Raw genomic sequence first — 51648 nt, 5'->3', positions numbered from 1 at the left:
TTGCGCAGCTTCTCGACCGCCTCGTCGGCGCCCTTGCCGATGCCGGCCAGTTGCTCCTCGATCTGCGTCTGGAAATCCACCGCCGCGGCCTCGCGCGCCGCAGCGCTCATCCCGGCGAAACTCAGCGCCAGCTTGCCGGCGGTCTGGTCCGCCAGCTCGCCGGTCCCGATCCACTTCTTCAGCGTCGCTTCATGGATTTTCAGCGCCTCGTCCGACGAAACCGTCGACGACTCGAACAGGCCGAGGCTGTTGGCCAGGCCGGCGCCGATGGCGAGGGCAGCGCCGGCGACGGCGCCCCAGACGCCGAAGACGCCCAGCAGTTGCGACGACTGCTGCGAAAAGGCGATTAGCGCCGACTGGCCAGCCTGGACTTGGACTGCAAAGTCACCGATTTGATAACCGGCCTGCTGGGCAATATTGCCGAAGCGGTTCCCCCCAGCCGACGCGACCGTCACCGTCTGGCTGTACCGCTGCATCAGCTCGGTTGCGCGCACCTGGCTGATCGTGCCCTCGCTGACCGCCCGGGCCAGCACCGCCTCGGCCTCGGCCAGCACCCGCAGCCGGCGGGCGGCCGGGTCGGCCGACTCGACGATGTCGCGCAGCGCCCGCGCCTGGCCGCCGAGATTGTCGTTGACCGGCGGGATCGCCGATCGGCCGTCATTCAGCGCGGCGATGAAGGCGCGCAGCGCGCCGGTGGTGGCCAGCAGCGCCGTGGTGGTCTCGTTGGCGGCCTGGCTCTCGCCGCGGATCGCCTGCTCGGCCGCGTCGGCGCCGGCGGCCACCGGGCTCGACGCCGCCGCCACCGCCCGGGCGGCCTCGGCCGCGCCGCCCAGCGCCGCCGCCGCCTGCGTCGCCGCCTGGCCTTCGCTCTGCAGCGCCGCCTCGGCGGCATTCGCGGCGCCGGCGACCGCGCTGGCCGAGCTGGCCACCGCCGCGGCCGCGGCCGCGGCCCCCTGCAGCCCCGCCTCGGCCGCCAGGCCGGCGGCGCCCTGCGCACCGACACCCTCGCCGCCGCCGACCGCGCCCAGCTGCTGCAGCTCGGCACGGAAGCCGGCGATCGCCGTCTTGGCCGCGCCGGTGTCGGCCTCGATCTTGACGCCGAGGCGCAGGGTGGTGCCGGTGCCTTCAGCCACGGCGGGCCTCGTTCATGATGGTCCGGGCGGTGGCTTCCATCAGCCGCATGTCGGCGAACATCGTGGGCGTGGTCCGGATGCCGGCCATCTGTGCGGCCGCCGCGGCGCCGGCATAGTCCAGGCCCAGCACCATCGACACGCCGAAGCCGATCGCCATGACCCACTGGGTCTGGATGTCCAGGAACCACCTGAAGCTGTCGGCATTTTCCGGCCAGATCACAGGCGTCGCCGCCTGGTCCTGCTGCGACCGGGCGACCTCGGCGATCTTGTCCTCGGGCACGCCGTAGGAGCGCAGCTCGGCCATCGTGTCCTCATCGACGGGGGCGTCATCGCCGCCCAGCAGGTGCTGGACGGCGGCTATCAGTTTCCCCGGCGGCGCTCCTCGCGGCCGGCCGGGGCGATCGCCTCGGCATAGGCGTTGAGGATCGTGCTGCCGGCATGGGGCATGTCGAGCAGCTCGATCAGGGCTTCGCGCGAGAATTCCAGCGGCGCCTTGTCGGCGGTCGAGATCGTCGCGCTGTCCCAGCCGACCAGGATCCGCAGATAGGCGTCGGCCGCCGCCTCCAGCGCCGCCTCGTCGCTCTCCGCGGTTCGGCCGATTTCCGCCAGGTCACGCTGCAGCTTGGCGAAGGCGCTGTTGCGGATCTGGCGGAAGCGGCACTTGACCGGCTTCCTCGCCTTCGCCCCGTCCTCGGCGACCTGGGTGAACTCGACGGGCCAGAAGAACTCGCGCTCGGCTGCGACGATGAACATGGCTTAAACGCCCCTTTACTTGACGGTGATCAGCAGTTCGTCGTCGCCGGCGACCGGCAGCGCGCTGAAGGGAACGGTCCACTGCGCGATGCCGTCGGCCTGGCCCAGCGTCGGCGCCTGCAGCTCCAGCGCCGGCAGGTTGAACTGGACGATGGCGCCCGCGACCAGGCCGTGCACGATCGACAGCGCGCCGGTGGTGCCGGCCTGCGCCAGCAGGAAGGGGTTGAAGGTGGCCAGGTCGGTCGCATCGACCACCAGCTCGCCCGTCACCTTGCGGTCGGTGATCAGCACCTCCTCGTCGCCGATCAGGAACCGCGACACCACCTGGTTGCCCAGGCGGATGACGATCCGCTGCACCGTCGGGTTGGCCCAGCCGAACAGGCCGACCGTGGTGTTGGCCTTCGACGCGATCAGCGGCCGCTTGAAGCCGGTCAGCACCGGCACCGGCAGCGCCGCTGCGGCAGGGGCCTGCCACAGGCTGGTGTTGGTGAACCGCACCAGCGGCCGCTTCTGGTTCTCGAAGGTGAACTCGGCGTCGCTGCGGCCGCCCAGCAGGATGTGCCGGGTGCCGTCGATGTTCATCACATGCGCCACCGATTCCTGGCCCGTGGACACCGGCTCGAACTGCACGTCGACGCCGGCGGTCTGCGTCGCCGCCAGGCCGCAGGCGCGCAGCGACGGGCCATAGCCGGGGATGTCGCCCGCGGCGCCGGCGCCGGCCAGCTCGATCGAATAGGCCAGCTTCTGCGCCAGGAACGTCCGCATGCTCGGCTTCGCCGCGAAATACGGCGTCAGATAGCCGCGCTCCTCGTTCTGGGAGTCCATCGGCGTCAGCTCGATGTTCTCGGCCAAGAGGGCGTTGGCGGCGCCGGTCGCGGTCGGATCGACGCCGTAAGTCACCTCGGGCTTGGCCAGGATCACCTGGCGGCGCCAATACTTGCGGGCCATGGATCAGCCCCCCTTTCGAGTGCGGGCAGATGCAGGCGCCGGCGGCTTCGGCCCTTCGGCCTGGTCCGCCGGCGTCTGCGGGGTGCCGCTGCCACCGGCAGCAGCGTCGGGCGGGGCGGCGGCCTGGAGCCCTTCGGAGTCCTGCACGAGGCCCTCCGATCCGCTACCGGTGCCGGGGGCCTTGCGAGCCTTACCGGACCGCCCCTGGGCATTCTGTTCGTCGGCCGACCTGGTGCGCTCGACCAGCTCGGCCGGGGCACCCGGCGTCTCACGCCGATACAGCCCGCCCTGTTTCATCGCATCCTCACTCATAGTGCCGGGTGTAGAGGGTCAGGGTGGCGGCGTGGCACAGGGCGTTGGCGAACATCACCGACCCGGCCTCGTCGACCTGCAGCCCGGCGATCGCGCTGTCGCCGGCGCCGACCACGGTGGTGATCACCGTGCCGCCCAGCGTCTCGTCGTCGCGGAAGGCATCGCGCATCGCCTCGATCACGTCGTCGAAGGCCTTCTCGCTGCCGGCGTCGTCGACGAAGCCGCGAAAGCCGCGCAGCCGCCAGCGGTGGATGATCTCCCAGCGCCCGATCGCGCCGCTGGTCTCCTGCGTCGAGACGCGCCGCACATACCAGCCCTTGATCGTGGTCGATCCGGCCGGGACGTAGAGCGCGCGCAGCTTCTCCGGGTTCGAGGCATAGCGCTCGCGATCGTGGACGATGCCGACATCCGGCACGGTCTGCGCCAGGGCGACGATGGCGGCGCGGATCGGGTCCAGCGTGCTCATGGCGCGGCCCCGCCCGACTTGCCGAGGCCGGCCAGCTCGGCGATCAGCCCGCGGACCGCCTCGGCCATGATCCGCTCGACCTGCGGCTGCACGGCCTTCAGGCCCTCACGGAACATGAACGCGCCCTTGGTGCCGTGGTGATAGATCTTCCACCGGATCGCCTGGGCGATCGGCTCGACCTGGTCCGCCGGCTTGCCCAGCTTGGCCTTGACCCAATCCATCAGCGGCTGCAGCGGCGGCATGTGCGGCCGGCTGCCCAGCTCGACAGGCTCGGCATAGGCCAGCGGCGTGCCGACTACGCCGACGATGGCGCTGACGCCGATCTCCGGCTCGCGGGCCTGGATGGAGTCGGCCAGCGTGCTGAAGGCGCGCGGCGTCCGCTCGACGATCTCGCGCTGCGCCAGGAACGACGCTTCCCAGACCGCCGGCAGGAAATGCGCGTCCACCATCTCCGGCGCGCGCTCCAGCGCCTGGGCGACGGCGACCACCTCCGACATGTCGAGATGGATCTGGATCACCGCGGCAACCTCCGCCGCAGCAGCCGGTCCTGGCCGCGGCTGTCCTGGTCGCGGAAGGTGACCACGGTCCCCGCCGGCGCCGACCGCTTGTCCTCGATCCCGAGGTGGTTCATGTAGCGCTTGCGCAGCGCCGCGGCGCGCTTGGCGTAGTCGCTCGACTTGCTGCCCCAGTCCACCCGGTCGCTCTCGATCGTGGTGTCGCGCTGGCCGGCGTAGTAGGCGGCCAGCTCGTCCAGCAGCAGGGCCGCCGCCCAGCAGGCCACGGCCTCGCGGTCGCGCAGCGGCACGGTGTTGGTGGTGTCGTCCAGCACATGGGCGATGGTGATCCGCCACCGCACGGCATCGGCGCCGGCGGCGACGGCCTGGCGCAGCAGCACCTCCTCGCCCACCGGGCCCTGGTACAGCTGCCAGTCCTCGCTCGCCAGATGGGCGGGCGGGATCTGGCCGATCGGCGTCTCGATGCCGATGACGCGGCTGCCGCCATCCTCCCATTCGGCCGGCAGCGGCAGCCGCTGCCCGCCCGGCGCATCCGTGTCGACGACGATGACCCGCGGCCGATCCTCGGTATAGCGCACCACGGCCAGGCCGATCGCGTCGTTGCGATCCGCCTCCGCGATGACGGTCGACTCGTCGCGCACCTGCGCGTCGACCAGGGTCCGAAGATCGGCCAGGGCCATGGTGGACTTCCCCTCGATCCGGCCTCAGGCCACCACGGCCTTGTAGAAGGCCCGGAAGTCCAGGACGTTGCCGCCGTAGATGTGGCGGATCTTCCAGGTCAGCTGGTCGTTGCTGAACATGCTGCCCACCGTGGGGTTGTCCTGCACGAACAGCTCCGGCTCCTCCTTCCCGTCGAGGAAGCCGATCTCGATGCCCGCGATATCGGCAACGTCGGACGCCATCGCCCAGTCGTTCGCATCGACCCAGTACCAGACCGGGATGATGTCCAGGGTCAGGCTCTGGACGAAGGTCTTGTCGTTCTCGGTGTTGCGCCGGAACAGATCGACCGCAGTCTCTTCCAGGGTCGACGGAACCATCAACGTCGCCGGGCCGATTTCGAGCGGCTCCAGCGAGTCCTTCTCCGGTTGCTTCAGCATCGCCAGGCGCCCGGCGGCCAGCGACGTGGGGCTCAAGGCGGCGGCGCCGAGATTGTTGTGGCTGGCGTGAAACAGCGCGACGCCGTCGTAGATGACGGGGTTGGTCCGGATGAAGTCGAACACGAACTTGGACAGGGTCCGCTTCGCCGCCCGGGAGAGATTGGTCGGGATACGGCGGATCACACCGACGTCGTCGTTCTTGATCATCTCCAGCGTGACGGACTCGGTGCCGCCGCGCTTTTCGACCGCGTACTCGGCCTTCTCGTCGGTCGGGCTGGTCAGGGGCTGATAGGTGCCCTTCTCCGCCACCTTCGGAAGGTCGCCATAGCCGCCGATCCGGGTCCGCTCCTGCACGCGGAAGTCGTTGACCGGCACCACATCAGCGATCCGGCGCCAGGCATCCAGCTGGGCCTTCAGGTTGTACAGCTTCACCATCTGCCGGGTCATGGAATTGCCCAGCACGTCGGCGAAGCTGGCGCTGTCCAGCGCCTCCCGCATCAGCGACTCCCGCAGGCGCCCCTGGTCGCAGTTGCGCAGCTGGCCCGTCACCCGCTCGTCGCCGGTGATATGGACATAGATGGCCTTGAACGACTGGGCGTGCCGGTGGTCCTTGTGCTCGCGGTCGAAGAAGGCCTCCAGCATCAGGTCGGTCTTTTCGGCCTGACTGCCGCCGGGGGGGATCGAGGCGAACGGCACCCGCACCTGGCCACCGCCGGCTTCGGTCAGATAGTCGCCTTCGGCCTTCACGGCCTCGCGCACCACGGCGTCGGTGACGTCCTCGCCGGCGTCGACCCGCTTCTGCAGCGCTTCCACCAGGCGCCCCTTCGCCTTGGCCGGCAGAGCCGAAGCATTGACAGCCTCCCGGATCTCGGCCTTGCGCTCGATGCGCTTGGTCACCTGGCCGATGGCCTCGGTCACCCGGGTGCCGACATCGTCGTCGTCGCCGGCGGCCTGGCCGTCCTTGCCGGACGAAGCCTTGCCACCCTTGGCGGCCGGCGTGACCTCGGCCGGCTTCACCGCCTCGGCCAGCATGGTCTCCAGCTCCTCGTCGGCCAGCGCCTCCCGAAAGGCCTGGTCCTTGCCCTTCAGCAGGTCGGGGCGCAGGGCCTCGACCTGGCGGATGATCATGTCTCGCAGCATGGTGGTCCCCCCGGCCTCGTCGGCCTTCGCCTCGATAAGGTTGATGACCTCGCCGCCGGCGCCGGGCTCGACGATCAGGTCGACGCTGTTGACGCGGGTGAACGACTTGGCCTCCCGCAGCGGCCCCTTGGCGGTGTTGCGGGTGCGGGTCCGGGCGACGGCGTCGATCGAGAAGCCGAACAGCTCGGCCATGCCCCGGTCCCAGGCCTCGCGCAGCTTGGTGGCGATCGGGCCGGTGGGCTGCAGCAGCTCCAGCACCGCCTGGATCTCGCCGGTGTCCTGGCCGCCCTGGCCGGCGACGAACTTCGCCTCGGCCAGGCGGCCGACCAGGTTGCGGAAATCCTTTCCCTTGCCGGCCAGGTGCTCCTCGTCGGACTTCGAGAAGACGCGGGCGCCGTTGAACATCGGCAACGCCTCGCGCAGCGCGGCGTCGGGGTAGAAGTTGCCGTTGCCGCTGGCGCCGGCCCTGATCACCCGGATCAGGAACTTCTTGGCGCCGGCATCGCCCAGCTCGACGGCTTCGAGGAACGGACCCTGGAACTGCGGCATTACTTCCTCACGCTGATTTTGCGGCCGTCGGCCAGCACGAAATGGACGATGTCCCCGTCGACGCGGTCGCCGAGGATGTCCGTCTCGCGCAGCGGCCGCTCCTCCACGACGGCGCGGCCGCGGCTGTCCCGGGCGATCTCGCCGTCTTCAGTCCGGGCGAAGTCGCGGATCGTCAGCTTGGCCGCCTCGATCCCGCTGATGGTGCCGTCACCCTCGCTGACGACGTCGGCGATGGCCGCGACGACGACGGCGGTGATGGGGGCAGTGATGCCCGCGGCGGCCGGGGCCGTGGGCGCCACGGTCGCCTGATCCGCCGGCGCCTGGCCGTCGGCCGGGGCGACACCCGCGGCGCCGGTTGCCTGGTCGGCGCCCAGCACCGCCGCCGCGGCGGCAGCGGCCGCCACGACATCGGCATCGGCCTGGCCGCCGGCGTCCGGCGCGACGACATTCGCATCGGTCGGCGCTCCGGCGGCTGCGGTGATGGTGGTTTTGGCGGCCTGCTCGGAAGCGGCCTTGGCCTGGCGTCCCTTGGGCGTGGTCGGCGGCTTCACGCGACAACTCCAGCTGATTGCGCCGGAGGGCCCGGCGGGTCGCTGGATCATGGCGGGGATGCGGGGGCGGTATCAGGCGCACCGGTGTGCGCCGGAGGGACACGGACCGACCACGATCATGCCCCGGTGCGCACCCGTTGCAAAGGGCTTGGTCTGACGCTCGGACGCTCCCGGGGCAAAACCGATCTAAAATTCGGGGTCCTCGCCCATCCAGGATCGACGTTAAACGGGTCTTAAACGGGGCAGCACGGGCGCGGGCCGATCGCAGCACCCTGCGTAAGGGCCGGGGGTCGGCGAAGGCCTTCCTGGGGCTTCCTACGCGGTTTTGCCGAATCGCCAGGCCGGCGGCGTCTTGCCCGGCAACTCCGTCGGGCCTATCTTGTGGGTGAGCCGCGGGAGTTGCGAAGTCCGCTGCAGCCCCTATGTCCGGCCCTGGCAGCCGCGAATGGGGATCCATCGAGCGACGGGTTTGGGTCCGTCACGCGGCTCATAGCTTCCCTTTCAGGATGTCGTACCGCGCCGGGTCGTTCAGCCCGGCCCGATCGGCCAGGCCGACGGTCACCACCCGGTTGTGGATCTTCGGCCGCTCGTCGCCGCGCTCGCGGCGCAGCCCCACCACGGCATGGCCCAGCTTCGTCTGGCCGGGCACGTGGAAGACATAGTGCAGCGTCGGCTCCCCGGTGGCCTGGCTGAACATGATGGCCATGGGCTGGTCCAGGTGCTCCGCGATGCGCTGCAGGTCGCGGTCGGGCACGGCCTGGTGCCGGTTGGCCTTGCTCGGCCTGGCCGCATGCAGCAGCGCCCGATCGCTGATTGCCACCTCGGCCGACGCCAGCGGGACGCCGCGCCGCTCCAGGGCCGCGCGAACGTCCGGCTCGATCTGCGCCACGCCCTGCCAGCTGCCGGTCGGCTTGGCCTGGCCGGTGCGGCGCTGGTCCAGCAGCGTCTTCGCCCAGCGATCGACCTGGCTGGCGCGGACGTCGGCGATCCGGCGCTTGCCCTCACTGCCGGCCATCTCCTCCCGGCTGATCGGCTGCTGCCCGGGCTGGCTCATCTCCCAGCGGGCCATGTAAGGCAGCTGGACACAGCCGCAGTTGATCGTGTGCTTCGCCGGTGCCTTTGGATCCCGGGGGAACATGATCGGGATGCCGCCGACCATGAACGGCTCCTCCGGCTTCCTGATCTGGCCGTCGGCCAGGTCGTGGGTCAGGCGGGAATGGATCTTGCCCGATCGCCGCCATTGCTTCCGCAGGCCGGGCAGCACCTTGGACGCCTGCACCTGGCGCTGCTGGTTTGCGGTCGAGAAGGCCCGGCCCAGCTCGGTCCGGACGACGGTCAGCGCCCGGGCCCGGCCGCCCTCGATCTGCGGCGCGATCGCCGCGATCGCCTGGCTGGGCGTGTTCACGCCGGCTAGCACCAGGCCCAGCTGGCCGTTGATGCCGACCACCGTGTCCGCCGTGATGCCCTGCATCCGGTCGGTCATGAAGCTCTTCATCGCCAGCAGCTGGCGCTTGTCCGGGCTGTTCAACAGGCCATCAAGCCGGACGCCGATCGCGCGCTCTACCGGCCGGTCGACGATCTCGGTCCCGGCCTGAAACCCGCTGTCCAGGTGCTCGGCCTGGGCGGCGCCCAGCTCGGCGCCGGCGTCGCGCAGGATCTCGGCGATCTCGGTCCGCAGCCTGCTCAGCCGGGTGGCATCCCACTCGCTGGGGCCCGCCGCCATCCTGCGGACGATCTCCACCTCGGCCGCCTCCAGCGTCGCCCGCACGTCGCCGGTGGCCTCGGCCTCCAGCGTCTTCAGCTCGCGGATCAGCTCAGCGATCGTCTCGCGGAAGACCTCGTCCCGCCGGTCGGCCATTACAGGCCCCCGGGCGCCTGGTCCTCGGGCCTCGGTTGCCCGGGCGCCTGGTCCTCGGCCGCTGGGTCCCCGGGCGCCCCGCCTCCCGGATCGACTCCGCCCAGCTCGTCGATCCCGCCGAACAGGTCGCCCTCCTGCTGGTCGACCTGGCGCTTCTTCGCCTCGTCCTTCGCCTTCACCAGCTCGGCCGCCGCGTCGATGTCGACGCCCAGCCGGCCGGCGATCGCCGCGATCAGCTCCACCGCGGTCTGCTCGCTGACCAGGCCGCGCTCGACCGCCATTGCCGCGGCCGCCACCACCTGCGCCAGGGCCGCCGCATACTTCGACGTGTCCTTGCTGGTCATCTCCGGCCAGACGACGGTGACTTCATAGCCCTCGGGGTCCATGTCCTTCGCCTCGCCGCCGGTGATCGCCTTGACCCGCTGGCGCACCTGATAGGTCCCCAGCTCCCTCAGGATGCCGCCGATCGTCTTCTGTCGCATCGACAGCAGCTTCGCGGCCGGCTCACCCATCTCGCCGGCGGTGGCGCGGTTGACGTCGCCGCCACCGCCGAACCAATGCTCCGGCACACCCCGGGCGCCCAGGATGTGGTTGCGGAACAGCCGGGCGAAGCCAGCGCCGTCCTGCGCCTTCAGGTCCGGCGTCTCCGCCTTCCAGATCTCGGCTTCGTTGTGGATCCGGGTCGATCCCGGCGCCGGCGACGTGAACTTCGCCGCCCGGGCGTCGACCTCTTCCTGTGTCGCCCCAGTCAGGGTCACGTCCCAGATGAAGGCCCTCAGCTCCTCCCACCGCGACAGCTCCGACCACAGCCCCGAATCGTAGGCGTCCAGCCAGTCGGCCACCGGCAGCAGGTCGGACGTGCCGCGCGACGTGTTCGACAGGTCGTTGACCTTGAAGTAGAAGCACTCGCCGTCGGTGAAGGTCGCCCGCAGCTGCTGCGTCCCGTCGGCAAAGATCGACTCCGGCCCGTTGACGATCACCCGGTAGCTGTGTGGTTTGACATCGTCGATGCCCTTGGTCTTGATGCCGACCGGCTGTTCCGGGTTGTCCGGATCCATCAGGACTTCGTCGATATTGTCGGGGTCGATGTAGCCCAGCCTGACGTGGCCCGTGATGCTGTTGACGAACACCGGCCAGCACTGCTCGCCATACATCGACAGCTCCCGCACCTTCTTCGGCAGCTTCAGCTCCATGTTGTTGATCGGGTCGGTCCAGAAGGCGTCCAGCCAGTCCTGGGCCTCGGGATCCTTGGCACACAGATGCACGCCTTCGGCCAGCAGATATGCGGTCTGGATCTCGACCAGCCAGTTGCCCAGCCCGTTGACGCGCCACAGATACAGCGACATCTCCCGCATGCGCTGCTGGGTCACCGCCGGCAGGTCGCGACGCTGGTCCGACAGGCGCCGGTACAGCATCTCGTCGGCGTCGATCGTGACGCCGGCGGCCTCGCGCATCGCCGCCGTGGTGTCGACGCCGAACGCCTGGAAGATCGTGTTCAGCAGGCCCATCGCATTCCCCTTATCGCCGCCGGCCGACCAGCGGCCCCGGCCGGCGCAGCAGCACCCCGATCCTCACGATCCCGTCCGGGCTCTCCTCGGCGCGCGCCTGGCCGGAATAGGTGCCGGGCGGCGAGTCGACCGTCGCGCCGGCGGCGGGCGGCCCGCTGCTGTCGGACGAGGCGATTCCCAGGAAGGCAGCCCAGGCACGGTCGGCGTGACCGTCGCCGTCGCGATCGGCCACCAGGCGCGGGTTGCCGGTCGGCCCGATCATCTTCTTCAGCTTGTGCAGGTCGGCCCGCAGCACCGGGTCGCCCAGCGGGATCCGCACCTTGCGGTCCTCGAATTTCTGTTTGGCCGATGTCGCGATGGCGAGCTGGTGCGGCGGCGTCATCAGCACACCCTCGACCCGCAAGGCACCGTGCCGGCGCTGCATGTCTTCGACCGGCTTTTCCCCCATCCCGGTCTGATCGGCCGCCAGGCGCACCACCCGGTACTTCGCCATCAGCTCGTCGATCACCGCATCCTGCTCGGCGAAGGTCGCCCGCCGCAGCGTCCGGATCTCGCGGGTCCAGAGAACATCGCCGACCACCTCCCACACCCACGCGACCCACAGGTCGTTGCGGCGGGCGATGTCGTTGCCGATGAAGCACGGGCCGCCCTGGTACAGCTCGGGCCGGCCGGCCTCGTCGTGCTCGCAGGCTGTGATCAGCTCATAGGTCAGCCAGGCGCTGGCCTCGTCCAGCCACTGCAGTTCGTATTCCTGCGCCCAGGCGTCCTCGTCGCCGATCGCCGCCCGCAGCTCGGCCACGTCGCGGGGCAGGCCATCGGCCACAGCCTTGTAGATGTCGACCTCGTGACGCGACCAGCTCTTGTCCTGGCCGGTGACCAGCTCGTGAAACTTGTTCCCCTTGCCGTTGGGGGTCGAGACGATGCGCAGCTTGTGGCCGGCTGAGATGACCGGGAACAGCGCCTTCCAGATCGCCCGGCTGTCCTGGTGAAATGCGAACTCGTCCAGGAAGACGTTGGCCGAGAAGCCGCGGGCGGTGTCCGGATTTGCCGGCAGCGCAGTGATACGCGATCCGCCGGGCAACTCTACTTCCAGGGCCTTGTACCTGGACTTGTCCTCGCCGATGAAATCATAGTCGAGCTCCTCGAAGCCCATGTCGTAGGCTTTCGAGTGGACCTTCACGCCCTCATTCATCGCTTCGGTGGCCTGCCGCTCGCCACGGGACAGAATCACCCACCGGCGGCGCTGGCCGAGGGTCCAGGCTTCAAAGCAGTCGTCGACGATCTCCAGCGTCGTCGTGAAGGTCTTGCCCGTCTGGCGGGCGAACATGCCGATCTTGAACCGGCTTCGGTCCAGGAACCAATCGCGCTGGAAGCCGAGAAGCGGGACCGCAGGCCCGGTCATGTGAAGATCCCGTACACGTCCTCACGGATACGCTTCAGCACCGCGGCCGGGTCAGGCTTGGCATCCGGTCCGGCCGCCTCGATCTCGGCCTCTACCGCCGCCAGCTTCTTCTTCTGCTCGTCCGCCCAAACCTTCTTCGCCCTAGCCAGGTCGATGTCGGCCCGGGCCGATGTCTGCGCGTTGCGCAGGGTGGCCGACAGCCGCTGGGCGTCCAGGGTCGACAGCTGCACCGGCTCGCCGTCCACCACGGCCGTCTGCAGCCGGAACACCAGGTCGTGCAGCAGCTCGATGTTCAGCCGTGCCAGCCTGTCCTCGCCGGCCTCGCCGTATCGCTCGACCAGCTCCCTGGCCATGGCCCGGCTCTGCCGGATGCGCTCGCCGATCGCGTCCAGCTTCTGGACGTGCTCGCCAAGGCCGGTGCGCGAGATGGTGTCGACCCCCAGCGACCGCAGATGCGCCAGGATCTCGTCGATGGTGTGCCCCTGCTCGCGCAGGCGGCCGATGGCCTCCCGGAACTCGCCGGGCAGCCGGTCGATCTTGGACGGGCGGGCCATGGCGTCACTTCCCCATGCGGGGGTATTCGATGCCGTCGATCGGCTCGACCTCGCGGTTCAGATAGTCCTCGCCGCGGCGGGTCAGCGTCACCACCAGCACCCGGGCCTCGTACCAGGTGTGCCCGACCAGGCCGCGGTCCTTCAGCCACGCCAGGTCCTCGCGCACGGCGTCGGCCGTCGCCTGGCGGCCGGCGAAGCCCAGCAGGTGCAGCCCTTGCTTGAGCACGCTCTCGTTGGCGCTGCCCTCCGATTCGGCCAGCAGGCGCAGGATGGCCAGGCGCCGGCTCTTGGTGTTGGCCTCGGCGAAGCTCATCGGGCGCTCCCGCTCATCAGGTGGTCGGTGATCCGGTTGAGGTTCTCGTTCATCCCGGCGACGCCCGCCCCGAGGCGGCCGACATCCGTCTCGACCCGGCCGATGCTGATGGCCAGGCGCTCGAAATCGGTCCGGGTCGGCAGGTGGCTGACGTCCCGCTCGACCAGGGCCAGGCGCTGCTCGGTCGCGGCCAGCCGGTCGCCCGTCTTGGCCTGGTTGTCGGTGATCTGGACCTCCAGGGCCTTGAAGCTGGAGTTGCGGTCCGCCACGGCCTTGTCGTGATCCTCGCGTGTCAGGAACTGGTGCCGCATCGACCACCCGATCCACATGACCAGCAGCGGCGACAGCACGCTCGCCGCCACGGCGAAGGCCGGCCACCATTCCCGCATCCAGTCCGGCATCACCGTCCCCTTCCTTCGGCCGCGGTTTCGCAGCCCACACAGCGCGTCACGCCCCCGAGGGCCTGGCGCTCCTCCGGGATCGGCTCGCCGCAGGCGAGGCAGTCCGGCGATGACGGCCGCCCCCGGCTCAACTGACTCCGCTGCCGGGCGCGCTGTCGTTGCTCGGCGAGCGCCTCGATCCGGAGGCGCTCGCTCAGTTCATTGGCCTGGTCGATCGGGTCAGCCACGGCAGGCCGCCAGTTGCTGGTCCAGGCGATGCAGGCGCTCGAACCATTCCTCGGTCGCCGGCATGTCGTCGGCGTGGCGCTCGAACTCGGTTGCCACGGCCGGCCCCGCCGGTGGGAAGGCCGGGCACACGCTAGCGCCCCCGCATCCAGTCAAGGATGCGGCGGCGGCCAACAGGAGCGCCGGCGCCGATATCGTTCTGTTCCGCCAGGGTGTCCGCATCGCTCCGGGCCTGCTGTTCCTTGGCGCGCGCCTGGCCCGCCAGATAGCCGAGAAGGGCCGGCAGCAGGGCCTTCAGCCATGCCGCCAGCCCTTTTAGGGTGTCGCCGATCACGGGGATGCCCGGATGAAGGTCGCGGCCTCGCTGCGTTGCCCAAGCTTCGCCTCGATCAGTTTGCTCAGCTCGCCGGGGGAGGCGCCGAGCCGATCGAGCGCGGACGCCGCGTTCGTCTGGGCATAGCCGAGAACGGATGCCATCACCTGGTTGTGAACGTCGACGGAATTGATCGAGCCACCCACGGCGGCCAAGGCCCGGCTGATACCGTTCTCAACCGCACCATGCAGAAGCGCTCGCGCCTGGGCCGCCACCTGCTCGGCCTGGGCATTGCCCGACAGGTGCAGCCAGCGCAGCGCCCAGCCGATCGCCAGGCCGGCCAGCCCCTCGATGGCGACCATCAGGTACTGGCCGAGCAGCGCCGCCGTCGGTGAGAAGTCCACGGTGGTGCCGTCGGCCGCCTGGGCCGGCAGCGACGTCAGCGACAGGGCGATCGGCGCCGCGCAAGCGGCGACCAGCAGGCACCATCCGAACCATCGGAAGATCTTCATTCACGCCTCGGGGTTGGGGCCGCCTCGGGCGGCCGGAAGGGGCGGCGGCACGGGGATGCCCTCGTACAGCGCCGCGCGCATGTCCGGGCCCAGCATGCTCAGCCCGGTCAGGTTGTGGTCCTGGCGGTAGAGGTAGGCCGCGGCACGGCTCTTGGCTCCGAACCAGCCATCGACCGCCAGCGGCCCGTATCCGAGCAGGTTCAGCATCGCCTGGATCTCGACGATGTCGTGCCGCTCGGTATTGTCCGGGTCGTGCGCCACCGCCAGCTGGCGGGCATAGGTCGCCGCCAGCTTGGCCGGATAGCCATTGGCCCGGCCGCCCTTGCCGTTGTAGCCGTCCGACAGGCGCAGCCAGGCCTTGTCCTGCAGCGCCGGCTGCAGCCCGGCCGACCGGATGAAATTGGCGAAGCCGTGGAGCTGGGCGTCCTCGTAGTCGCAAAAGGCGCCGATCATGGCCCCCGGCAGCACATAGCCGGCCATCTCATGGCGTTCGCCCATGATCTGCGCGCAGCCCCAGCTGGCCGACATCACGGCCGCCACGGGATCGAGGGCATAGGCTTCGCCCATCCGCGAATACTCGGCAGCCCCGCCGAGATAGCCGCCCGGGCTCGCGTTGCTGACGCTGCCGTTCACGCGGTCGAACCGGCCGCCGGTCAGCTTCCGGAATCGGTGACGCTCGAACAGGATCTTGGGGCGCCCGTCCTTCATGAAGCCGGCGCCGCCGGCTTCAACCATGACGAAGGTCTGGATCGCCGCGACCTCGCATTTCAGCTCGTCGGCCAGGCCGTCGAAGATGCCGGAGCTGCGGGCACGCGCCCTCCCGCGGAAGTCCGCGGGGATCAGGTTCAACGCAGCATGCGCGGGATCTTGAAGGGGCATTCAACGGGCTCCGGTCGAGCCCGCAGGATGCGGTGATTATCGGCGGGGGATCAGGCGCACCATGGTGCGCCCCATCACCGGCATCAGGTCAGAACAGGCTGGTCTGCCGTTCGTCGACCTGGCGGCCACCCTGCCGCTCCAGGATACGACGAACCGAGAAATCGGCAATGCGCAGCTCGCGGGCGATGCGCGGCACCGGCCATTGCAGGCTGGCATAGTGCTGCACCAGCCAGGCGCGGGCGACCGGGATCCGGGGCGACTCCCCGCCCAGCGCGGCGGCCAGGCGCACCGCGGCCGCCATGCCGATCGCCTTCACCACCGGGCTGTCGGCCGGCGGATCCTTCGGGACATAGACCCGCACCCCGCCGAAGGCCTTGACCAGGTCCAGCGCGGCGTCGTGGCCGATGATCTCGATATAGGGCTCGACCTGGGGCGGCGGCGTCGGGGCGGTCATGGCAGCCATCCGATCTGCGGCGGGCCGTTCCAGCCGCGTGCCCAGACGAACCAGGCGAAGGCGACCTTGCCGCCCTCGGCTTCGACCTGGCCGGACTCGAGGGCATCGCCGGGCGGCATGCTCAGACGGCGCGAGAACACCCACACCCGAGCCAGACCGCCCTCCAAGAACCACGGCAGGCGCCCCTCGCTTTCCAGGAACGCCAGGCGCAGCAGGGCGCACACCTTCCGCACCCCCAGGTCCCGCGCCCGCTGCACGAAGGCCTGGGCGTCGCGGTAAGGCGGGTTGAACCAGACTTCATCGACGCCGGCGGGCAGCTCGAAGCCCGCATCCAGGAAGTCGGCGATCACGCCCTCGAAACCGCGGTCGCGGATGTCGGACCCCAGGCACTCGATCCCGGCCGCCCGCAGCACTCGCGGGATGTTGCCCCGGCCGCAGCAGGGGTCCAGCACCAGGCCGTCGGCCCGCTCGGCGTCCAGCAGCAGTTGCACCGCCTCCTGGCTCTCGCAATACCAGTCGTCGCGGTGCCGCCGGCGCCGCGGTTCCTTGCGGGGCCGGCGGGGCTTGGCCGCCCGCTCGGGCGGCAGCATCAGCGCCAGGTCGGGGAACAGCGGGCCGGTCACAGCTCTAGCCCCGGCTGCTGGCCGGCGGGGCAAATGCCGAGCACCCCTGCGGCCAGCGCCGCCCGCTCGCGTTCGACATGGGGCTCTCCCCAGGCGCGATGCCCGGACGGTCGCCGGCAGGCTGCCCCGGCCGGGGCGCCGCAGTCGGGGCACGGGACCCGCGTCACCGGATGGTCCGGCCACGCTTCGCCGCAGCGGTGGCAGTGGAAGGTCATGCCGTCACCTGCGCCCGGCCGCCGGCCATGACCGGCACGTATCCCTGGCCCAGGGCCCGGGCGATGAACAGGGCGCGCCAGGCCTGGTCCAGGGCCCAGGCCTGCGCCGCGGCAAATTGCGGATGCCGCCGCAGCGGGGCCATCGGGTCGGGCCGCTCCGGCACGTGGCAGTCCACGACGCGGATCGGCGCCGCGATCGGCTTCAGCCGCCGCCGGCGCCGGTCGCCGACGCGCTTCTTCGTCTTGACCAGCCCCAGCTGGTGCCGCAGGTCGCGCAGCGTTTCGTGGATGGCGTCGCCGGCGTTGCGCGGCGTGCCGGCGAAGGCGCGGTAGTGCTCCTCGCCATTCCAGGTGAAGTGGATGCGCGGATGCTTCGAACCATGGGCGAAGCGGATGTCTGTCGCCCCCAGGCGGTCCAGCTCGGCGGCCAGGGCGTTGCCGATCTCATTCATGCGGTCACCTGCGGCCCGTTGGCCAGCTCCAGCAGCACGTCGACATGGCAGGCCAGCTCGGCGCCGCACCAGCAGGCCAGGTCGCGGCCGCGCAGCTCCGCGGTGTTCCGGGCCGGCCAGGACAGCGGCGACTGGGCCCAGCGCCGATACCGCCACACGGCGAAGCGGTGGGCGACCGCCCGCGAGCTGCAGAAGTGCCGCCGCGGCCGCGCGACCCAGTCGGGGTCCAGGACGCACCACCCGTTCCCCGGCTCATAGGTGACCCGCCAGGGGTTGCCCCAGCGGTTGCCGTTGCCGCGGCCGCACACCACGGTGCCGGGCGGCAGCCGCCAGCCCTTGGTCCGGCGCAGCTGGACCCGCTTCGGCCGGCCGGTCATCGCAGCCCTCCGGCCGCCTCGATCGCCGCGCGCTTGCACGCTGCCCAGCGATCCCGGGCGACCTGGCGTGCGCGGTCCACCTCGTCGAGCCATTCCTGCCAATAGCGGTTCCCCGCTTCGGAATAGCGGCGTTGGAACAGCCGGTCGGCCGCGATCGCCCGGCGCTTTGCCCGACGGCGGCTGGCCTTCAGGCGCCCCGGGACCAGCTTCCAGTGTGGGCCGCACACCCATTCCTCGCCGGGCCGGATCGGCGGCTCGCCGCTCCGCACCCCGCGGGTGCGACGGCAGAACGGCACCAGGCAGGCGAGGCGGCCGGTCATCGGGGCCGCCCCGAAATCGCCCGCCAGACGGCCTCTGTGGCCTTGGTTCGCTGGGTCTGCCGGATCACCTTCGCGTCCTCGGGCGTCGGCTTCTGGACCTCGGCCTTGGGCGTGACCGGAGGCGCCGGCCGGTTCAGGATGTGGTCTGTCATGCCGCTACCTTCGGGAACTCGTCCCAGGTGCGACCGTCCAGCATCCGGCCGGCCAGCTTCTTGCCGACCTTCAGATGCAGGCAGATATCGTCGCCCTCGTAGAGGCAGGCGTCAGACCAATACTTCGACCGCGGATCCTCATTGCTGTCGAGATCGGGGATGTGGTGCCGGTCGATCATCTCTCCGTTCTGGGAGTGCCAGAGAACGGTACAATTCCGGTCCGGCTGGTAGGGGACCCATTCGCCCCATTGCTTGAACAGGAAGGCGGTGCCGGTGGATTGGCATTGGTCCAGCAGGCTGCGAGGTCCGTCCGGATGCGTCGGCCTGGCCTGGGGGCCGCTCTCGCCGCCGCAGATGACCCAGTGCAGCGCCGCCTGGCCCGCGAGGGCGCTGCGGGGCTGCCAGCCGCATTCGCAGTCCTCGTCTTTGGGGCACGCCGAGCACGGCTCCGCCGGCCCCCACAGCCATTCGGACAGGTCGACCGGCCCCAGCAGCGGCTCGCAGGACAGGAACCGGATCGTGGCCGGCACTGCCAGCAGATGCGGGACACGCCGATCGGCCTCGGTCTGGTTCTCGACCGTGGTGCCCAGCCAGACGTTCGGATAGCCGTCGCCCCAATCCTCCGGCAGCATCCCGGCGATCAGCTGCGGCCGCTTGGTCAGCAGCAGCCAATCCAGGTGCGGGGTGTCGCGGATCAGCTTCCACAGCCGGTCGCGCCAGGCCTTCGGCACCTTGTTGTCGAAGACGTCGGCCAGGCTGGCGCAGAACACCCGATACCGCCGGCCCTCGGCCTGGGCCCGGCGGTTCCAGCGCACCGGCTCGTTCCAGTTGCTGTCGCTGGTCAGCCGCCGATCGCCGGCCCACAGGCCGGCCTGGCCGGTCCGGAGCGCCCATTTCTCGGCGTAGCAGAAGTCGCATGCCGGGCTGACCTTGGTGCAGCCGACCCAGGGATTGAAGGTGTGGTCGGCCCACTCGATGCCGGTGTTCTCAGCCATGGGCGGCCTCATTCCAGGTCCAGAAGCCCTGCGCGCCGCGGGCGGGCACAGGCGGCTCCAGCGGCACGATGTCGGAGACCGGCCATGCCCAGTTGCAGTGCTCGTCCCGGTCGCTGTCGTTGATCACCCCGCCGAAGACGGCGGCGATCTCCCAGCTGCGAACCGGCTCGCCGAGGATGACGGTGCCCAGCATCGACGACAGGGGCAGCAGGCCCGGGCTGGTGTAGACCCGCTTCAGCAGAGGCAGTGCCAACTCCGGCTTCAGGCAGGTGGTCCAGGCCTCCGGTCCCTGCAGCCGAAGGATCAGGTCCGCGACCTCGGATTTGTCGATCCGATGGGCGCCGGCGTGGATGCCGACGCGCTTGCCGCGATAGGCGCGCGGGATCGGCCAGCCGCGGAATTCGAAGGGCTTGGCGCCGATCATGATCAGCGTCGCCCAGGGCTGCCAGACGGTCAGGGCCGGGATCATTGGCGCGCTCCCGTGCCGCTGATCTCGCGTTCCAAATCATGGGCGAAGGACCGGAGCTCGACATCGATCAGGTTCATGCGCCGCAGATCGTCGGCGGTCGGTTCCCGGTCTCCATCCAGGATCGTCATGATCGACGAAAAGAGATGCTGTGCCCCGGCGAAGAACGCCTTTCGCATCTCCTGAAGCTGGGTCTTCGAGGCGCCCTCAGGGATCGCCGCAAGACGCAGGCCGACCCAGCCGGCCTCGATCAGCTTGCCTTCGTCAGTCAGCTCGCGGCTGAGGCGTTCGAGATAGGCGCGGTCAACCATGTCGGATCTCCTGAAGGGTTGCGCGGCCGGCCTCGGTCCATGCGATGCGGATCCGCTTCCGGCCGATCTTTGGGTCCGGATCCGGGGTGATCCGCAGCAGCCCGGCTTGCTCCAGCGGCACCAGCAGGCGCCGCCAGTACCAATAGAAGTGCGGGTGCCGGACCACGCCCTGGGCCAGCCGGTCGACCAGCTCGATGTGGTCGCCGGCCAGCAGCACCGTCGCGTCGGGCGCCGTCACGACACCGTCTCCGGCGGCTCGCCGCCGCTGCGGTGCGGGCTCGCCCTGCAGGCGTCGCAGGGGCGCGGATGCCCCGGCGCCGGCTTGCCCTGGTAAGAGTCCTTCACCGTGTCGCCGCAGCGCGAGCACAGGGTGCCGTTGGCCCGCAGCTCGCGCGGATGGGGCAGCTGCCGCCTGGTCATGACCGGCCCTGCACGCGCGCGATCCAGCCCTTCAGCGCCTCGATCACGGGCCGGGCCTGCCTCGGGTCCTGCAGGAAGCGGCACGCGGTCACCTGGTCCTTGGTCTGCCGGCGGACGAAGGCGTCCAGCGCTTCGTCCGAAGCGTCCTCGAGCGCGCCGAGCTGGCGCAGCTCGGCCCACAGGCCGCGCGCCATGCCGGCCTGGCCGCCGCCGAGGCTGGCCTTGTAGGCCTGCCGCTCCTCCAGCGCGCCCAGCTCGCGCAGCCGGTCGATCACCCGGCGCCGCTCGGCCCCGGTCATGTCGCCGGACGATTCCTTGCCGGTCTGCCCGCGCAGCAGGTCGCGATAGCTGTCCTCGGTCAGGGCCAGGGTCTTGGCCCCTTTGTGGATCAACCCCAACTCGGTCCGGCGCAGTTGCTTCGCCTTGGTCTGCTGGGGGTTGTCGGTGGCGAGACGCAAGGTCATAGCGGGGTCTCCATATTCAGGATGCGGGTGCGCTCGTCCTGGCAGCGCCGCAGTGCCTTCCAACGGCGGTCCTCGGCCTCCGCGGCTTCGCGATAGGCGCGAAGAGCTGCGGCGCTGCGGGGACGCTTTTTGCAGGCCACTGCCGCCGCCTCCGTGTCTCCAGACGCCACGCGCCATGCCGACCGCAGGCGCTCAACCCGCCCCCCTAAGGCCTCCGACGCGGCGAGCACGACTTCGAGATCCCGGGCGCCCCACACCAGGCGCCTCATCACTGCCAGCAGCTCGTCTTTCGACAGCCGGCCGAGCAGCTCCAGCTGGCCCGGCGTCATCGCAGCAGCCCCGCCACCGGCGCGGTCGCCGTGCCGACGCCGGCGTTGACGGCCAGGGCGGCGCCGGCGCGCTCGCCGGCCCATTTGTCCCGGCCGTAGCCCGAGGGGGCGGCGGGGATGGTTAGGGTCACCAGGTCCTTGCCGATCACGGCGAACAGCAGCTCGCGCCGCTGCCGGATCGCCATCCACATCTCGCCAGTGGTGCCGCCCCGCTGCCGCCACAGGCCTTTCCACAGCTTGTCGCAGATGCGCTCGGCCAGGCCCTCCTCGAAGGCGCGCATGGCGGCCGCGCGGGTCCGGGCCACGCGCCGGCGCCGGAACTCCGGCGAGGCCCTGTGGGCGCTGCGCGCCGCGGCCACGGCCCGGGCCACGACGTCGTGGACATACTCCGCGACCAGCACGTCGGCCTCGCGTCCGAAGTAGATGATCGACCGCTTCCCGCGCCTGGGCGTGTAGGTGTAGGCGACGCAGCGGGCGAAGTCGCCGACGGCCAGCCAGATCCGGTCGATCGGCGACCGCGCCTTCCCGATCGTCTCACGATGGTCGGTCATCTCCATCCGCTCCAGCTCGGCCTCGGTCAGGCCGTGCTTGGCCAGGATCTCGGCCATCTTCTCGGCGGCGCTGGCGGCCTCGGCTTCGGTGCAGCCGTTCTCGACCGTCATCCGGCGCAGCGCGTCCAGCTTGTCGCGAAGGGACTTCAGGTCGGCCATGTCAGCTCTCCTCTCCGCCGGCCAGGCGCAGCAGGGCTTCGTCGCGGACCAGGACGTGCCCGGGCGGGATGTTGGGGACGTCAGGCGCGCTGGGCTTGGCCGGGTGGCCGCGCAGCATGCGGTTGAAGCTCGTGACGATGTCGCTGCGGTTGGCGCCGGCGGCCTCCAGCGTCTCGACCCAGCCGGCGTGCAGGGCGACCAGGTCGTCGAAGCCCAGCACGATCGGCTTCGTCGGCGTGGCCGGCGCGCGCACGCCCCGCACCATCAGGATCAGCTCCAGCGACGCCGCCCGCACCTGGTCCTTCAGGCCGCGGGACAGCGTGCGCGCGGCCTGGACCATGCCGTTGATCCGCGAGATGCCCAGCGCGATCTCGATGCTGTTCATCGCCGGCCACCCTGAAGGAGTGCGATCCACCAGGACCCGAAGCACCCAGCTTCAACCTGTTGTTCACAACAAGTTGAAGCGGGGTTGACCCCATCTTCCGGCAGCGTACCGCTGCAGCTGAAGCACCGGCCGTCTGCATCGCGACGCCGCCGATCGGGCGGGCAATCGCAGTTGGCGATCGCGTCCATGGCGGTCACCCGGCCGCGACGCTGTCGACCGTCAGCGGCGGCTTCTGCATACCGCTGCGGATCAGATTGGCCTTCGCCAGCAGATCGGACGCCGTCACTACCTCGCCGGCGCAGTGGAAGCTTTGCGGGCCGCCGCGGACGGCCCAGCCCTGGCCGCGCAGGAAGGCGACGACGTCATCCATCGTCGTCCGCATCGGCGCGGCCTGGCGCACCATCGGCGGCGGGGGCGCCACGGGCCGGAGCCCCGACCCGATCAGCACCGGCGGCCGTGGCCTGAGCGTGGCCGGTCGCGGCGCCGGCGGCGGCACGGCGGCCGGCGGCGCCTGCGCCGGCGGTGCGGCCGGCTCCGGCATCGCCGCCGCGGGCTCGGCGATCGGCGCCGCCGCCGCCAGCTGGTAGCGGCGGTTGTTGGTCTTGCCCGTGACGGTCAGCAGGCCGTCATCGACCATGACCTTCAGCCGCCAGGCCGCCGCGCCCGGCGTGAGGTTGAGGGCGAAGGCGACATCCTTCAGGCGGATATGCCCGAAGCGAGCCTCGATCGTCCGGCAGGCCTCCATGGTCGCGTCCTGCCACTCCGGCGCCCCGTCCGCCCGGGAGCGGGGCCGGAACGACACCGCCTTCGCCGACGCGGGCGCCGGCGCGTCGCACTGGTCCTGCCACGCCTGCAGCTGCTCGGTATCGACATAGTGCCCGGCCTGCTGCAGCAGGGTCCCGATGACCGTGGCGGGATTGCCGTCCAGCGCCGGCGGCTCCGCGATCGGCGTCTCGGCCGGCTCCGGCACGCTGGGCGCGGGGGCTTCGGCGCCCGTTTGGTCAACCAGGTGATACTGGGTTTGATTGCTGACGCCGGAGCTGGTGACGTGGCCAGCCTTCAGCATCTCGCGCAGGCGCCACCCTGCAGCGGCGGCTCCGATCGCCAGCTCCGCAGAGATCGTGGCCGGCGTGATCCGATCGCCGCGGGCCGCGATGTCCCTGGCGGCGGCAACGGTGGCGCCCAGCCAGGACGGGGTCGCGCCAGGCGCGGCGCACGTCCGGCGAGGCGCCGCGATGGGCCCGGCCGGCCCGGCCGGCGCCGGCGCGGGCTCAGAACGGGTATCATGCCCATTCTCGCTCGGCGGCGGTGCGGGCGCCGGCGTCGCGATCGCCGGATCGCCGTCCCGCACGATCTCCAGCTCGGGGGCGCCGGCCCAGACGTTCCAATCGACCGACGCCGCCATCGGTGCCGGCAGGAAGTACACCGGCACCGGGGCGGGCACCTGGCCGCCCTGCAGCCAGGCCTCCGCGTCCTTCGCGGCAGTCAGCGCCGCGGCCAGGCCGTCGTGATCGGCCAAGGCGGCGGCGAGGAGACGGGTACGGATTTGCACGTCCATGGTTCCCTCCTCGATGTCAGTGGAATTGCGGCCGGGTGGCCGCATTGGTGGCGAGGTCGTTGCGCAGGTTGGTCTGGGCGACCGCCATGGCATTCGAGACGCAGGTCGGGCAGAAGCCGGCCTGCGCCGAGCCCAGTGCGGCGGCGCGGTAGAGCGCCAGGATCGCGTTCAACAGGACGCGCGGCTCGTCGCAGTCGGCCGTGGTCACGACACCCATCAGGCGGTGGGCCAGCGCCGCCACGCGCTCGGCCTCGGCCTCGTCCAGCTCGGTCAGGTGGTGCGGCCTAGACATCGGCCGCCCCCTTGCAGGTGCTGCACAGGTCCGGCTCGGCCCAGCTGCAGCGCGGGGTGCACGCGTCGTCCTGAGTGCAGCCGCAGTCGCGGCAGATCGCACCGATCACCGAAGGGATCCTCGGAAGACCGTTTGCCCCTAGCTGGGCGGCCAGATCGACCGCCGACGCGGCCCGCTGGAAGAGCAGGTCCACTGCGTCGCCGGCGTCGAAGGCCAAGTAGACGCGGTAGACCCGAGGGTCCCGTTCCGGCGCTATCTCGACGTAGCGGTCGACCACCATGGCCGCCACAATCTCCAGCGCGATCGCGCCGATCGCCGCCTGGTGCTCGGGATCGAGGGTGGCCCAGACGGCCGCGCCGTCGAAGCGTGCGAGGGGCTCAGTCATCGGCTTGGCCCCCGGCATATTCGACGGCGGCCCGCAGGTTCTTCAGCTCGGCCAGCACGCGGTCGCAGTCGTCGACGATGACGCCGTCTGCCGTGCCCCAGATGTCGGCGATCTCCTCCAGCATCGACACCATGCGGTCGATGCGGCTCCGGCTGGCCTTCGCGGCGCCGCGTGGCGTCCAGCTGGCCTTGGCGATGGCGCCCATCACGCCGCCGCCAGGTCGATGGTGACCGGCCGCCAGCTATCCTCGGGCGTGGCGCGGCGGTAGAACCGGATATACGTCTTGCTGCCCTCGATCCGGACGCTGTCGTTGATCGCCGCCATGGCCCGCTGCCAGCGCTCGTCCTGGATGTCGAGCCGGCGCAGGGCGAAGATCGCCTCGCGGCTGACCTTGCCCGTCTTGTCGACCTGGAAGGCGTGCTGGACCAGCACCTTGATCTGGTCGTTCGAGCCCTCGGACCACTCGGCGATGCACTCGTCGACCAGGGACTTCGCGACCTGCAGCTCCGGGCCGAAGGTCAGGTGGTCGGCCACCGCGATGACCACCTTCAGCGTGCCGTCGAAGCTGTTGAAGCTCATGTTGCCCTTGCCGGCGCCCCGGGTGACCCCGTACTGCTCGGCCAGCAGGTCGACGAAGGTGCCGACGTCGTCGAAGCAATGGGCCTTGAAGCGGCCGATCTGCGCCGACAGCTCGTCGGCATAGGCCAGCATCTTCGTCACCAGCTGGTCCTGCAGCTTGTCTGTAGCCTTGACCAGATGGTCCGGTACAAAGCGCCCCTTGGCGTCCTTCAGGCAGCCGGCCGGGACGTCATGATTTCCTGACGTCATGATTTCTGGCTTTCTGGCTTTCTGGCTTTCTGGCGTCGTCATCGGACGGCTCCTTCGGTTGCGAATTGGACGGTCGCCGGCTGCCCGATGCCGAAGGCGGCGCCGGCCAGCGGCACGCCCCACAGGACGGCGGAGAACAGCAGGGCCACGGTCAGCAGCTCGGCCAGGAAGCGCCGCGTCAGCAGCGCCACGCCGTCCAGCCGATAGGCATGCAAGGCCAGGCCGCCGACGAAGCCGGCGAGCAGGCAGAGCCAGCCGGTGGCGATGACGGCGGCGATCATGGCGCGCCCCCGTCGACCAGCTGCGGCGCGTCGGTCGAAGCCCCTTCGACCACGGCGGCGGCGAGGATGTTCATCAGCTCGGAGATCCCGAGCCCCCGCGGGCTGCGGCCGGCCAGCACGGCCTGGGCCAGCGCCAGCGGGTCGGCCACCTGGCGCGGCCCGTCGACAAAGCGATGCAGCTCGCCGTCGCCGGTGCGGATCCAGAACACGACCTGGTCGGCGCCGGGCGCCATATAGGCCATGACCGTGCCGCGCCGCTTGATGCCGTGCGCCGTGAATTCCTTCTCGGTCCCGATCACGACAGCGGCCCTCCCCGCGGGGCCCGGCGCCGGCGCGCGGCCGCCAGGTCGACCACGCCCTCCGGCAGCTCGCCGCAGATGCGGGCCGCGGGCGACCCCGGCTGGGCCATCAGGCAGCGGACGATCTCCGCCGCGCACTCCAGGTAGTCGGCCATGGCCATGCCCTGGTCCTCTTTCAGGACCACCAGCTCGTGCTCGGCCACCACGTTCACGCGCAGCATGCGGGCCACGAATTCGAGCTGCAGCGGGAGGTTGATCATGTCGTCCCTCCGGTCAGGCACGCGCCGATCGGGCAGCTCTGGCAGGCGTTCCAGTGCCGCAGCTCGCGCGGGTCATGGGTGGGGATGTTGCGGGTGCGGAAGCGGATGCACTCCGGGCCGGTGATCACCTGGCGCAGATGCGGGCAGGTCACCTGGTCCAGGGCGCCGCGGATCTTCCGCTCCATCTTCGCCGTGTCGGCCCCGTATCGGCCCTTCAGCAGCAGGCTGACCGCGGCGGCGGAGATGCCGATGCGCTTCGCGGCGCTGGCCTGGCTGCCCTCGGCGGAGACGGCCCGGCGCAGCAGGTCCATGGCCTGGGCGCTTAGCGCTTGCATGGCACGCGCTCCGCGGTGTTGGGGTCCGTCACATAGGTCTGGCCCTGCTCGACCAGCAGGATCGGCGCGGCCGACCCGGTGTCGCGCACCAGCAGCCAGCGCTTCGGCCCCAGCGGCGCCCTGGCCCGCGGCAGCGGGCTCAGATACCCGGCCGACCCCAGGGCCCGGACATAGCGATAGGCGGTGTTCCTGGACGACGGCTCGCCTTCGCGCGAGGCCAGGACGATCAGGTCCCCGACCGAGAACTTCTTCCGCAGCCGGATGGCGCGCCACAGCCGCCGCTGCAGGTCGGTCCGCGGGCGCGCGGGCCCCTGCAGGTCCGGCCGCACGCCGTTGGCCTGCAGCGGCTCATAGGGGCCGGCGACGCGCTGGAAACAGCCCTGCTCGACCCGCTCGACCGTGCCGTCGACCACCAGGGCCGCCAGCATCCCGGCCAGGGAGTGCCTCGGATAGGGCAGCGCCCCGGCCAGCTCGTCGATCCCCAAGCACGCGCCTGCCGGCAGCTTGGCCAGGATCGCTTCCAGCGCCTCGGGGCGGTACAGGTCGAGCGCGCTCATGCCCGCACCCGGATCGGCTTGCCGGACGACCGGTCGTTCAGCAGCACTTGGCCTTCCATGTCGGCGATCGAGATCGGGGCGGTGGCGCCGAGCGTCCGGGCGCGTCGCTCGATCGACCCGATGCCTTCCTTGATCTCGCGGACCAGGCCCTGGCTCTCGCGGTGCAGCAGCTTCACCAGGTCGTCGGCGACCGGCACCTCGCACAGCCCGTCCACCAGGCCGCGCACGTCGTCGATCGACGCCTTCTCGAACGCGACATACTGGCCGACGCGGCTGGCCACCTGGGGAAAGCGCGCCAGGTGGTGCCGCACCCGGCCCATGCCGACCAGGACGAACGGGATTTCCGTCATGTCCGACAGGTCGCGGAAGGTGTTCACGATCGTCTCGCGCTTCGAGATGTAGTCGACCTCGTCGATCACCACGGCGAAGGCCTGGTCCTCGCGGGCCGCCAGCCGCACCCGCTCGCTCAACCGCAGCAGGGCCTGGCCGTACATCCGTTCGAAGCTGCCGGCCGGCATCTTCTCGTCCAGGGCCGCCAGCAGCTCGCGCAGCACCCAGGCCGGGGTCCATTCCTGCTTTGCCCGCAGGTAGACCGCCGCGGTCTGGGTCACCCACCACTGCACAGTCTCGGTCTTGCCCAGCCCCGGCTCGCCGTCGACCACCACCAGGCAGGCCTCGTCGGCGCCGCGATCTTCCAATGCTGTGATCGCCGACATGTACCGGGCCGTATTACTGGTCTTGACGAAGCACTTCTTCATGAATTCCCTCCCTTAAGCGGCCCGGCGGGCGATGGCCCGCAGGGCTTCGATGTCGACCCCCTCGCACTCCAGCCACATCCGGGCGTTCGGCTTCTTCACCAGGTCCCGCGCCAGGGCGGCGTCGCCCGGGGTTGCCTCGTCGGGGTTGGCTGTGATCCAGCGCGCGAAATGCAGCTCGTCCTTGAACCGCGGCCGGCCCGCCGGCGCGGCCGGGGGCTCCACCGCTGCCGCGGCCTCGGCCTCGGCCCGGGCGTCCAGGCGGACGAAGGCGGTTTCCGCCCGGATGATCGTCTCCGGCTCCAGCGGCCGCGCCGCCTGGACGTCGATCAGCGCCGGGCCCAGCTCGGCCTCGATCCTGCGGGCCTGCGCCTGGTTGCGCTTCAGCCGGTCCACGTTCCGCTTCTGATGGGCGTCCTGCGCCACCGACACCGGCACATAGCTGGTCTGGTGCGCGTTCCACTCAGCCGTGCAGATCAGCTGCTGGTCCAGGCCACGGACCCAGACGCGCGTGGCGTCGTGGATGTCGTAGGCCAGCAGCACCTTGCGGCCGTGCCACAGCTCCAGCTCGTCGCTGAAATAGGCGTTGCCGCGGAACCGCACGATGCAGCGGTTGACCGTCACCTCGGCCTGCGGCCGGTACAGGTCGGGGTGCTCCTCGGCCGACAGGATGTCGGGGGTCCAGCCGGCGGCGATCGCCGCCTGCCACACCTCGTTGGGGCTCTGGTGCCGCTTCCGCCCCAGCGCCGGGTCCAGGATCTTCGGCAGGTCGCTGTGCGGCCGGTCGTTGTAGGCGTCGACCTGGTCCTGGCACCACGCCAGGAACGCGTCCCAATCCATCAGCAGCGGGCTGGCGCCCAGCTCCTCGATGTCGCGCTTGATGGCCGTTGAAACCCGCTTATAGGTCTGTTTATCGACGTCCCGGCCCTCATAGGAGGGCAGGAACCGGGCGCCGGTGACCCACAGGGATTGGTGGCTGCGCTCGATCACGCCGCGGGCCTGGGCGTCATAGGCCCGGGCCTGCCATTTCGTGATCTGCCAGCGGTGGATGAAGCCGGCGATCTCGTCGTCGAAGGCTTCGTTGTTGAAGCCGCGGCCGCGGTCGCTGTACCACATGTCTGGGACGCCGGACCGCTCGAAGGCATGGCGGCAGGCGTCCAGCGTGCCGATGGTGTTCTCCGACAGCGCCGCCGACCACCCGGCGATCCGGCCCGTGTGCACGTCGATGATGCTGGTGATTTCCGGGCGGAACGGCCGGCCGTGGATCGGGTGCGCCACCGTCGCCTTCAGCGTGTGGCCGTCGGGGACATAGACCGCCGCCGGCCACAGCTCGCTGACGTCGCGGGTGGTGTAGGCCTTCAGCGCCCGCAGGGCGCGGACGCCCATCCGGCCCCGGTTCCGCTCCAGCGCCGGCATCTGCTCGATCGCGCGCTGCACCGTGCGCAGCGGCGGCTTCGCCATGCCTTCGGGCAGGGCTCGGTCCAGCCGGTGCCAGCAGGCCGCGACGCTCGGCTTGCCGTGGATCTGGTACAGGTCCAGGAAGATCGGCAGCCAGCCCGGCACCTTGGCCGACGCGACCTTGGCCGGCTTCGGCGCCAGGGCGGGCACGCCGCCCCGGGCCCGGGCGGTGTGCCAGCGCTTCAGCGTCACCGCCGACACGCCGACGCGCCCGCCCTGGCGGTCGTTCGCCCGGTCGACCAGGCGCTGCAGCGACGGGTCCAGCGACCCGTCCGCCGCGCCCTGCTCGACCAGCAGCCGGGCCTGGACATGGCCGACGGTCAGCGCCAGATGGTCGACCTCGGCCAGCACCGCGGCCCTGGCCTCCATGCACTTCCGCTGGTGGTCCTTCAGCAGATGCGTCGGCACCGGCGCGGCGATCGGCGCCGGCGGCGCGCTCCGCGAGGCCGAGATCAGCTGGCGCCGGCCGAACTCGACCCGCGCCGCCTTCGGCAGGGCCGACAGCGGGTACTCCCGCCCGCCGCCGCGGCCCTGGCGATCGCGGAAGGGCCAGTTTTCGCGCCGGGCACGATCGAGCAGGCCTGCCTTGGTTCCGGGTAGCTCCGGCAGCCCTTCGGCTGCCCAGCCCTCGGCCGTCTTCCAGGCGTCAGTCACGGGCGACCCCCGAAGTCGCCCGCCGCCGGGCCGAATCGATGTCACGGCCAAGCTTGTCCTGCTGCTCGCGCAGCATTCCGACCTCGATCCAGGGAAGATATTTCCGCTCGATGACGACCAGCCCCAGCTCCTCCAAGAGGGCATTCAGGGGCCGCGGGTCGCCGGTCACCGCGACGAAGGCGATGAAGCGCACCGCGTTGACGATGCGGTCGTCCATCGACTCCGAGACGTAGGTGTTCAAGGCGCCTGGGGTTATCGTCTCCCCCAGATAGTCCGACATGCCCTTGGCCACCTCGGCCCGGGTCATGCCGCACTCCTTCAGCGTCAGCTTCAGCCCGCGGCACAGCTTGGCGCGCAGGCTGGCGGCCCGGATCAGCTCGGCCGCGAAGCGCTTCACCACCTTGGCCGGCTGCCACTCCAGCAGGCTGGGCTGGCCCGGGTCGGAGACGCGGCGCGTCATGGCGCACCCGCCGGCTTCGGAGCGATCAGCCAGTCGTCGCCGCCCGGCAGCTCCCGCCGGGTGACGTCGAACCGCTCGCCATCGACCGCTATCTGGACGCCTGCGCGGGCTCCGATCAGCAGCCGCCGCCGTCCGGTGGGGGTGGTGATCGTGAACGTCTCGACCTGGCCCAGGTCGATCGTCAGGTTGCCCTCGGCCGACAGCTGCGCCCAGCTCGGCATCGGCGCCGCCTCAGCCGTGGCCGGCAGGCGCTCCAGCGCCACCGGCGACAGATCGCGGGACGGGACGATCCGGCCGCTCCGGATCAGGACGGCCAGCGTCGTCAGGTGGTGGATGTCGTCGATCGTCAGGTTGGCCAGGCTGGCGAAGGTCTTGATCAGCCGCTGGCGGTTGGGGTCCGCAAGCGGGACGTGTTCTTCCCTGTTCATTTGGCGCTCCGTTTTTCACGGTGCGCAGCCGGCCGTTGGGCCTTATTCTTCCTTTCGGCACGGTCGGCGAGGCGCCGCGGCCACAGTTCCTCGGGGGTCTTCCCAAGGTACTGGGCAATGGCCGACTCGCCGGCGTAGTGGGCTGTGCCAAGGGCTATCCGGCAGGCCGCGGGCTGCAATCCCGCGTTTATCGCGACCTGGGTTAGGGTTTTCCCTTTGATGTGAACCCAGGCCCGGACCAGCGGTCCCGGCGTGTCCTTCAGCGTGCTGCGCATCGTGTCTCTTGTTGGTTGTGAATGCCGCCCCTCCCAGGGCGGTTTTTATCGGCAAATCGGACTTACGAACGTCATGAGAATACCTTATTCGGCATCTTCGGCAACGGCGAAAGAGGACTTTACGGTTACTTTTTCTGGTGGCGATTGCCGCTTTCTGGAAAAAGATGCCATATCAGGCACTTATAGAACTGTAAGGCGCCTCTTGCGGCATCTTCTGAATCTGACGGTTTGACCGATGAACAGTCAGACCGTTGGCGACCGTCTGCGCACCGCGATGAAGGCGGCGAAGGTGACCGGCGAGATGCTCTCCGAGCAGATCGATCTGTCTCTGTCGGGCATCCGGAAGTGGACCAGCGGTCAAACCGACCCCGGTTTCAGCCACATGGCCAGAGCCGCCGAAGCCCTTGATTTGTCGTTGGATTGGCTCGCGACAGGCGAGGGCCCGATGTGGCGGCGCGAACGACCGTGGGCGGCCGACCAGCCGCTCTACCAGCCCAACGATCGCGCCAGGCCGGCGCATCTGCACGAAGCACCGGCCGGCTACGGCTGGGATCCGAAGCTGATGCGGGAGTCGATCGAGACGATCGCGGAACTGCTGGATGATCTCGATCGCGAAGCCGACCCGGCCGCCTTGGGTGACTTCATCTTCGAGCTATACGAGCTGGAAATGGAGCGAAAGCAGGACGGCCAGAAAGTCGGCGCCGCAGAAGTCCTGCGTATCCTTAGAAAGGCCGGCTGATATTGGGAGCGTGGAATGCGTCGCATTGGATTGTTGATGGCCGCGCTATTGTCATGCGGCAGTGCCCTTGGAGCCGAAATAACCGACAGGGCGCGACCAGTTCTTACTGACGTCGTTGTTTATTGCGAGAGGAACGGAGTTGTGGATGGCCGGCGGGAGTTGGCCTGCAATGAGGCTATCGGCCGGTGGGGACTGCTGCCTTCAGCCGACAGGTCGGCCGAGCTCACCTGGGCGGTGGATACCATAGCCTCGGCTCGCCGGGTGGCTGGGGAAGCCATCCGCGTCCTGACCAAGCGCAACGACAATGAGGCCGCCGCACAGATGACCGAGGCTGGGGTCCGTTTGGACCGAGCGGTCGCCTCCATCAGAGACGCCCTGCGGCGCTGATTCCGCCGCGGTTAGCGAGCCGCCGACGTTTTGTTGTGGCATCCGCGCAACGATGCTTCGCTCCGCTTATACGCATGAGCGAATCCCGTTGCCATCGCCCTGGGAATGGTTTTTCATCCTACCTATAATAAAATTTAATGAAGGATAACGGGGACGATGGACAAGAAGGATATTCCGGAACGATTGCGCGGCAAAATCATAGAGAAAACAAAGCCTAGAGACTCGGATAGGGACGAGAAACCCAGGACGATTAACATCGGTGACGTGGGGCAAGGCGCCACCATCATTATCGGCGACGGTTTTGCGCTCAATCTTTCACAGATCAACATCTCGACTTCGGGGTTTCCAGACCAGACGAAGCGCAGCGGTGATTGTCGCGGTCCGGCTTCGCTGCTCGACGCCCTCGCGCCCGAGATCCAGCTGCCCCCGTTTAAGAGCCGCGCCGCGGGATCAAACCAAGTGGCGCGGAAGCCCTTGCGGATCAAATCGCCCGACGACGACGATCCGCCGCCCCCCGCCCCACAACCCCAGCGTCTCCGCGCCCGTCCGGCCTCATCCGGCCTTATCCGGCGAGATCCGGCCCAGATCAAAGCATCTGGCAGATCACAGTCCAGGCTGCGCAGCAGGAGCCGGGCCCGTTCGGCCGGGGCGAGCTCTGATGTCGTCATCGCGCCGCTACCTCGCTGGTTTTCTTGGAGATTACCTCGTCCGAGTGACAATTTGGCCGCGAATACGCCATATTGGGCGTCCAGCGTCCCCGGCAATGCAAATGTGCCCGCCGGGGGCGGGTGGTGAGAGTGGAGGGGGCCATGGCCCAGACGATCGCGCTCGTCGACGACGATCGCAACATCCTGACATCGGTCGCGATGTCGCTGGAGTCGGAAGGCTATGAGGTCCGCACCTTCTCCGACGGCGACGAGGCGCTGCGCGGGCTGGCGCAGAAGCCGGTCGACCTGGCCGTGCTCGACATCAAGATGCCGCGCATGGACGGGATGGAACTGCTGGGCCGGCTGCGCAAGACCACCAACATGCCGGTGATCTTCCTGACCTCGAAGGACGACGAGGTCGACGAGCTGCTCGGCCTGCGCATGGGCGCCGACGACTACATCAAGAAGCCGTTCTCGCAGCGCCTGCTGATCGAGCGCATCCGTGCCCTGCTGCGGCGCGAGCAGCTGGCCACCGACACCACCCCGGCCGATCCCGCCGCCGTGGTGACCCGCGGCGACCTGACGCTCGACGGCAACCGCCACGCCTGCCTGTGGCGCGGCGAGACCATCGACCTGACCGTCACCGAGTTCCTGCTGGTCAAGGCGCTGGCGATCCGCCCCGGCCACGTCAAGAGCCGCGACCAGCTGATGGACGCCGCCTATGGCGAGCACATCTATGTCGACGACCGCACCATCGACAGCCACATCAAGCGCATCCGCAAGAAGTTCAAGGCGCTCGACACCGAGTTCGGCCATATCGAGACGCTGTACGGCGTCGGCTACCGCTACAAGGAGGCTTGAGCGTCCCGGCGGCCGTCCCATCCCGGCCGCGGTGCTGATCGCCGCATGATGCCATGACGGCCACGTTGAGAGCCTCCCGCGGCCCCGCGCCGCGCCTCGGCGAGCCGGCCGAGGCCAGCCCCGACGCGATCGGCGCCGCCACCGAGGCCGCCGCGCTGGAGCCGGTTGCCGAGCCGATCACCGCGACCCCGGTCGGCGGCCGCGCCGTCGACGCGCCGGTCGCGCGCATGCGCCGGCGCTTCTTCTCCAAGCTCACTGCCCGCGTCCTGGCCGTCAACATGATGGCGCTGATGATGTTGGTCGGCGGCATGCTGTACCTGTCGTCCTACCAGGAGCGGCTGATCGAGAACGAGCTGTCCTCGCTCGACGCCGAGGCCACGATCCTGGCCGCCAACCTGGCCGAGGCGGCGGTGGTCGGCGGGGTCGACACGGTGCAGTCGCTGGACCCGGACAACGCCCGCCAGATCGTGCGCCGGGTGTACCAGACCAACGACACTAGGGCGCGGCTGTTCGGCGCCGACGGCAAGCTGGTGGCCGACAGCCGGATGCTGGGCCAGCCCGGCGGCATCATCGAGGTGCGGCCGCTGTTGGCGCCGCAATACAAGGGCTGGCTGCGCGGTCTCTGGGACGCGATCTACGACTGGTCGACCGAATTCGCCGGGCCGCGCAAACGCTGGCCGACCTATGTCGAGCGCCAGGACCAGCAGGCCAACGACTATGCCAGCGTCCGCGCCGCGCTGAGCGGCGGCATCGGCCGCCAGATCTGGACCCGCGAGGACGGCAAGCTGATGCTCGGCGTCGCCGTGCCGGTGCAGCGCGTGCGGCTGGTGCTGGGCGCGGTGCTGATGACCCGCGAGGGCGTCAACATCGAGGGCAACCTGCAGACGGTGCGCGAGGAGATCCTGAAGGTGTTCGCCATCGCGCTGGGCGTCACCATCATCCTGTCGCTGTACCTGGCCGGCACCATCACCCGGCCGATCCGCCGGCTGGCCCGGGCGGCGGAGCGGGTGCAGCAGGGCCGCGGCCGCAAGATCGAGATCCCGGACATGAGCGGCCGGCGCGACGAGATCGGCGAGCTGGCCTCGGCGCTCAGGGCCATGACCGCGGCGCTGTGGACCCGGATCGACGCGATCGAGCGCTTCGCCGCCGATGTCTCGCACGAGATCAAGAACCCGCTGACCTCGCTGCGCAGCGCGGTCGAGACCACCGCCCGGGTCACCGACCCGGCGCAGCAGCGCCGGCTGATGGCCATCATCCTGGAGGACGTGCAGCGCCTGGATCGGCTGATCACCGACATCTCCGACGCCTCGCGCCTCGATGCCGAGCTGTCGCGGGCCGAGACCGGGACGGTCGACATCGGCCGCATGGTCGGCATGCTGACCGAGCTGTACAAGGCCACGCTGGAGGACACCGGCCTCAGGATCAGCCTGAGCCTGCCGCCCGGCTCGGCCCTGACCGTGCCCGGCATCGAGGACCGGCTGGTGCAGGTGTTCCGCAACCTGATCACCAACGCGATCTCGTTCTCGCCGCCCGACGGCGCCATCACCCTGCGCGCCCGGCGCGAGGGCGGCTGGGTGATCGCGACCATCGAGGATGACGGCCCCGGCATCCCGGCCGGCAAGCTGGAGGCGATCTTCGACCGGTTCTACACCGAGCGCCCGGCCGGGGAAAAGTTTGGCACCCATTCCGGCCTGGGCCTCAGCATCTCCAAGCAGATCATCACCGCCCATCGCGGCCAGATCTTCGCCGAGAACCGCGAGGGGCGCCCCGGCGCCCGCTTCACGGTGAAGATCCCCGCGAAGTGAGGGCCGGCATCCACGACATTCCGTATCGAAGGGGGAATCTCATGACATCGTGCCTGCGCGGGCTGCTGCTCGGCACCGTCTTCATCCTGGCCACGGGGCCGGCCTTCGCCCAGGCACCGGCAGCCGTCCCGGCACCTCCAGCACCGCCGGCGGTGCTGGAGGAGATGGATGCGCTGTCTTTCGTCACCTGGGCCAGCGCCTCGGTCCGCGGCGCCCCGAACGGCACCGCCGAGCTGAAGGAGACGCTGCCCTTCGGGTCGCAGGTCATCGTCACCGGCCGGCTGGCCGTCGGCGGCTGGGTCCGGGTGCAGACCCCGAACACCCCGGTCGGCTACATGTGGGCGCAAACCCTGGCGCCGATGCGCATCGCCATGCCCGGCGCCGCGGAGGGCACGCCCGGCGTGGCCTCGGCCGACGACTCCGCCGACGACACCGTCGCCACCGCGACCCCGCTCGGGACCGTGGGCACCTCCCCGCTCGCCGCCGAGGGCCGGGTCTCGAACAGCGACCAGACCGACGTCTTCAGCTTCACCACCGACGGCTGGACCACCCTGTCGATCGACCTGACCGGGATGACCGCCGACGCCGATCTCGAGCTGCGCGACAGCGAGGGCGGCACCCTCGGCTCGGCCGCGGCCGGCGGCTCCGACGACGAGCACATCGCCACGGTGGTCAAGGCCGGCACCTACTACCTGGTCGTCACCAGCTACGGCGACGACACGCCGTACCGCCTCTCCGTCTCCGGCACCGTGGCCGAGGAGCCGCCGCCGGATTCGGCCGGGTCCAGCCAATCCGACGCCCGCGACCTCGGCGACGTCACCGGCGGCAGCGCCGAGGCCAGCGACTGGGTCGGCCCGGCCGATGCCAGCGACTACTACGCCTTCAAGATCAGCGAGCGGCAGGCGGTCACCATCAGCCTGGACGGCATGTCGGCCGATGCCGACGTCAACCTGGAGGGCGCCGACGGCAGCAACCTGCTGAGCGGGACCAACACCGACACCGATGCCGAGGCGCTGACCGCGACGCTCGACCCCGGCACCTATTATCTGAGCGTCTATCCGGCCGGCAGCGAGGCCACCGAATACCGGATGACCGTGGCCGGCGCGCCCGCCGCCCCGCCGCCGCCGGACCATGCCGGCAACACCCCGGAGGAGGCCGGCACGATCGAGCGGATCGGACCGCAGCCCGTCAGCATCAAGGACTGGGTCGGCTTCACCGACCGCGACGACTATTGGCGCTTCACCCTGGTCAACCGCGCCGACGTCACCATCCGCCTGACCATGGAGCAGGGCGACGCCGATATCGACCTGCTGCGCGCCTCGGACCAGGAGAGCCTGATCAGCGGCGCCGAATCCGGCACCGATCCGGAGGAGCTGCAGCTGCGGCTGGACCCCGGCACCTATCTGCTGCGGGTCTACTCCTACCAGGGCGACACCCCCTACACGCTCGAGGCCAAGGCGGTGCCTGCGAAATAACGCGTCTTCTTGTCTGATGATTTGCCGTTGCGATTGACAGGGACCGGGGGTGCCGTCCACCTTCCCACCCGCGATGGCGACGATCCATGCGACCTGCGTCGCAGTCGACGGCCGCGGCGTGCTGCTGCGCGGGCCGTCGGGCAGCGGCAAATCCGACCTGGCCCTCCGGCTGATCGATGCCGGTGGGCGCTTGGTCGCCGACGACCGGGTGCAGCTCTCGCTCGAGGGCGGCGTCGTGGTGGCGCGCCCGCCTGCCGTCCTGGCCGGGCTGATCGAGGCCCGCGGCTTCGGCCCGATCCCGGTGCCATTCGAGCCGGCCGCCCCGGTGCTGCTGGTCGCCGACCTGAAGCCGGCCGAGGCGATCGAAAGGCTGCCGGAGCCGGGGACTTGCGCCTATCTCGGCATCCGCCTGCCGCTGGTCTCGGTGGCCCCCTTCGAGGCCTCGGCGCCGGTCAAGCTGCGTCTGGCCCTGGCCGCGCTGGCCCTGCCCGCACACCGTCTCGCGCGATGACCGACAGTCCCCAAACGCCGGCGCGGTCCGGCCTGCGTCATCGTCTGGTGCTGGTGACCGGCCTGTCCGGCGCCGGCCATTCCACCACGCTCAAGACCCTCGAGGACCTTGGCCACGAGGCGATCGACAACCTGCCGATCGCGCTGCTCGGCCCGCTGGTCGACCATGCCGAGGGCCGGCCGATGGCGGTGACCATCGACACCCGCACCCGCGGCTTCTCGGTCGAGGCGCTGGAGGCCGAGATCGCGGCCCTGCGCGCCCGCGGCGACGTCGATGTCCGGCTGCTGTTCGTCGACGCCGACGACGAGGTGCTGCAGCGCCGCTTCACCGAGACCCGGCGCCGCCACCCGCTGGCGATCGACCGGCCGGTGGCCGACGGCATCCGGCGCGAGCGGCTGGAGCTGTACCCGCTGCGCCCGCTGGCCGACGTCGTGGTCGACACCTCCCTGACCAACCCGCAGGATCTGCGGCGCCTGATCGAGGGGCATTTCGGCCTCGGCACCACGCCCGGCCTGTACGTCACGGTGATGTCGTTCTCGTTCAAGCGCGGCCTGCCGCGCGAGGCCGACCTGGTGTTCGACGTCCGCTTCCTCGACAACCCGCACTGGGTGCCGGACCTGCGGCCGCAGACCGGGCAGGACCCGGCGGTGCAGGCGATGATCCGGCGCGACGCCCAGTTCGACCCGTTCATGACCTCGCTGTTCGGCCTGCTCGAACCGCTGCTGCCGCGCTACAACCGCGAGGGCAAGAGCTACCTCACCATCGCCGTCGGCTGCACCGGCGGCAAACATCGATCGGTGTTCGTGGCGGAGACGCTGGCGGCCTGGCTGGACGGCCAGGGCACCCGCCGCGGGCTGGTCCATCGCGACATGCCGACTTAAGGGCTGACAGGAAGGCAACCGGAACGACATGACCACCCACCCGATGATCGGCATGGTCCTCGTGACCCATGGTCGTCTCGCCGACGAGTTCGTCGCGGCGATGGAGCATGTGGTGGGCGCCCAGCCCCAGGTCGCCACGGTCTGCATCGGGCCCGAGGACGACATGGAGCAGCGCCGGGCCGAGATCATGGACAAGGTGTCCGCGGTCGATGGCGGGCGCGGCGTGGTGCTGCTGACCGACATGTTCGGCGGCACGCCGTCGAACCTGGCGATCTCGATCCTCGACCGCGCCAATGTCGAGGTGATCGCCGGCATCAACCTGCCGATGCTGATCAAGCTGGCCTCGGTGCGCAAGACCGACACCCTGACCGACGCCGTGACCGCCGCCCGCGAGGCTGGCCAGAAATACATCAGCGTGGCCTCGGCCCTGCTGAAACCGGAAAAGCGGAAATGAGCGGCCCGGTGTCTCCGGACGCTGCCATGGACCGGCTGACGCGCACGGTCACGATCCGCAACCAGCGCGGGCTGCACGCCCGGGCGGCGGCCAAGTTCGTCAAGCTGGTGGCCGAGTTCGACGCCGAGATCTGGGTCGAGCGCAACGGCACCGAGGTCGGCGGCCAGTCGATCATGGGGCTGATGATGCTGGCGGCCGGGCCCGGCACGGACATCGCCATCGCCGCGGCCGGGCCGCAGGGGGCCGAGGCCCTGGCGGCGCTCGTCTCCCTGGTCGAGCGCGGCTTCGACGAGGACTGAGCCATGGCGACCCGGATCGCCGACCTGCCTGACTCGAAGCCCAGCCGGGAGATCGTGCTGAGCGGCCTTGCCGTCTCCGGCGGCGTCGCCATCGGCCCGGCCCATCTGATCGAGAGCGGCTTCGAGCAGGTGCCGGAATACCGGCTGGAGGAGGCCGACCTGGCCGGCGAGCGCGAGCGCTTCGGCGAGGCGCTGGCCAAGTCCCGGCGCCAGATCAAGAAGCTGAAGGCCAAGGCCCAGGCGCTGCCGGAGCAGGCGGCGGAGGATATCGGCTACCTGCTGGACGCCCATGCCGCGATCCTGTCCGGCTCGCGCCTGCTGCGCGGGGTCGAGACCCGCATCGCCGAGGAGCGGGTCAACGCCGAATACGCGGTGCAGTCGGAGATCGGGTCCATCGCCGCCCAGTTCGCGGCGATGGACGACAGCTACCTGGCCAGCCGGATCGACGACATCCGCGAGGTCGGGTCCCGGCTGATCCGCAACCTGACCAAGCGTCAGTTCCAGGCCTTGGCCGGCCTGCCCGAGGGCAGCATCATCCTGGCCGAGGAGATCACCCCGGCCGACACCGCGCTGATGGATCCCCGCCGCGTCATGGGCTTCGCCGCCGCCCTTGGTGGCGCCCAGGGCCACACCGCGGTGATGGCGCGGTCGCTCGGCCTGCCGGCGGTGCTCGGCGTACCCGGCCTCTTGGCCGGGGTCCGCGCCGGCCAGACCGTGATCGTCGACGGCACGTCCGGACAGGTGATCATCGATCCGACGCCGGAGACCCTGTCCGCCTATCGCATCCGGCGCGACCTGGCGCGGGCCGACCGCAAGCAGCTCGAGGCCCTGATCGGTCTGCCGTCACGCAGCCGCGACGGCGTCGACGTCACCCTGTCGGCCAATGTCGAATTGCCGCGCGACGTGCAGATGGCGACCGAGCTGAACGCCGCCGGCGTCGGCCTGCTGCGCACCGAATTCATGTTCATGAACCGGGACGACCTGCCGGGCGAGGAGGAGCAGTATTCGATCCTGCGCGACGTGGTCGAGGGCATGGCCGGCAAGACGGTGACGATCCGCACCTTCGACCTCGGCGGCGACAAGATCGCCTCCGCCCTCGGCGGCCGCTTCGCCGAGAGCGCCAACCCGTCGCTCGGCCTGCGCGCCATCCGGCTGTCGCTGAAGGAGCCGAAGCTGCTGGAGGCGCAGCTGGCGGCGATCCTGCGGGCCGGCGCGCACGGGCCGATCCGGGTGCTGCTGCCGATGATCACCACCATCGGCGAGATCCGCGCGGTCAAGGCGGCGCTGGACCGGACGATGCGGCGGCTGAAGCGGCGCCGGGTGCCGGTGCCGGCGGCGATGCCGCCCTTCGGGGTGATGATCGAGGTGCCGGGGGCGGCGCTGATCGCCGACGCCCTGGCGCGCGAGGTCGACTTCTTCGCCATCGGCACCAACGACCTGGTGATGTACACGCTGGCCGCCGACCGCGGCGACGAAGCCGTGTCCCATCTCTACGACCCGCTGCACACCGCGGTGCTGCGGCTGGTGCAGTTCACGGTCGAGGCGGCGCTGCGGGCCCGCATCCCGGTCAGCGCCTGCGGCGAGATCGCCGGCGATCCGCGCTTCACCGCCCTGCTGATCGGCCTCGGCATCCGCGACCTGTCGATGGCGCCGCTGCGCCTCCTGGAGGTCAAGCGCCGGATCCTGACGCTGGACAGCGTCGCCGCCGCCCGCCGCGCCCGGATGATGCTGGACCAGACCGATTCCGGCCGGATCGCCGCGCTGCTCGACGATTTCAACGAGGGTGGGTGAGCGGCGCATGAGGGTCCTGGTCACCGGCAGTTCCGGCCATCTCGGCGAGGCGCTGGTCCGCAGCCTGCGGGACCAGGGGCACGAGGCCGTCGGCCTCGACGTGCGGCCGGGACCATTCACGGCGCAGGTCGGCTCGATCGCCGACCGAGACATTGTGCGGCAGGCCATGGCCGGGGCGCAGGCGGTGCTGCACGCCGCCACGCTGCACAAGCCGCATGTCGCCACCCACGGCCGGCAGGATTTCGTCGACACCAACATCACCGGCACGCTGAACCTGCTGGAGGAGGCGGCGGCCGCCGGCATCGGCGCCTTCGTCTTCACCAGCACCACCAGCGTGTTCGGCGACGCCCTGGTGCCGCCCGCCGGCGCCCCGGCCGCCTGGGTGACCGAGGCGGTCGTGCCGGTGCCGAAGAACATCTACGGCGTCACCAAGGCCGCGGCAGAGGATCTGTGCCAGCTGTTCCACCGCAACCAGGGCCTGCCCTGCCTGGTCCTGCGCACCTCGCGCTTCTTCCCCGAGGCCGATGACGACGGCGCCAGGCGCGCCGCCTATGCCGACGACAACCTCAAGGCCAACGAATACCTGTTCCGGCGGGTCGACATCGAGGATGTGGTCGGCGCCCATCTGCTGGCGCTGGAGCAGGCGCCTGCGATTGGCTTCGGCCGCTACATCGTCAGCGCCACCACGCCGTTCCGGCCGGAGGACCTGGCGGAGCTGCGGCGCGACGCGCCGGCGGTGGTGCGGCGGCGGGTTCCCGGCCACGAGGCCGAATATGCCCGCCGCGGCTGGCGGATGCTGCCGAGCATCGACCGGGTCTATGTCAACGACCGCGCCCGCGCCGAGCTGGGCTGGCAGCCCCGCCACGACTTCCGGGCCGTGATCGACCGGCTGCAGGCGGGTGGCGGGCTGTGGAGCCCGCTGGCCCGGCTGGTCGGGTCGAAGGGCTACCACGCCGAGAGCTTCGCCGAAGGCCCCTACCCGGTGGGCTGACCGGGGGCCGAGCCCCAGCCCGCGAACAACACGCATTCTCTGTATTGCAATACATAATATTTTATACAAAACTGGTCGATGCCGACTCGTCGTGGGAAGAGAGGCATGCAAGGGATCGTTCATATCACGCCGGCAATCTGGCTCCGGGATGGAGAGCGGTCGCCAGTCTGCCTGGGCGATGCCGACGATCTCGCCGACTGGCTGGGGCGAACCTGCGCCCTGCTGATGCGAATCTCGACCGTCGGGGACGGCCAGATCCTGGAGCTGGAAGGCTTGCTGGCCCGGGTCGAGGCGGTGATCGACGCCGGCGATCCGTATCTGCCGGCTGAGCTTCGCCGGGACATCGTGGCCACCGTCGCCCGGCTGAACGGCATATTGGTCACCGCCGCCGTGCCCGACGATGACGGATCCGTCCTGGTGTCGCGGACCGCTTCCCCGCCCGCGCCGGGCAGGACCGACGCGGCACGGCAGCACGGCCGCCCGCTGCTGCGGCTGCACGGCGTCACCGCCTCCGGACGGCGGGGGGTGTAGCCCGCGGCCAGCCCCCCGGCTAGACCCGCACCGCCCGGGCCGCGGCCGCGGTCGCGACCAGCAGCGCCGCCACGATCCCGAGCGCGGCCGGCAGGCCGAGGTGGTCGGCGATGAAGCCGATCGCCGCCGGGCCGGCCAGGATGCCGCAATAGCCGAGCGTGGCGATGGTCGAGATCGCCTGCCCGGGCGCCATGCCCGGCACCCGGCCGGCGGCGCTGAACAGCACCGGCACGACATTGGCGGCGCCGATCCCGACCAGGGCGAAGCCGATCAGCCCGGCCGCCGGCCAGGGCACCAGGATCGCCAGCAGGAAGCCGACCGCCGCCAGGGCGGAGCCGAGCCGGACCACGGTCTCGCCGCCGAAGCGGCTGGTGATGCCGTCGCCGGCCAGCCGCATCACCGCCATCGCCACCGCGAACATGGCGTAGCCGAGCCCGGCCACGGCCGGGTCCTGGCCGCGGGCCTCATGCAGGAACACGGCGCTCCAGTCCAGCACCGCGCCCTCGGCCTGGAACAGCACGAAGGTCAGCAGGCCGAGCACCAGCACCAGGCCGCGCGGCAGGGTGAAGCGCATCCCGGCCTGGGCGGCGCCGCGCTGCGGCGGCAGCATCGACCCGGCCTGGGCGGCCAGCAGCGCCAGCATCAGGCCGCTGACCACCAGGGCCACGGTCAGGGGCGACAGGCCGAGGCCGAGCAGCAGGCTGGCGCCGCCGGCGCCGATCAGCCCGCCGACGCTGAACATGCCGTGGAAGGAGGACATCAGCGGCCGGCTGCCGCGCGCCTCGACCGCCGCGGCCTGGACGTTCATGGCCACGTCCATCGACCCGGTGGCGGCGCCGAACAGGAACAAAGCGAGGCCGAGCGCCAACGCGTCCGGCGCCAGGATGATCAGCGGCAGCGACAGGCAGATCACCAGCCCGCCGAGCGCCGTGATCAGCCGGCTGCTGAAGCGGGCGGCGAGGAAGCCGGCCAGCGGCATCGCCACCATCGCCCCGGCGCCCATGCCGAGCAAAGCGAGGCCGAGCACGCCGTCGTCGATGCCGAGCCGGGCCTTGGCCAGCGGCACCTGCGGCGCCCAGCTGGCGGTGACGGTGCCGCAGATCAGGAACATGGCGCGGGTGGCGAGGCGCGCGCCGCGAAGATCGGCAGTCGCGGTCGTTGCCTCGGCGAAACTGGTCATGATGGCTCCGGTCAGGCGAGGATCAGGGTGAGGCCGGCCTGGCGATAGGCGGCGAGGAGGGCGGCGTCGGCCGACCGTTCGGTGATCAGCGCGTTCAGCCGCCCGACCGGCAGGATCGGGAACGGGGCGGCAGTGCCCAGCTTGTCGGCGGTGACGGCGGCGGCGACCCGGCCGGCGCAGCCGGCCATGCGGCGCTTCACCAGCGCCTCCTCATGGTCCATGCCGCCGAGCCCGGCCTCGATGTCGAGGCTGCACACCCCGAGCAGGCAGAGATCGGCGCGCAGCCCGTCGAGCGCGGCCAGCACCGAGGTGCCGACGGTGGCCTGATCGGCCTTGTCGACCCGGCCGCCGAGCAGCACCACCTCGACCGACGGGTGCCGGGTCAGGGCCAGCGCCGCCGGCAGGTTCGGGGTGACGATGGTGCAGCGCAGGTCGGGCGGCAGCGCCTCGGCCACCGCCAGCATGGTGGTGCCGCCGTCGAGCAGCACCACCTCGCCCGGCCGGATCAGCCCGGCCGCCACCCGGCCGAGCGCGGCCTTGGCCTCCGGCCGCTCGGTCGCCCGGGTGGCGAAGGTACCGGTGGCCGGGGTCAGCGGCAGCGCCCCACCATGGACGCGGCGCACCGCCCCGGCGCGGGCGAGGTCGTTGAGGTCGCGCCGGATCGTGTCCTCGGACACGCCGAGCACGGCGCTGGCCGCGGTGGCCAGGATCTTGCCCTCGAGGGCGAGGAGGTCGAGGAGGCGCTTGCGCCGTTCCTCGGGCAGCAGGATGTCGGTCATGGGAGTTGCCTGGTTTTGCCCGATCATGCACGAACAGGCAGAAACGTGCAACAGCCGGCGGCAAACGTTTCTGGCCTCCCGCGACTCAGCTCCAGGAGCCCAAATCAAACATATAAAGATATCTTTATGCTTGTGGCGAACGGGTCCGGCTGCTACACCCTGCGGCAATTCAGCTTTGCCTCGAGGAGCCTTCGATGCCCGACGCCGCCACCTTCACCGACTACAAGGTCAAGGATCTCAGCCTCGCCAATTGGGGCCGCAAGGAGATCGCGATCGCCGAGACCGAGATGCCCGGCCTGATGGCGCTGCGGGCGGAGTTCGGCCCGTCGCAGCCGCTGAAGGGCGCCCGCATCGTCGGCTGCCTGCACATGACCATCCAGACCGCGGTGCTGATCGAGACGCTGACGGCGCTGGGCGCCACCGTGCGCTGGTCGTCCTGCAACATCTTCTCGACCCAGGACCAGGCCGCCTCGGCCATTGCCGCCGCCGGCATCCCGGTCTTCGCCTGGAAGGGCGAGACCGAGGAGGAGTTCTGGTGGTGCATCGAGCAGACGCTGCGCGGCCCGGGCGGCTGGACCCCGAACATGATCCTGGACGATGGCGGCGACGTCACCCAGATCCTGCACGACAAGTATCCGGAGATGCTGGCCGAGGTCCGCGGCCTGTCCGAGGAGACGACCACGGGCGTGCACCGCCTGTATGAGATGATGAAGAAGGGCACCCTCAAGGTCCCCGCCATCAACGTCAACGACAGCGTCACCAAGTCGAAGTTCGACAACCTGTATGGCTGCCGCGAGAGCCTGGTCGACGGCATCAAGCGCGCCACCGACGTGATGATGGCCGGCAAGGTCGCCGTCGTCGCCGGCTATGGCGACGTCGGCAAGGGCTCGGCCGCCTCGCTGCGCAGCCAGGGCGCCCGGGTCATGGTCACCGAGATCGACCCGATCAACGCCCTGCAGGCGGCGATGGAAGGCTACCAGGTCACGACCATGGACGAGGCGGCGCCGATCGGCGACATCTTCGTCACCGCGACCGGCAATGTCGACGTCATCACGCTCGACCACATGCGGGCGATGAAGGACCGCGCCATCGTCTGCAACATCGGCCACTTCGACAGCGAGATCCAGATCGACGGCCTCCGCAACTACAAGTGGGAGGAGGTCAAGCCGCAGGTCGACGAGGTGGTGTTCCCGGACGGCAAGCGCCTGATCGTCCTGGCCCAGGGCCGGCTGGTCAACCTGGGCTGCGGCACCGGCCACCCCAGCTTCGTGATGTCGGCCAGCTTCACCAACCAGGTGCTGGCGCAGATCGAGCTGTGGCAGAACCACGCCAATTACGAGCGCAAGGTCTACGTCCTGCCGAAGCACCTCGACGAGAAGGTCGCGGCGCTGCACCTGGACAAGATCGGCGCCAAGCTGACCCAGCTGACCCCGAAGCAGGCCGAATACATCGGCGTGCCGACGCAGGGCCCGTACAAGCCGGACCACTACCGCTACTGATCACCCCTCCGGGGTTTCGATCGAGACCAGCCCCCGCCCTCCGGCGGGGGCTTTTTCGTGCCTGCCGTACGGCGATGCGTCCGGCAAGGCAGCGCGACAGAAAACCTCGGATTCAGCACGTTCGTGCCCAATCAATGCCGTGAACATAAGGCAAATGTCGTATCGGCCGCACCGCCCGACATTTCATTCCTGTTCCAGGAGAAATCCATGACCATTTTCACAGGCACGAACGGCGACGACACGCTGCCTCCGCCGCTGGCCGACAATGGCGGTAACGATGAGTTCCACGGCCTCGGTGGCATCGACAACATCAATTGTGGCATCGGCGACGACTTGGCCTTCGGCGGGGCCGGCAACGACATCATCGATGGCGGCGGCGGCGACGATTTCATCGATGGCGGCACCGGCAACGACCGTATGGATGGAAATTTCGGCGATGACACCTACATCGTCGATTCGACCGACGACGAGGTCATCGAGCATTCGCCGGGCGACGGCACCGACACGATCTATTCCAGCGTCTCTCTCACCATGCCGACATTCGTCGAGCGCCTGATCCTGACCGGCAGCGGCAGCATAAACGCGATCGGCGGTGACGCTGCCGACACTCTGGTCGGCAATGCCGGCGCCAACACCCTGACCGGCAATGGCGGCGCTGATTTCCTGTCCGGCGGCGACGGCAACGACATCCTGCGCGGAGGCGCAAGCCAGGATGTCCTCGACGGCGGCAACGGCACCGACGCCGTCACCTACACCGAGAACGCGGTGGGCGCGATCGTCAACCTCGCTACCGGGTTCGGCTTCCTCGGCGCCCAGGGCGACAGCTATCGCAGCATCGAGAACGTCAACGGCAGCGCCGGCAATGACACCATCATCGGCAGCTCGGCCGCCAATGTGCTGAACGGCTGGGCCGGCAAGGATGTGCTGACCGGCGGCGGCGGGGCCGACCGCTTCGTCTTCTCCTCCCCCACGCACAGCGTCGTCGGCGTCAACGCCGACCGGATCACCGATTTCAGCCACGCCCAGGGCGACCGCATCGACCTGTCGGCGATCGACGCCGACACGACGGTGGCGGGCAACCAGGCCTTCGCCTTCATCGGCACCGGCCTCTACAACGGCGACGCGGGGGAGTTGCGCTACTCCGTGGTCGGCGCCGTCACCACCATTGCCGGCGATGTCAACGGCGACGGCGTCTCCGACTTCCACATCCAGCTCACCGGCGCCATCGGCCTGGTGGCCCCCGACTTCGTGCTCTAGCCCGGCGCTCCGTCAGTCGGTCGTGGGGATGCCGTCGAAGTCGCTCTCGACCGACAGGTCGTTCTGGTCGGCGCAGGTGAAGCGGACCGAACCGGCGAGCGGATCCAGGCCCGTCAGGGTCAGGGTGCCGCTCGCCGCCTGGTCGCACCCGTCGATCGAGCCGTCGCCGGCCTCCAGGCTGAAGGAGACGCCGTAGTCGGTCGCCGATTTGTCGGCCGCGACCGCCTGAGAGAACGGCTTCAGGTCATGCGCGCCGAGGGCGGCGTCCTTCGGCAGCGCGACCACCACGGCGCCGACCGGCATCATCTGCTTGGTGCCGTGGACGTCGCGCTGCTGCTCCAGATACAGCAGCAGCAGCCGGCTGCCCGCGGCCTGGCGCTTGGCCGAGCCGGTGCCGGTGATGGTGGCGTTGACCGGCGCGCCGACCTTGGTGCTGACCCGGCCCGGGCCGGCCGAGGCGGCCGCGGGCTCGGACGGCACCACCTGGTTCGGATCGACCGGCACCGCGTCGAAGGTCAGCGACAGCGTCGCCTCCGACGAATCGCGGCAGGTGAAGTTCAGCGTGCCGGCGAAGGGCAAGACGGCGGAGATCTCCACCGTCCCCTGCGGCACCAGGCGGCAGTCGCGCACCCGCGACCCGTCCGCGCCGATGGCGAGGTAGAGCGCGCCGGCGGCCTTGCCGTCCTTGTCGTGCCGGGCCGAATCGTAGCTGCCGACCGGGAGGTCGCCCGGCGCCACATCGGCCGGCAGCAGCAGCTGGATCTGGCGGGCGCGGATCACCCCCTCGCCGGTCGCGGTCATGCCGAGGACGAAACGGCCGCGGTCGTCCTTCACCACGGCCGCGAAGCCTTCGATCGTCTCGGTCTCGCCACCGGTGCCCGCGACCGTGCCGCGGAAGGTGCCGAGGGTCTGGTCGGCCGCCGCAGCGGGCAGGGCCGGCAGCAGCAGAAGGGCGAAGGCGAGACGGCGCAGCATGATCTCTTCCCGGTGGTCCGGCCGCACCCTACACGCTGCGGCCCCGACCCGCCTCCCCGCATCGCGTCGCAGGCCGTCAGGCGGAGAGATGCGCCTCCAGCGCCGCCAGGGCCTCCGGCAGGTCGGCGCGGCCGAAGCCGATGCGGAACCGGTCCGCCGGCACCGGGCCGAGGGCGGAGCGATAGACCCGCGCCGGCAGCAGCAGCACGCCCGAGCGTTCGACCAGGCCGTCGGCGAAGGCGTCCACCCCCTCCTCCCCGAGATAGCGCGGGAAGGCGATGCAACCGGCGGCGGGCACCTGCCATTCGAACCGGTTGGCGTGGCGGGCGAAGAAGGCGTCGAGCAGCGGCAGGTTGGCGGCGACCAGGGCCCGGCTGCGCGCCACCAGATGGTCGCGGGCGCCGATCGCGATCTCGCCCAGCGCCTCGCTCGGCGCCGGGGCGCAGAGGGTGGTGTAGTCCTTCTGCCGCACGATCCGGCGCAGCAGCTCGCGGTCGCGGCAGGCGACCCAGCCGAGGCGCAGCCCCGGCAGGCCGTAGGTCTTGGACAGCACCCCGACCGACAGGGCGCGCTCATACAGCTCGACCGCCGACGGCAGGCGCTCATCCTCACGCCGTTCCAGCCCGCGATAGACCTCGTCCGACAGAATCCAGATCCCGCGCGACCGGGCGAGTTCGATGATCGCCTCGAACACTGGCCGCGGCGGCAGCCAGCCGGTCGGGTTGTGCGGCACATTCAGGATGATGGCCCGGGTGCTCGGCCGCAGCGCCGCCGCGATCCGGTCCGGGTCGAGCGACCAGCCGTACTCCGACTCCGGGGCCGGGTCGAGCGGCACGCCGGTGACGGCGCAGATGCCGGCGGCCACCGCCTCGAGCGACTGGTAGTTCGGGATCAGCGTCACCGCATGGTCGTCCGAGCCCAGCAGCGCCCGCACCGACTGGAAGATCGCCTCCCCCGCCCCGACCGTGACCGCCACGTCTTCGGCCTCCAGCCCGGCATACATGCCGGCGATCGCCGCCCGCAGCGATGGCGCCCCGGCGGTCTCGGTGTAGCCGAGCCACAGCCGGTCCCAGGCCTCGCGCTGCTGCGGCGTGCCGAGGGCCAAAAGGTCGGTCAGCGTCAGCGACTGCATGTCGGAGGCGCAGAGATTATGGCGGGCGGTAAACTCCCAGCGCGCGAAATAGGCTTCGAGCGCGAATTCGGGCAGGCGCATCGGGATCTCCTCGGGCGGCGGCGCGGTCGGTGGGGAGGGTGGCACGGAGATTGATATCTCTCCATGGCGAAATTGTTCGGGACAATGTTCCGATTGTACCGATCCTGTAGCCACGCCACTGTGCGGCCCATGACGCCAGAGCTGCTCTCCTCCTTCGTCCTGTTCGCCTTTGTCACCTCGATCACGCCGGGGCCGAACAACATCATGCTGACCGCCTCCGGCCTGAGCTTCGGCTTCCGCCGGACGGTGCCGCACATGGTCGGCATCGCCGCCGGCTTCACGGTGCTGGTGGCGGCGGTCGGGCTGGGGCTGGGCGCCGCCTTCGCCGCCTGGCCGCTGCTGTATGAGCTGCTGAAATACGGCGGCGCCGCGTACCTGCTGTATCTCGCCTGGAAGATCGCCCGGTCCGGCCCGATCTCGGCCGGCGGCGAGGCCGGGCGGCCGATGACCTTCCTGGAGGCCGCGGCGTTCCAATGGATCAACCCCAAGGCCTGGGTGATGGCGGTGGGTGCCATCGCCACCTACACGCCGCAGGCCGGGTTCCTGGGCAACCTGGCGATCGTCACCGTGGTCTTCGGGCTGGTGAACCTGCCCAGCGTCGGCTGCTGGGCCCTGTTCGGCATGGCGCTGCGCCGGGTGCTGCACGCCCCGGCCGCGGTCCGCGCGTTCAACCTGGGCATGGCCCTGCTGCTGGTCGCTTCGCTGTATCCGATCGCGGCGGAGTTGTTAGGCTGACGGTACGCCCGAGGTGGTCGAGTACTCGAAATGCAGCACCTCGCCCGGATGGGCGAGCGGATGGATCGCATGGGCGGCCGAGGCGGCCTCGGCGAAGCCGGTCAGGATCAGCTTCAGCTTGTGCGGATAGGTGGCGATGTCGCCGACGGCGAAGATGCCGGGCGCGCTGGTCGCCGCCGTCGCCTGGTCGATGGCGATGTGGCTCTTGTCCAGCGCCAGGCCCCAATCGGCGATCGGGCCGAGATTCATCGACAGGCCGAAGAAGGGCAGCAACACGTCGGCCTCGAGCCGCCGCACGGCGCCGTCCAGCGTCGCCACGGTGACGGCGGAGAGCTGGCCGCCCGCCCCCTCCAGCCCGTGCAGCTGGTAGGGCGTGACCAGCTCGATCTTCCCCGCCTCGGCCAGGGCGTGCAGCCTGGCGACGCTGTCCGGCGCGCCGCGGAACTTGTCGCGCCGGTGCACCACCATGACCTTGGCGGCGATGTCGGCCAGCAGGATCGACCAGTCGAGCGCGCTGTCGCCGCCGCCGGCCACCACCACCCGCTTGCCGCGCAGCGAATCCTTCCGCGTCACCATGTAGAAGACCGAGCTGTTCTCATACGCCTCGATCCCGGCCAGCGGCGGCCGGTTCGGGCCGAAGGCGCCGACCCCGGCGGCGACGATCACCGCCGCCGCGTCGATCTGGGTGCCGGCGCTGGTGCCGACCAGCCAGCGGCCGTCCGGCTGGCGCGCCAGGGTCTCGACCCGCTGGCCGAGATGATAGACCGGGGCGAAGGGCGCCGCCTGCGCCACCAGCCGGTCGATCAGCTCCGCCGCCTCGATCCGAGGCTGGCCGGGGATGTCGTAGATCGGCTTTTCCGGATAGAGGGCGGCGCATTGCCCGCCCTGGACGTCGAGCACGTCGACGACATGGCATTTCATCTTCAGCATGCCGCATTCGAACACCGCGAACAGCCCGACCGGGCCGGCCCCGATGATGGCGACGTCGGTGCGGTGCGGCATGGCGGTTCTCCGAAGCTCCAGACCCCGATGGGATAGCCGGTTCCGCGACGGCGCGCACCATCGCGATGCGACACGCGCGTGACGCATCTGCCCCGGTATGCGAACAATCGGCCGATGTTCCGATTCACCCTCGACCTGCCCGACGAAGCCGCGACCGCAGCCCTGGCGGCGCGGCTGGCGGCGCCGCTGCAGCCGGGCGACATCGTCCTGCTGGCCGGCGACCTGGGCGCCGGCAAGTCCTTCCTGGCCCGCGCCCTGATCCGCGCCGCCTCGGGCGAGCCGGAGCTCGAGGTGCCGAGCCCGACCTTCACCCTGGTCCAGTCCTACGACCTGCCGGCGGGCGAGCTGTGGCATTTCGACCTGTATCGGCTGGCGGCGCCGGAGGAGGTGCTGGAGCTGGGCTGGGACGAGGCGCGGCTGGGCATCTGCCTGGTGGAATGGCCCGACCGGCTGGGCCCGCTGACGCCAGCCGACCGGCTGAAGATCGAGTTGGCGCACGGCCCGGGCGACGGCCGCGTCGCCACCATCATCGGCCTGGGCGGCCGCGGCGCGGCCCTGGCCCGGGCCCTGCGCGAGGTCAGATGACCCCGCGGGTCTTCACCATCCCGGCCGGCGGCGGCAGCGCCGACGCGCTGGCGCGCGGCCTGCTCGCCCAGGCCGCGGGCGAGCCGCTGGCGCGGGGCGCCATGACCGGGCTGCTGCCCAGCCG

70 protein-coding genes (1 of these 70 only partly in view) are annotated in these 51648 nt (G+C 70.4%); 16 read left to right on the top strand and 54 right to left on the bottom strand.

Translation table 11 applies throughout. From position 1 onward, the window contains the following. The 49 genes from ACTOWL_RS22565 to ACTOWL_RS22325 all read right to left on the bottom strand — a co-directional run. Nucleotides 1–1133, bottom strand: the beginning of a protein-coding gene (locus ACTOWL_RS22565) for a hypothetical protein (RefSeq protein ID WP_441323519.1). It extends 2485 nt beyond the left edge of the window; 1133 of the gene's 3618 nt are visible here — the first part of the coding sequence; its start codon is at nt 1131–1133; its stop codon lies beyond the left edge, outside the window. Beyond that, the gene (locus ACTOWL_RS22560; RefSeq protein ID WP_441323518.1) at nt 1126–1437 is read right to left on the bottom strand and encodes a DUF1799 domain-containing protein; all 312 of its coding nucleotides are present in this window, start codon (nt 1435–1437) and stop codon (nt 1126–1128) included. Before ACTOWL_RS22560 ends, ACTOWL_RS22565 begins: the two co-directional genes overlap by 8 nt. A 56-nt stretch (nt 1438–1493) precedes the next feature. Then, a complete protein-coding gene (locus tag ACTOWL_RS22555; protein ID WP_441323517.1) occupies nt 1494–1886 on the bottom strand; it encodes a phage tail assembly chaperone in 393 nt (130 codons plus the stop codon). Between the two features lie 15 nt (nt 1887–1901). After that, entirely contained in the window at nt 1902–2834 is a 933-nt protein-coding gene (locus ACTOWL_RS22550) for a phage tail tube protein (RefSeq protein ID WP_441323516.1), read from the bottom strand. Nucleotides 2835–3138: 304 nt separating this feature from the next. After that, nucleotides 3139–3612: a hypothetical protein gene (locus ACTOWL_RS22545; RefSeq protein ID WP_441323515.1), complete on the bottom strand. Its 474-nt coding sequence runs from the start codon at nt 3610–3612 to the stop codon at nt 3139–3141. Beyond that, nucleotides 3609–4130: a hypothetical protein gene (locus tag ACTOWL_RS22540; protein ID WP_441323514.1), complete on the bottom strand. Its 522-nt coding sequence runs from the start codon at nt 4128–4130 to the stop codon at nt 3609–3611. The genes ACTOWL_RS22545 and ACTOWL_RS22540 overlap by 4 nt, the downstream gene beginning before the upstream one ends. Next, nucleotides 4127–4807, bottom strand: a complete 681-nt coding sequence (locus tag ACTOWL_RS22535; protein WP_441323513.1) for a hypothetical protein — start codon at nt 4805–4807, stop codon at nt 4127–4129. The genes ACTOWL_RS22540 and ACTOWL_RS22535 overlap by 4 nt, the downstream gene beginning before the upstream one ends. A gap of 24 nt (nt 4808–4831) precedes the next feature. Further along, complete coding sequence (locus ACTOWL_RS22530) at nt 4832–6913, bottom strand: phage major capsid protein (RefSeq protein ID WP_441323512.1); 2082 nt, start codon at nt 6911–6913, stop codon at nt 4832–4834. Further along, nucleotides 6913–7464, bottom strand: coding sequence for a hypothetical protein (locus ACTOWL_RS22525; protein WP_441323511.1), 552 nt, complete (start codon nt 7462–7464; stop codon nt 6913–6915). Before ACTOWL_RS22525 ends, ACTOWL_RS22530 begins: the two co-directional genes overlap by 1 nt. Nucleotides 7465–7951: 487 nt before the next feature. Beyond that, nucleotides 7952–9322, bottom strand: coding sequence for a hypothetical protein (locus ACTOWL_RS22520; RefSeq protein ID WP_441323510.1), 1371 nt, complete (start codon nt 9320–9322; stop codon nt 7952–7954). Beyond that, a complete protein-coding gene (locus tag ACTOWL_RS22515; protein ID WP_441323509.1) occupies nt 9322–10830 on the bottom strand; it encodes a hypothetical protein in 1509 nt (502 codons plus the stop codon). The genes ACTOWL_RS22520 and ACTOWL_RS22515 overlap by 1 nt, the downstream gene beginning before the upstream one ends. A gap of 10 nt (nt 10831–10840) precedes the next feature. Continuing rightward, complete coding sequence (locus ACTOWL_RS22510) at nt 10841–12232, bottom strand: terminase large subunit domain-containing protein (RefSeq protein ID WP_441323508.1); 1392 nt, start codon at nt 12230–12232, stop codon at nt 10841–10843. Further along, nucleotides 12229–12786 (bottom strand): phage protein Gp27 family protein, encoded by a 558-nt coding sequence (locus ACTOWL_RS22505; RefSeq protein WP_441323507.1) that lies wholly within the window; start codon nt 12784–12786, stop codon nt 12229–12231. The genes ACTOWL_RS22510 and ACTOWL_RS22505 overlap by 4 nt, the downstream gene beginning before the upstream one ends. A gap of 4 nt (nt 12787–12790) precedes the next feature. Beyond that, the gene (locus ACTOWL_RS22500; protein ID WP_441323506.1) at nt 12791–13099 is read right to left on the bottom strand and encodes a VpaChn25_0724 family phage protein; all 309 of its coding nucleotides are present in this window, start codon (nt 13097–13099) and stop codon (nt 12791–12793) included. Further along, complete coding sequence (locus tag ACTOWL_RS22495) at nt 13096–13500, bottom strand: hypothetical protein (RefSeq protein ID WP_441323505.1); 405 nt, start codon at nt 13498–13500, stop codon at nt 13096–13098. Before ACTOWL_RS22495 ends, ACTOWL_RS22500 begins: the two co-directional genes overlap by 4 nt. Beyond that, entirely contained in the window at nt 13500–13727 is a 228-nt protein-coding gene (locus ACTOWL_RS22490; RefSeq protein WP_441323504.1) for a TraR/DksA C4-type zinc finger protein, read from the bottom strand. The genes ACTOWL_RS22495 and ACTOWL_RS22490 overlap by 1 nt, the downstream gene beginning before the upstream one ends. A gap of 131 nt (nt 13728–13858) precedes the next feature. Next, nucleotides 13859–14059 carry a hypothetical protein gene (locus ACTOWL_RS22485; RefSeq protein ID WP_441323503.1) on the bottom strand — a complete coding sequence of 67 codons (201 nt, stop codon included), beginning with the start codon at nt 14057–14059 and terminating at the stop codon, nt 13859–13861. Further along, entirely contained in the window at nt 14056–14550 is a 495-nt protein-coding gene (locus ACTOWL_RS22480) for a hypothetical protein (protein WP_441323502.1), read from the bottom strand. Before ACTOWL_RS22480 ends, ACTOWL_RS22485 begins: the two co-directional genes overlap by 4 nt. Then, nucleotides 14551–15429 (bottom strand): N-acetylmuramidase domain-containing protein, encoded by an 879-nt coding sequence (locus ACTOWL_RS22475; protein WP_441323501.1) that lies wholly within the window; start codon nt 15427–15429, stop codon nt 14551–14553. Nucleotides 15430–15517: 88 nt separating this feature from the next. Next, the gene (locus tag ACTOWL_RS22470) at nt 15518–15883 is read right to left on the bottom strand and encodes a hypothetical protein (protein ID WP_441323500.1); all 366 of its coding nucleotides are present in this window, start codon (nt 15881–15883) and stop codon (nt 15518–15520) included. Beyond that, on the bottom strand, nt 15880–16506 hold the full coding sequence (locus ACTOWL_RS22465; RefSeq protein WP_441323499.1) for a hypothetical protein: 627 nt from the start codon (nt 16504–16506) through the stop codon (nt 15880–15882). The genes ACTOWL_RS22470 and ACTOWL_RS22465 overlap by 4 nt, the downstream gene beginning before the upstream one ends. A 211-nt stretch (nt 16507–16717) precedes the next feature. After that, on the bottom strand, nt 16718–17173 hold the full coding sequence (locus tag ACTOWL_RS22460) for a hypothetical protein (protein WP_441323498.1): 456 nt from the start codon (nt 17171–17173) through the stop codon (nt 16718–16720). Beyond that, on the bottom strand, nt 17170–17550 hold the full coding sequence (locus ACTOWL_RS22455) for a DUF4326 domain-containing protein (protein WP_441323497.1): 381 nt from the start codon (nt 17548–17550) through the stop codon (nt 17170–17172). The genes ACTOWL_RS22460 and ACTOWL_RS22455 overlap by 4 nt, the downstream gene beginning before the upstream one ends. Further along, nucleotides 17547–17870: a hypothetical protein gene (locus ACTOWL_RS22450; RefSeq protein WP_441323496.1), complete on the bottom strand. Its 324-nt coding sequence runs from the start codon at nt 17868–17870 to the stop codon at nt 17547–17549. The genes ACTOWL_RS22455 and ACTOWL_RS22450 overlap by 4 nt, the downstream gene beginning before the upstream one ends. Beyond that, on the bottom strand, nt 17867–18022 hold the full coding sequence (locus ACTOWL_RS22445) for a hypothetical protein (RefSeq protein ID WP_441323495.1): 156 nt from the start codon (nt 18020–18022) through the stop codon (nt 17867–17869). Before ACTOWL_RS22445 ends, ACTOWL_RS22450 begins: the two co-directional genes overlap by 4 nt. Beyond that, nucleotides 18019–19017 (bottom strand): DUF5131 family protein, encoded by a 999-nt coding sequence (locus ACTOWL_RS22440; protein WP_441323494.1) that lies wholly within the window; start codon nt 19015–19017, stop codon nt 18019–18021. Before ACTOWL_RS22440 ends, ACTOWL_RS22445 begins: the two co-directional genes overlap by 4 nt. Then, the gene (locus ACTOWL_RS22435) at nt 19010–19486 is read right to left on the bottom strand and encodes a hypothetical protein (RefSeq protein WP_441323493.1); all 477 of its coding nucleotides are present in this window, start codon (nt 19484–19486) and stop codon (nt 19010–19012) included. Before ACTOWL_RS22435 ends, ACTOWL_RS22440 begins: the two co-directional genes overlap by 8 nt. Beyond that, the gene (locus ACTOWL_RS22430) at nt 19483–19794 is read right to left on the bottom strand and encodes a hypothetical protein (RefSeq protein ID WP_441323492.1); all 312 of its coding nucleotides are present in this window, start codon (nt 19792–19794) and stop codon (nt 19483–19485) included. Before ACTOWL_RS22430 ends, ACTOWL_RS22435 begins: the two co-directional genes overlap by 4 nt. After that, entirely contained in the window at nt 19787–20032 is a 246-nt protein-coding gene (locus ACTOWL_RS22425) for a hypothetical protein (RefSeq protein ID WP_441323491.1), read from the bottom strand. The genes ACTOWL_RS22430 and ACTOWL_RS22425 overlap by 8 nt, the downstream gene beginning before the upstream one ends. Beyond that, nucleotides 20029–20214 carry a hypothetical protein gene (locus ACTOWL_RS22420; protein ID WP_441323490.1) on the bottom strand — a complete coding sequence of 62 codons (186 nt, stop codon included), beginning with the start codon at nt 20212–20214 and terminating at the stop codon, nt 20029–20031. Before ACTOWL_RS22420 ends, ACTOWL_RS22425 begins: the two co-directional genes overlap by 4 nt. After that, nucleotides 20211–20678, bottom strand: coding sequence for a phage protein GemA/Gp16 family protein (locus ACTOWL_RS22415; protein WP_441323489.1), 468 nt, complete (start codon nt 20676–20678; stop codon nt 20211–20213). Before ACTOWL_RS22415 ends, ACTOWL_RS22420 begins: the two co-directional genes overlap by 4 nt. Then, the gene (locus ACTOWL_RS22410) at nt 20675–21007 is read right to left on the bottom strand and encodes a hypothetical protein (protein WP_441323488.1); all 333 of its coding nucleotides are present in this window, start codon (nt 21005–21007) and stop codon (nt 20675–20677) included. The genes ACTOWL_RS22415 and ACTOWL_RS22410 overlap by 4 nt, the downstream gene beginning before the upstream one ends. Further along, entirely contained in the window at nt 21004–21717 is a 714-nt protein-coding gene (locus ACTOWL_RS22405) for a DUF7168 domain-containing protein (protein ID WP_441323487.1), read from the bottom strand. Before ACTOWL_RS22405 ends, ACTOWL_RS22410 begins: the two co-directional genes overlap by 4 nt. A 1-nt stretch (nt 21718) precedes the next feature. Further along, nucleotides 21719–22102: a hypothetical protein gene (locus ACTOWL_RS22400; RefSeq protein ID WP_441323486.1), complete on the bottom strand. Its 384-nt coding sequence runs from the start codon at nt 22100–22102 to the stop codon at nt 21719–21721. Nucleotides 22103–22295: 193 nt separating this feature from the next. Next, nucleotides 22296–23660 (bottom strand): hypothetical protein, encoded by a 1365-nt coding sequence (locus tag ACTOWL_RS22395; RefSeq protein ID WP_441323485.1) that lies wholly within the window; start codon nt 23658–23660, stop codon nt 22296–22298. A 16-nt stretch (nt 23661–23676) separates the two neighbouring features. Then, nucleotides 23677–23952: a hypothetical protein gene (locus ACTOWL_RS22390; protein WP_441323484.1), complete on the bottom strand. Its 276-nt coding sequence runs from the start codon at nt 23950–23952 to the stop codon at nt 23677–23679. Beyond that, nucleotides 23945–24337: a hypothetical protein gene (locus tag ACTOWL_RS22385; RefSeq protein WP_441323483.1), complete on the bottom strand. Its 393-nt coding sequence runs from the start codon at nt 24335–24337 to the stop codon at nt 23945–23947. Before ACTOWL_RS22385 ends, ACTOWL_RS22390 begins: the two co-directional genes overlap by 8 nt. Continuing rightward, a complete protein-coding gene (locus ACTOWL_RS22380; protein ID WP_441323482.1) occupies nt 24330–24542 on the bottom strand; it encodes a hypothetical protein in 213 nt (70 codons plus the stop codon). The genes ACTOWL_RS22385 and ACTOWL_RS22380 overlap by 8 nt, the downstream gene beginning before the upstream one ends. Beyond that, nucleotides 24542–25165: a DUF3164 family protein gene (locus ACTOWL_RS22375; RefSeq protein ID WP_441323481.1), complete on the bottom strand. Its 624-nt coding sequence runs from the start codon at nt 25163–25165 to the stop codon at nt 24542–24544. Before ACTOWL_RS22375 ends, ACTOWL_RS22380 begins: the two co-directional genes overlap by 1 nt. A 38-nt stretch (nt 25166–25203) precedes the next feature. After that, nucleotides 25204–25446: a hypothetical protein gene (locus ACTOWL_RS22370; RefSeq protein WP_441323480.1), complete on the bottom strand. Its 243-nt coding sequence runs from the start codon at nt 25444–25446 to the stop codon at nt 25204–25206. Continuing rightward, nucleotides 25443–25745, bottom strand: a complete 303-nt coding sequence (locus ACTOWL_RS22365) for a hypothetical protein (protein WP_441323479.1) — start codon at nt 25743–25745, stop codon at nt 25443–25445. Before ACTOWL_RS22365 ends, ACTOWL_RS22370 begins: the two co-directional genes overlap by 4 nt. Further along, nucleotides 25742–26005 carry a hypothetical protein gene (locus tag ACTOWL_RS22360; RefSeq protein ID WP_441323478.1) on the bottom strand — a complete coding sequence of 88 codons (264 nt, stop codon included), beginning with the start codon at nt 26003–26005 and terminating at the stop codon, nt 25742–25744. The genes ACTOWL_RS22365 and ACTOWL_RS22360 overlap by 4 nt, the downstream gene beginning before the upstream one ends. After that, nucleotides 26002–26340, bottom strand: coding sequence for a hypothetical protein (locus ACTOWL_RS22355; protein WP_441323477.1), 339 nt, complete (start codon nt 26338–26340; stop codon nt 26002–26004). The genes ACTOWL_RS22360 and ACTOWL_RS22355 overlap by 4 nt, the downstream gene beginning before the upstream one ends. Then, entirely contained in the window at nt 26328–26897 is a 570-nt protein-coding gene (locus ACTOWL_RS22350; RefSeq protein WP_441323476.1) for a hypothetical protein, read from the bottom strand. Before ACTOWL_RS22350 ends, ACTOWL_RS22355 begins: the two co-directional genes overlap by 13 nt. Beyond that, the gene (locus ACTOWL_RS22345) at nt 26894–27655 is read right to left on the bottom strand and encodes an AAA family ATPase (protein ID WP_441323475.1); all 762 of its coding nucleotides are present in this window, start codon (nt 27653–27655) and stop codon (nt 26894–26896) included. The genes ACTOWL_RS22350 and ACTOWL_RS22345 overlap by 4 nt, the downstream gene beginning before the upstream one ends. A 12-nt stretch (nt 27656–27667) precedes the next feature. Next, nucleotides 27668–29764, bottom strand: coding sequence for a Mu transposase C-terminal domain-containing protein (locus ACTOWL_RS22340; protein ID WP_441323474.1), 2097 nt, complete (start codon nt 29762–29764; stop codon nt 27668–27670). Continuing rightward, a complete protein-coding gene (locus tag ACTOWL_RS22335; protein WP_441323473.1) occupies nt 29757–30224 on the bottom strand; it encodes a DNA transposition protein in 468 nt (155 codons plus the stop codon). Before ACTOWL_RS22335 ends, ACTOWL_RS22340 begins: the two co-directional genes overlap by 8 nt. Then, nucleotides 30221–30652, bottom strand: a complete 432-nt coding sequence (locus ACTOWL_RS22330; protein ID WP_441323472.1) for a hypothetical protein — start codon at nt 30650–30652, stop codon at nt 30221–30223. Before ACTOWL_RS22330 ends, ACTOWL_RS22335 begins: the two co-directional genes overlap by 4 nt. Beyond that, entirely contained in the window at nt 30649–30927 is a 279-nt protein-coding gene (locus tag ACTOWL_RS22325; RefSeq protein ID WP_441323471.1) for a helix-turn-helix domain-containing protein, read from the bottom strand. The genes ACTOWL_RS22330 and ACTOWL_RS22325 overlap by 4 nt, the downstream gene beginning before the upstream one ends. Nucleotides 30928–31162: 235 nt before the next feature. Here ACTOWL_RS22325 and ACTOWL_RS22320 point away from each other — a divergent pair, with 235 nt between their 5' ends. From ACTOWL_RS22320 to ACTOWL_RS22265, 12 genes are all read left to right on the top strand, one after another. Beyond that, nucleotides 31163–31666 carry a helix-turn-helix domain-containing protein gene (locus ACTOWL_RS22320; RefSeq protein ID WP_441323470.1) on the top strand — a complete coding sequence of 168 codons (504 nt, stop codon included), beginning with the start codon at nt 31163–31165 and terminating at the stop codon, nt 31664–31666. A gap of 543 nt (nt 31667–32209) precedes the next feature. Continuing rightward, the gene (locus tag ACTOWL_RS22315; protein WP_441323469.1) at nt 32210–32848 is read left to right on the top strand and encodes a hypothetical protein; all 639 of its coding nucleotides are present in this window, start codon (nt 32210–32212) and stop codon (nt 32846–32848) included. A 14-nt stretch (nt 32849–32862) separates the two neighbouring features. Next, a complete protein-coding gene (locus tag ACTOWL_RS22310; RefSeq protein WP_441323468.1) occupies nt 32863–33561 on the top strand; it encodes a response regulator transcription factor in 699 nt (232 codons plus the stop codon). A 53-nt stretch (nt 33562–33614) separates the two neighbouring features. Further along, the gene (locus ACTOWL_RS22305; RefSeq protein ID WP_441323467.1) at nt 33615–35366 is read left to right on the top strand and encodes a stimulus-sensing domain-containing protein; all 1752 of its coding nucleotides are present in this window, start codon (nt 33615–33617) and stop codon (nt 35364–35366) included. 41 nt (nt 35367–35407) lie between these two features. Next, complete coding sequence (locus ACTOWL_RS22300) at nt 35408–36841, top strand: pre-peptidase C-terminal domain-containing protein (RefSeq protein WP_441323466.1); 1434 nt, start codon at nt 35408–35410, stop codon at nt 36839–36841. Nucleotides 36842–36890: 49 nt separating this feature from the next. Then, a complete protein-coding gene (locus ACTOWL_RS22295; protein WP_441323465.1) occupies nt 36891–37352 on the top strand; it encodes an HPr kinase/phosphorylase in 462 nt (153 codons plus the stop codon). Then, nucleotides 37349–38233: an RNase adapter RapZ gene (gene rapZ, locus ACTOWL_RS22290; RefSeq protein ID WP_441323464.1), complete on the top strand. Its 885-nt coding sequence runs from the start codon at nt 37349–37351 to the stop codon at nt 38231–38233. The genes ACTOWL_RS22295 and rapZ overlap by 4 nt, the downstream gene beginning before the upstream one ends. A gap of 43 nt (nt 38234–38276) precedes the next feature. Continuing rightward, nucleotides 38277–38687, top strand: a complete 411-nt coding sequence (locus ACTOWL_RS22285) for a PTS sugar transporter subunit IIA (RefSeq protein ID WP_026869137.1) — start codon at nt 38277–38279, stop codon at nt 38685–38687. A 26-nt stretch (nt 38688–38713) separates the two neighbouring features. Next, on the top strand, nt 38714–38986 hold the full coding sequence (locus ACTOWL_RS22280) for an HPr family phosphocarrier protein (protein WP_441323463.1): 273 nt from the start codon (nt 38714–38716) through the stop codon (nt 38984–38986). 3 nt (nt 38987–38989) lie between these two features. Continuing rightward, nucleotides 38990–40777: a phosphoenolpyruvate--protein phosphotransferase gene (gene ptsP, locus ACTOWL_RS22275; RefSeq protein WP_441323462.1), complete on the top strand. Its 1788-nt coding sequence runs from the start codon at nt 38990–38992 to the stop codon at nt 40775–40777. A gap of 7 nt (nt 40778–40784) precedes the next feature. Then, entirely contained in the window at nt 40785–41768 is a 984-nt protein-coding gene (locus tag ACTOWL_RS22270; RefSeq protein WP_441323461.1) for an NAD-dependent epimerase/dehydratase family protein, read from the top strand. A gap of 105 nt (nt 41769–41873) precedes the next feature. Further along, nucleotides 41874–42299, top strand: coding sequence for a hypothetical protein (locus ACTOWL_RS22265; protein WP_441323460.1), 426 nt, complete (start codon nt 41874–41876; stop codon nt 42297–42299). 19 nt (nt 42300–42318) lie between these two features. On the opposite strand, the gene ACTOWL_RS22260 is transcribed toward ACTOWL_RS22265, so the two are convergent. Both ACTOWL_RS22260 and ACTOWL_RS22255 read right to left on the bottom strand, forming a co-directional pair. Then, complete coding sequence (locus tag ACTOWL_RS22260) at nt 42319–43479, bottom strand: MFS transporter (RefSeq protein WP_441323459.1); 1161 nt, start codon at nt 43477–43479, stop codon at nt 42319–42321. A gap of 11 nt (nt 43480–43490) precedes the next feature. Continuing rightward, a complete protein-coding gene (locus ACTOWL_RS22255; RefSeq protein ID WP_441323458.1) occupies nt 43491–44258 on the bottom strand; it encodes a DeoR/GlpR family DNA-binding transcription regulator in 768 nt (255 codons plus the stop codon). 194 nt (nt 44259–44452) lie between these two features. Here ACTOWL_RS22255 and ahcY point away from each other — a divergent pair, with 194 nt between their 5' ends. Next, a complete protein-coding gene (gene ahcY, locus ACTOWL_RS22250; protein ID WP_441323457.1) occupies nt 44453–45757 on the top strand; it encodes an adenosylhomocysteinase in 1305 nt (434 codons plus the stop codon). Between the two features lie 207 nt (nt 45758–45964). Further along, nucleotides 45965–47014, top strand: coding sequence for a calcium-binding protein (locus tag ACTOWL_RS22245; protein ID WP_441323456.1), 1050 nt, complete (start codon nt 45965–45967; stop codon nt 47012–47014). A 12-nt stretch (nt 47015–47026) separates the two neighbouring features. On the opposite strand, the gene ACTOWL_RS22240 is transcribed toward ACTOWL_RS22245, so the two are convergent. Both ACTOWL_RS22240 and ACTOWL_RS22235 read right to left on the bottom strand, forming a co-directional pair. Further along, nucleotides 47027–47989 carry a hypothetical protein gene (locus ACTOWL_RS22240; protein WP_441323455.1) on the bottom strand — a complete coding sequence of 321 codons (963 nt, stop codon included), beginning with the start codon at nt 47987–47989 and terminating at the stop codon, nt 47027–47029. Between the two features lie 76 nt (nt 47990–48065). Continuing rightward, on the bottom strand, nt 48066–49202 hold the full coding sequence (locus ACTOWL_RS22235) for an aminotransferase class I/II-fold pyridoxal phosphate-dependent enzyme (protein ID WP_441323454.1): 1137 nt from the start codon (nt 49200–49202) through the stop codon (nt 48066–48068). Between the two features lie 129 nt (nt 49203–49331). On the opposite strand from ACTOWL_RS22235, the gene ACTOWL_RS22230 reads away from it, so the two are divergent. Further along, nucleotides 49332–49937: a LysE family translocator gene (locus ACTOWL_RS22230; protein ID WP_441323453.1), complete on the top strand. Its 606-nt coding sequence runs from the start codon at nt 49332–49334 to the stop codon at nt 49935–49937. Here the strand turns inward: ACTOWL_RS22230 and ACTOWL_RS22225 are convergent. Then, on the bottom strand, nt 49929–50939 hold the full coding sequence (locus tag ACTOWL_RS22225; protein WP_441323452.1) for an NAD(P)/FAD-dependent oxidoreductase: 1011 nt from the start codon (nt 50937–50939) through the stop codon (nt 49929–49931). The genes ACTOWL_RS22230 and ACTOWL_RS22225 overlap by 9 nt on opposite strands. A gap of 114 nt (nt 50940–51053) precedes the next feature. Between ACTOWL_RS22225 and tsaE the strand changes: the two genes are divergently transcribed. Next, a complete protein-coding gene (gene tsaE / locus ACTOWL_RS22220; RefSeq protein WP_441323451.1) occupies nt 51054–51524 on the top strand; it encodes a tRNA (adenosine(37)-N6)-threonylcarbamoyltransferase complex ATPase subunit type 1 TsaE in 471 nt (156 codons plus the stop codon). Nucleotides 51525–51648 lie beyond the last annotated feature (124 nt).

This window comes from Inquilinus sp. CA228, from assembly GCF_052078665.1.
In the GTDB taxonomy this organism is placed as follows: domain Bacteria; phylum Pseudomonadota; class Alphaproteobacteria; order DSM-16000; family Inquilinaceae; genus Inquilinus.
Note: the sequence above shows the minus strand (reverse complement) of the source record. Positions and strands in the feature narration are given on the sequence as shown.

Bases quoted from the DNA above. Each gene is read 5' to 3' on its own strand.
- ACTOWL_RS22450 (WP_441323496.1), bottom strand. From the start codon at position 17,870: ATGACCGGCCGCCTCGCCTGCCTGGTGCCGTTCTGCCGTCGCACCCGC.
- ACTOWL_RS22520 (WP_441323510.1), bottom strand. From the start codon at position 9,322: ATGGCCGACCGGCGGGACGAGGTCTTCCGCGAGACGATCGCTGAGCTG.
- ACTOWL_RS22440 (WP_441323494.1), bottom strand. From the start codon at position 19,017: ATGGCTGAGAACACCGGCATCGAGTGGGCCGACCACACCTTCAATCCC.
- ACTOWL_RS22495 (WP_441323505.1), bottom strand. From the start codon at position 13,500: ATGCCGGACTGGATGCGGGAATGGTGGCCGGCCTTCGCCGTGGCGGCG.
- ACTOWL_RS22460 (WP_441323498.1), bottom strand. From the start codon at position 17,173: ATGAATGAGATCGGCAACGCCCTGGCCGCCGAGCTGGACCGCCTGGGG.
- ACTOWL_RS22240 (WP_441323455.1), bottom strand. From the start codon at position 47,989: ATGCTGCGCCGTCTCGCCTTCGCCCTTCTGCTGCTGCCGGCCCTGCCC.
- ACTOWL_RS22530 (WP_441323512.1), bottom strand. From the start codon at position 6,913: ATGCCGCAGTTCCAGGGTCCGTTCCTCGAAGCCGTCGAGCTGGGCGAT.
- ACTOWL_RS22330 (WP_441323472.1), bottom strand. From the start codon at position 30,652: ATGAACAGGGAAGAACACGTCCCGCTTGCGGACCCCAACCGCCAGCGG.
- tsaE (WP_441323451.1), top strand. From the start codon at position 51,054: ATGTTCCGATTCACCCTCGACCTGCCCGACGAAGCCGCGACCGCAGCC.
- ACTOWL_RS22555 (WP_441323517.1), bottom strand. From the start codon at position 1,886: ATGTTCATCGTCGCAGCCGAGCGCGAGTTCTTCTGGCCCGTCGAGTTC.
- ACTOWL_RS22370 (WP_441323480.1), bottom strand. From the start codon at position 25,446: ATGATCGCCGCCGTCATCGCCACCGGCTGGCTCTGCCTGCTCGCCGGC.
- ACTOWL_RS22265 (WP_441323460.1), top strand. From the start codon at position 41,874: ATGCAAGGGATCGTTCATATCACGCCGGCAATCTGGCTCCGGGATGGA.
- ACTOWL_RS22405 (WP_441323487.1), bottom strand. From the start codon at position 21,717: ATGGCCGACCTGAAGTCCCTTCGCGACAAGCTGGACGCGCTGCGCCGG.
- ACTOWL_RS22350 (WP_441323476.1), bottom strand. From the start codon at position 26,897: ATGAGCGCGCTCGACCTGTACCGCCCCGAGGCGCTGGAAGCGATCCTG.
- ACTOWL_RS22500 (WP_441323506.1), bottom strand. From the start codon at position 13,099: ATGAGCTTCGCCGAGGCCAACACCAAGAGCCGGCGCCTGGCCATCCTG.
- ptsP (WP_441323462.1), top strand. From the start codon at position 38,990: ATGGCGACCCGGATCGCCGACCTGCCTGACTCGAAGCCCAGCCGGGAG.
- ACTOWL_RS22305 (WP_441323467.1), top strand. From the start codon at position 33,615: ATGACGGCCACGTTGAGAGCCTCCCGCGGCCCCGCGCCGCGCCTCGGC.
- ACTOWL_RS22280 (WP_441323463.1), top strand. From the start codon at position 38,714: ATGGACCGGCTGACGCGCACGGTCACGATCCGCAACCAGCGCGGGCTG.
- ACTOWL_RS22560 (WP_441323518.1), bottom strand. From the start codon at position 1,437: ATGGCCGAGCTGCGCTCCTACGGCGTGCCCGAGGACAAGATCGCCGAG.
- ACTOWL_RS22260 (WP_441323459.1), bottom strand. From the start codon at position 43,479: ATGACCAGTTTCGCCGAGGCAACGACCGCGACTGCCGATCTTCGCGGC.
- ACTOWL_RS22400 (WP_441323486.1), bottom strand. From the start codon at position 22,102: ATGAACAGCATCGAGATCGCGCTGGGCATCTCGCGGATCAACGGCATG.
- ACTOWL_RS22225 (WP_441323452.1), bottom strand. From the start codon at position 50,939: ATGCCGCACCGCACCGACGTCGCCATCATCGGGGCCGGCCCGGTCGGG.
- ACTOWL_RS22345 (WP_441323475.1), bottom strand. From the start codon at position 27,655: ATGAAGAAGTGCTTCGTCAAGACCAGTAATACGGCCCGGTACATGTCG.
- ACTOWL_RS22455 (WP_441323497.1), bottom strand. From the start codon at position 17,550: ATGACCGGCCGGCCGAAGCGGGTCCAGCTGCGCCGGACCAAGGGCTGG.
- ACTOWL_RS22430 (WP_441323492.1), bottom strand. From the start codon at position 19,794: ATGGTTGACCGCGCCTATCTCGAACGCCTCAGCCGCGAGCTGACTGAC.
- ACTOWL_RS22235 (WP_441323454.1), bottom strand. From the start codon at position 49,202: ATGCGCCTGCCCGAATTCGCGCTCGAAGCCTATTTCGCGCGCTGGGAG.
- ACTOWL_RS22395 (WP_441323485.1), bottom strand. From the start codon at position 23,660: ATGGACGTGCAAATCCGTACCCGTCTCCTCGCCGCCGCCTTGGCCGAT.
- ACTOWL_RS22390 (WP_441323484.1), bottom strand. From the start codon at position 23,952: ATGTCTAGGCCGCACCACCTGACCGAGCTGGACGAGGCCGAGGCCGAG.
- ACTOWL_RS22505 (WP_441323507.1), bottom strand. From the start codon at position 12,786: ATGGCCCGCCCGTCCAAGATCGACCGGCTGCCCGGCGAGTTCCGGGAG.
- ACTOWL_RS22380 (WP_441323482.1), bottom strand. From the start codon at position 24,542: ATGGGCGCCATCGCCAAGGCCAGCTGGACGCCACGCGGCGCCGCGAAG.
- ACTOWL_RS22510 (WP_441323508.1), bottom strand. From the start codon at position 12,232: ATGACCGGGCCTGCGGTCCCGCTTCTCGGCTTCCAGCGCGATTGGTTC.
- ACTOWL_RS22480 (WP_441323502.1), bottom strand. From the start codon at position 14,550: ATGAAGATCTTCCGATGGTTCGGATGGTGCCTGCTGGTCGCCGCTTGC.
- ACTOWL_RS22375 (WP_441323481.1), bottom strand. From the start codon at position 25,165: ATGACGTCAGGAAATCATGACGTCCCGGCCGGCTGCCTGAAGGACGCC.
- ACTOWL_RS22445 (WP_441323495.1), bottom strand. From the start codon at position 18,022: ATGACAGACCACATCCTGAACCGGCCGGCGCCTCCGGTCACGCCCAAG.
- ACTOWL_RS22300 (WP_441323466.1), top strand. From the start codon at position 35,408: ATGACATCGTGCCTGCGCGGGCTGCTGCTCGGCACCGTCTTCATCCTG.
- ACTOWL_RS22385 (WP_441323483.1), bottom strand. From the start codon at position 24,337: ATGACTGAGCCCCTCGCACGCTTCGACGGCGCGGCCGTCTGGGCCACC.
- ACTOWL_RS22325 (WP_441323471.1), bottom strand. From the start codon at position 30,927: ATGCGCAGCACGCTGAAGGACACGCCGGGACCGCTGGTCCGGGCCTGG.
- ACTOWL_RS22415 (WP_441323489.1), bottom strand. From the start codon at position 20,678: ATGACCTTGCGTCTCGCCACCGACAACCCCCAGCAGACCAAGGCGAAG.
- ACTOWL_RS22360 (WP_441323478.1), bottom strand. From the start codon at position 26,005: ATGATCAACCTCCCGCTGCAGCTCGAATTCGTGGCCCGCATGCTGCGC.
- ACTOWL_RS22245 (WP_441323456.1), top strand. From the start codon at position 45,965: ATGACCATTTTCACAGGCACGAACGGCGACGACACGCTGCCTCCGCCG.
- ACTOWL_RS22435 (WP_441323493.1), bottom strand. From the start codon at position 19,486: ATGATCCCGGCCCTGACCGTCTGGCAGCCCTGGGCGACGCTGATCATG.
- ACTOWL_RS22230 (WP_441323453.1), top strand. From the start codon at position 49,332: ATGACGCCAGAGCTGCTCTCCTCCTTCGTCCTGTTCGCCTTTGTCACC.
- ACTOWL_RS22335 (WP_441323473.1), bottom strand. From the start codon at position 30,224: ATGACGCGCCGCGTCTCCGACCCGGGCCAGCCCAGCCTGCTGGAGTGG.
- ACTOWL_RS22310 (WP_441323468.1), top strand. From the start codon at position 32,863: ATGGCCCAGACGATCGCGCTCGTCGACGACGATCGCAACATCCTGACA.
- ACTOWL_RS22420 (WP_441323490.1), bottom strand. From the start codon at position 20,214: ATGACCAGGCGGCAGCTGCCCCATCCGCGCGAGCTGCGGGCCAACGGC.
- ACTOWL_RS22470 (WP_441323500.1), bottom strand. From the start codon at position 15,883: ATGACCGCCCCGACGCCGCCGCCCCAGGTCGAGCCCTATATCGAGATC.
- ACTOWL_RS22545 (WP_441323515.1), bottom strand. From the start codon at position 3,612: ATGAGCACGCTGGACCCGATCCGCGCCGCCATCGTCGCCCTGGCGCAG.
- ahcY (WP_441323457.1), top strand. From the start codon at position 44,453: ATGCCCGACGCCGCCACCTTCACCGACTACAAGGTCAAGGATCTCAGC.
- ACTOWL_RS22515 (WP_441323509.1), bottom strand. From the start codon at position 10,830: ATGGGCCTGCTGAACACGATCTTCCAGGCGTTCGGCGTCGACACCACG.
- ACTOWL_RS22355 (WP_441323477.1), bottom strand. From the start codon at position 26,340: ATGCAAGCGCTAAGCGCCCAGGCCATGGACCTGCTGCGCCGGGCCGTC.
- ACTOWL_RS22285 (WP_026869137.1), top strand. From the start codon at position 38,277: ATGATCGGCATGGTCCTCGTGACCCATGGTCGTCTCGCCGACGAGTTC.
- ACTOWL_RS22315 (WP_441323469.1), top strand. From the start codon at position 32,210: ATGGACAAGAAGGATATTCCGGAACGATTGCGCGGCAAAATCATAGAG.
- rapZ (WP_441323464.1), top strand. From the start codon at position 37,349: ATGACCGACAGTCCCCAAACGCCGGCGCGGTCCGGCCTGCGTCATCGT.
- ACTOWL_RS22550 (WP_441323516.1), bottom strand. From the start codon at position 2,834: ATGGCCCGCAAGTATTGGCGCCGCCAGGTGATCCTGGCCAAGCCCGAG.
- ACTOWL_RS22535 (WP_441323513.1), bottom strand. From the start codon at position 4,807: ATGGCCCTGGCCGATCTTCGGACCCTGGTCGACGCGCAGGTGCGCGAC.
- ACTOWL_RS22270 (WP_441323461.1), top strand. From the start codon at position 40,785: ATGAGGGTCCTGGTCACCGGCAGTTCCGGCCATCTCGGCGAGGCGCTG.
- ACTOWL_RS22410 (WP_441323488.1), bottom strand. From the start codon at position 21,007: ATGACGCCGGGCCAGCTGGAGCTGCTCGGCCGGCTGTCGAAAGACGAG.
- ACTOWL_RS22255 (WP_441323458.1), bottom strand. From the start codon at position 44,258: ATGACCGACATCCTGCTGCCCGAGGAACGGCGCAAGCGCCTCCTCGAC.
- ACTOWL_RS22320 (WP_441323470.1), top strand. From the start codon at position 31,163: ATGAACAGTCAGACCGTTGGCGACCGTCTGCGCACCGCGATGAAGGCG.
- ACTOWL_RS22475 (WP_441323501.1), bottom strand. From the start codon at position 15,429: ATGCCCCTTCAAGATCCCGCGCATGCTGCGTTGAACCTGATCCCCGCG.